This is a genomic window from Polynucleobacter victoriensis (assembly GCF_900187875.1).
GTDB lineage: Bacteria > Pseudomonadota > Gammaproteobacteria > Burkholderiales > Burkholderiaceae > Polynucleobacter > Polynucleobacter victoriensis.
In genome coordinates this window covers 225,976-282,143 of sequence record NZ_FYEX01000002.1, presented here as the reverse complement: position 1 = coordinate 282,143, position 56,168 = coordinate 225,976, and the positions used below count along the sequence as shown (strand labels likewise).

The following is a 56,168-nucleotide window of genomic DNA, read 5'->3' as shown; positions in this document are numbered from 1 at the left end:
AGCGAATCTCATTTTGGTTGAACGACAAAGTAGGAACTTAGTTTATCGACCTAACGCAGATCAAGTTCAAGAGTTAATGGATTTCTTGTTATTTAACTGTTGTGGTGGGCAATCGTGTGCGCCAACCATTAAATTAAATCAACAATAAATAGGTGAACCGTGAAGCAATACAACATTCTTTTTTTGTGTACTCACAACTCAGCGCGATCTGTTTTGGGTGAGGCACTTGCATCAACGCACCAAAGTGGTCGCTTTGTCGGTTACTCAGCAGGATCTACACCTGGTACAAATGTGAATCCATTTGCTAGAGAATTAGCAAAAGAAATGGGTTACCCAGAAGAAAAGTTGAGATCAAAAAGTTGGGATGAGTATGGTTTGTCAGATGCACCGCAGATGGATTTCATCATCACAGTATGTGACAACGCTGCAGGTGAGCAGTGCCCATTTTGGCCAGGTAAACCAGCTACAGCGCATTGGGGCTACACAGACCCATCGCAAGCTCAGGGAACGGATGATGATAAGCGTCAAGCCTTCAAAGAAGTGATGGTTGGACTCAGAAAGCGCTTAGATATCTTAGCTGCTTTGCCATTGGAAAGATTAGATGCAATGAGCATTCAGGCGGAGTTAAAGAAAATAGCAAGCGCAAAATAAAAGAAAACAAAAAAATAAATCAAAAACAATATAAAAGAAAACATCATGAGTATTTTTGAGCGTTACTTAACCCTTTGGGTTTTTTTGTGCATTATCGTTGGCGTCATCGCTGGCCAACTCATGCCTGAAACTTTTCAGGCGATTGGTGGTTTAGAGTTTGCCCAGGTTAATTTGCCTGTTGGTCTTCTTATTTGGGTGATGATTGTTCCGATGTTGGTAAAGGTCGACTTTAAAGCCATGCATCAAGTGAAAGATCACATTCGCGGTATTGGCGTTACTTTATTTATTAATTGGCTAGTTAAGCCATTCTCAATGGCATTTTTAGCTTGGTTCTTTATTCGTCAATTATTTGCGCCGTACTTGCCAGCAGATCAAATCGATAGTTATGTGGCGGGTTTAATTCTATTGGCTGCTGCGCCTTGTACTGCGATGGTATTTGTATGGAGTCGTTTAACCAATGGTGATCCGTTGTTCACCTTGTCTCAAGTAGCCTTGAATGACGCCATCATGGTGGTGGCATTTGCACCGTTGGTCGCATTTTTGTTGGGTATGTCAGCGATTGTGGTGCCTTGGGATACTTTGGTCACATCGGTAGTCTTATATATCGTCATTCCGGTGTTGCTCTCTCAATGGTGGCGCGCATCCTTGCTATCTCGTGGTCAGGATTCGTTTGATCAAGCCATGAAGAAAATCGGTCCTTGGTCTATCACTGCATTATTAGCAACCCTGGTTCTATTATTTGCGTTTCAGGGAGAAGCCATCATCAACCAACCGCTGGTGATTGCTTTGTTAGCTGTGCCCATTTTGATTCAGGTGTTGTTTAATTCTTCATTGGCTTACTGGCTTAATCGGCGTTTTGGGGAAAAGCACAGCGTGGCTTGTCCATCAGCTTTGATTGGGGCATCTAACTTCTTTGAGCTGGCTGTGGCTGCTGCGATCAGTCTGTTTGGATTCCACTCAGGTGCGGCGTTGGCAACTGTGGTGGGTGTCTTAATTGAGGTACCTGTCATGCTATTGGTAGTAAAAGTGGTGAACCAATCTAAAGGCTGGTACTGCAAGGAAATATAATTTTTCAAGACAAATAACTAATTTGTCACATTTTGGTTGTAAATTCGCAGGATGCTTAAAAATACCCGTCTTCTCTTTTTGATTGCGTCATCATTTGTTAGCAGCATAGCTTTTGCTGCAAGACCGATGATGACAGATGATGCTCGCATTGTTGATCCACAATCTTGTCAGTTAGAGTCTTGGGTAAAAACCTACCAGCATCACAATGAGTATTGGGCGTTACCAGCATGTAATCCACTGGGTTATTTTGAGCTAACCCTCGGTGGATCGAAGGTCACTGGTGAGGATAGATCAACGCCATCTGATCGTGTGATTCAAGCCAAGACTATTTTTCGTGAGTTAAAGCCTAATGGTTGGGGTATTGGTTTGGCAGTGGGTAATAGCCACCATTTCAGTACTACTCAAAATAGAAGTAATCATGATGTTTATGGTTATGTGCCAATCACATGGTCATTTAATGATGATCAACAACTCATACATCTTAATTTGGGTGGTGCAAAAAAAGAGCTGGATCATTCCTTTAAGAGAACTTGGGGTTTGGGTTCTGAGTTTGAAGTGGCACCCAATACATATTTAATAGCTGAAACTTTTGGTGAGGATGCTAGTAAGCCTTCTTATCAAGCAGGCGTCAGACATTGGTTACTGCCTAACAAATTTCAGGTTGACGTGACCACTGGTACAAAATCATCCTATAACACTCAAAACAGATGGTTTTCACTGGGTATTCGCCTACTTCTAGGCAATTAAGCTTACCTGCCATAAAAATTAAGTAATTGATTTAATTGAATATTTTTAGCATCAATTAAATTTAAATCCTCTAATTGTGAATGTCATAAAACTTTCACAATTGCTAGGTATCTTCCCTTATGTCGCAATGTGCGTCATAGAAAGAGGAAGATATATGAAAGCGTTATTTACAAAATCATTAGTTGCAGGTGCGATTGCACTTTCAACAGTTACAACAGCTATTGCAGCCGACATCACAGGCGCTGGCGCTACTTTCCCTTACCCAATTTATGCAAAATGGGCTGAGGCATACAAAGCTAAAACAAAAACTGGTTTGAACTATCAATCAATCGGTTCATCTGGTGGTATCAAGCAGATCAAAGCTAAAACTGTAGACTTTGGCGCATCAGATGCCCCAGTGAAGTTTGAAGATCTAGAAAAAGATGGTTTGGTTCAGTTCCCAGCGATCATTGGTGGTGTTGTGCCAGTGGTAAATATCGATGGTTTGAAGCCAGGTCAATTAAAAGTAACTGGTGATGTTTTGGCACAAATTTTCATGGGCTACATCGTTAACTGGAGCGACAAGCAAATTGCTGCTTTGAACCCAGGTGTTAAGTTGCCTAACGAAAGCATCACAGTTGTACACCGTGCTGATGGTTCTGGCACAACAGCAATCTTTACTGACTACTTGGCTAAAGTAAATCCAAAGTGGAAAGAAATTGTTGGTTCAGGCGCTGCTGTTAAATGGCCAGCTGCATCATCAATCGGCGGTAAAGGTAACGAAGGTGTTGCTGCTAACGTTAACCGTGTAAAGAACTCAATTGGTTATGTTGAGTATGCATACACAAAGAAAAACAATATGACTTTCTTGGAAATCAAAAACCAAGCTGGTCAATTTGTGGCTCCTGATGATGAAACATTTGCTGCAGCTGCTGCAGGTACAGATTGGTCAAAAGTTCCAGGTATGGGTACATTCATTACCAATGCTCCTGGTGCTAAATCATGGCCAATCACTGGCGCATCATTCATCTTGATGTACAAGCAACCTGAAAACAAAGCTAATTCAGCTGAAGTGATCAAGTTCTTTGACTTTGCTTTCAAAGAAGGTAAGAAGATGGCTGCTGAACTAGATTACGTTCCAATGCCTGACGCAACAACAGACTTCATTCGCAAGAATGTTTGGACAAAGATCAGCACGAAGTAATCGTAGTTATAGATTTAAGAATATTTAATCGGTAAGGCCAAAGCCCGCATGTGCGGGTTTTGGTTCAAACGTTAGGATGAATATGAATACCAGTCAGTCTTCTGACATGTTGACACCGCAAGCAGAAAAAATTCTGAAGATGCAAAGGCTTCAGGATTTTGTTTTTCATCAGTCAACATTATTTTTTGCTCTTTCAGTGCTTGTGGCACTTATTGGCATCATTATTTCTTTGGTCATTAATGCGTGGCCTGCGTTACGTGAGTTTGGATTAGGTTTTTTCTTCACGATTGAGTGGGACATTATTAATGGTCAGTTTGGTGGTTTGATTGCTGTGTTTGGCACAGTAGTAACTGCTTTTATTGCACTCATCATTGCAGTGCCTTTAAGTTTTGGTGTGGCAGTATTTTTAACAGAAACTTGCCCTGCGCAATTAAGACGTCCTTTGGGTACGGCTGTTGAGTTATTGGCTGCGGTGCCATCGATCATTTACGGCATGTTTGGTTTATTTATTTTTGCGCCATTATTTGCGCAATACATACAGCCTGCCTTGGCAGCTACCTTTGGCCAAATCCCAGTGCTTGGATATTTGTTTTCTGGTGCTTTTAATGGCATTGGTATTTTGTGTGCTGGCTTGATTCTGGCCATGATGATTTTGCCTTTCATTGCTTCAGTGATGCGGGATGTATTTGAGGTAGTTCCTCCGGTATTAAAAGAGTCTGCTTATGGCATTGGTTGCACAACTTGGGAAGTTGTGAACAAGATTGTCTTGCCATACACCAAGACCGGTGTGATCGGTGGTGTGATGTTAGGTCTTGGTCGTGCCTTGGGTGAGACCATGGCTGTAACCTTTGTGATTGGCAACGCGCATAAGTTAAGCGCTTCTTTGTTCTCCCCAGGTAACTCAATTGCCTCAACATTAGCTAATGAGTTTGGTGAAGCCGAGCCAGGCTTGCATTACTCATCTCTATTTGCTTTAGGTTTGGCCTTGTTCGTGATCACATTCATTGTTTTGGCATTGGCGAAGATCATGTTGGCTCGCATGGAAGCAGGACAGGGTAAGAAAACATGATGAATACTTCTAACTTTAATCAAGCGATTTACAAGCAACGTAAACGCAGCAATTGGATTGGTCTGACTTTATCCATGGGCGCCATGGTGCTCGGTATGATCTTCTTGTTGTGGATTCTAAGTGTGCTATTTATCAAGGGCTTCTCAGCAATTGATTGGAATATGTTCACGCAAAGTACTCCAGCGCCAGGTTCAGATGGCGGTGGTTTGGCTAATGCGATTGTTGGTAGCTTATTGATTGTCACAACCTGTACTTTGATTAGTACGCCAATTGGTGTGATGGCAGGTATCTATTTGTCTGAATATGGTGCTAAGAGCAAGATTGCATCGATCACGCGTTTTGTGAATGACATTATGTTGTCAGCACCATCAATTGTGATTGGTTTGTTTGTGTACGCCGTATTAGTTGCTCAAGTAAGGCACTTTTCTGGTTGGGCTGGCACGATTGCCTTGGCATTAATTGCCATCCCAGTGGTGGTGAGAACTACTGAGAACATGTTGCAATTGGTGCCTGGTAGCTTGCGAGAGGCTGCTTACGCATTGGGTGCGCCTAAGTGGAAAGTGGCATTTTCGGTAACACTTAAAGCAGCGCAGAGTGGTGTGATCACTGGTATTTTGTTGTCATTAGCTCGCGTGAGTGGTGAAACAGCACCTTTGTTATTTACAGCATTAAATAACCAATTCTTCTCTACCAACATGAATGCACCAATGGCTAACTTGCCAGTGGTGATTTTCCAATTTGCCATGAGCCCCTATGACAACTGGGTTGACTTGGCATGGGGTGCGGCGTTGTTAATTACTTTTGTAGTTCTCGGTCTGAACGTTTTGACTCGAGTAGTTTTTAGGAAAAAAGTTCAAAGTTAATCAAAAAAATGAGAAATAAATTTGATACCGAAACAATTCAAGGAAATATGATGAGTGAAATGAATACAAACCAACCGGCAGCTCTGAAGAATGCCCTAGAAATTAAAAATCTTAATTTCTACTATGGCTCATTTCAGGGATTGAAGAATATCAATCTTGATATTGCTGAAAAGCACGTAACAGCTTTCATTGGCCCATCTGGTTGTGGCAAATCAACATTGCTTAGAACCTTAAACCGTATGTATGACCTTTATCCTGGTCAGCGCGCAGAAGGTGAAATTAACTTCTATGGCCAAAACATCTTAGATCCTAAGCAAGACTTGAACCTTTTGCGTTCTAGAGTTGGCATGATTTTCCAAAAGCCAACACCATTCCCAATGTCTATTTATGACAACATTGCATTTGGCGTGAAGTTATATGAGTCACTCTCTCGTGCTGAGATGGATGAGCGTGTAGAGTGGTCTTTAACTAAAGCCGCTTTATGGGGTGAGGTAAAAGACAAGCTTAATCAAAGTGGTTTGTCATTATCAGGTGGTCAGCAACAACGTTTGTGTATTGCTCGTGGTGTAGCGGTAAAGCCATCAATTCTTCTATTAGATGAACCAACTTCAGCTTTGGATCCAATATCCACAGCAAAAGTAGAGGAATTGGTACACGAACTTAAAAAAGACTATACGATTGCAATCGTGACGCACAATATGCAACAAGCTGCACGTGTATCTGATTTCACAGCTTATATGTATTTGGGTGAAATGGTTGAATTTGGCAAAACAGACGAATTGTTTATTAAGCCAAAACGTAAAGAGACAGAAGATTACATTACTGGCCGTTTCGGTTAAGTAACTATAAGAATTAGGAGATAGATATGCCAGATAAACACTTATCCTCACAATTTGACGCTGACCTAAACTCAGTATGTGGCAAATTATTAGAAATGGGCGGCTTGGTAGAGTCACAGGTTTCTATGGCAATGCGTGCATTTGCCCAGTTAGATGCTGAATTAGCAGATCAGGTGATGGACCGCGAGCGTGAAGTCAATGACTTTGAAATCACGATTGACTCAGCTTGTACAGAATTGATCGCACGTCGCCAGCCAACTGCTAGAGACTTGCGTTTGGTGATGGCTGTTTCAAAAGCCATTACTAACTTAGAGCGTGCTGGTGATGAAGCTGATCGCATTGCAAGAAGAACAAAACATATTTTGGAAGACAGCGCCTCACACAGCATTAATACTGCAGAAATCAGATTGTCTGGCCAAATGGCGATTTCATTGTTACGTCGTAGCTTGGACTGCTTTGCACGCCTTGATACGAAGGTGGCTGCTGAAGTGGTGAACGAAGACAAGCAGATTGATGAAGAATTCAGAGCGTTTGTGCGTAAGTTAACAAGCTACATGGCTGAAGATCCAAGAACAATTTCTGTTGGCTTGGATATGTTGTCAATTGCTAAAGCAGTTGAGCGTATTGGTGATCATGCCAAGAACATTGCTGAATTTGTTATCTACATCGTTAAGGGTACAGACGTGAGACATTTGCCTCACGAGCAACTCACACAAGAGGCGAATAGCTAATTTATGGCAAGTAGTATCTTGATCGTTGAAGATGAGCCGTCAATTTCAGAGTTGATTGCTGTTAACTTATCTCATGCAGGCTTTTTGCCTGTAAGAGCTTTTCAGACTGAGCAAGCATCTCAGCTCATGAAGGAAGTCCTGCCAGACTTAGTCGTTTTGGATTGGATGTTGCCAGGTAAGTCGGGCGTTCAGTTTGCTAAAGAGTTGCGTGCCAATGAAAGAACAAAAGATATTCCTATCATTTTGTTAACGGCGCGTAGTGAAGAGATGGATAAGATTGCTGGTCTTGAGGCGGGTGCTGATGACTATGTGACCAAGCCATTCTCACCTAAAGAGTTAGTGGCGCGTATCAAGGCAGTATTAAGAAGACGCTCTCCACAGTTGGCTGATGAAGTGGTGCAAATTGGTAGTTTGCGTATTGATCCTGTTGCACATCGAGTGATGGCTGTAGATGGTACTAATGAGGTTGCCATAGACTTGGGTCCAACCGAATTCAGATTGCTACATTTCTTGATGACTCATCCTGAGCGCGTGCACTCAAGAGGTCAGTTATTAGATAAAGTTTGGGGTGACCATGTGTTTGTTGAAGAGCGAACAGTGGACGTTCATATTAAGCGTTTAAGAGCTTCTTTAGCGCCAACAAACTGCCAAAACCACATCGAAACAGTACGTGGCAGTGGCTATCGTCTGACCAAAAATCCGGTCAATTAATTCATTTTGCGGTATTGATTCAAGCCAAGCCCTCAGAGGCTTGGTAAGATTCGTCTTATGCTTAACTTGCGCACCAGGCTCATCGTAATTACTTTCATCACCCTTGTTATTTCTTGGGTGATGGGCGAGGCGTTTTCAGCCACGGTGGGATGGATGACTGCAGTCATTTGTTTAGCACTTTTGTTGATTCATCAACTTTGGCACGCCTCTAAGTTGACCGTATTGTTGCTGTCGCCTAGCTATGGTGAAGTGCCAGTGGCCATGGGTATTTGGGGGGAAATCTATTACCGTCTCCATAAGCTAGTTAAAGGTTGGCGTGATCAGGTGTTAGAAGTGGAGCAGCAGCACCAACGTTTTATCCAGGCTATTCAGGCTTCACCCAACGGTGTGGTGATGCTTAATGAAGAGGATCAGATTGAGTGGTGCAATGCAATTGCTGAGAAACATTTTGGTTTAAATGCCAGACGTGATGCGATGCAGCGCATCACCCACATTCTCAGAAAGCCGGCGTTTGTTCAATACATTATTCGACAAAACTACCGTGAACCAGTCAAGCTTACTGGTATGGGTGATTTTGAGCAGTTCTCATTAGAAGTCCAAATTTTTCCTTATGGCGACAAGCAGAAGTTGGTCTTGTCTCAAGATATTTCTCAAATTGAGAAAACAGATGCCATGCGACGAGACTTTGTGGCAAACGTTTCTCATGAACTTAAAACTCCGCTGACTGTTTTGGCAGGATTTTTAGAAACAGTCTCTGAACTAGATTTAAATGAAGAAGAGCGCGATCGGTATTTAGAAATGATGTCTGTGCAAACTGGCAGAATGAAAACGCTGGTCGAAGACCTATTGACCTTAGCAAAACTAGAGGGCAATCCAGAGCCACCAATTTCTCAAGTGGTGAATATGCCCAACATGTTGGCGCGCCTTAAGTTGGATGCTGAGGGACTATCTCAAGGCAAGCATCAAATTAGTTTTGATCAGAGTAGCGATAAAAATATTTTGGGCGATGACTTGGAGTTGTATTCAGCGTTTGGCAACTTGGTATCAAACGCTGTGCGTTATACACCTGAGGGTGGCAAAGTTTGTGTGACTTGGGCGCAGATTGGTGAAGAGATTGAGCTCTGCGTATCAGATACTGGTCCTGGTATTGCGGCAGAGCATATCCCTAGATTGACGGAGCGTTTTTATAGAGTTGATCGAAGTAGATCAAGAGAAACCGGTGGTACTGGTTTAGGTATGGCGATTGTGAAGCACGTTATTAACCGCCATCATGGTGAGCTGAAAATTGAGTCAACAGTAGGTGTGGGAAGTCGATTCTGCTTAGTGTTTCCTAAGCAGAGAATCGCTCCTTAAACCTTAATGACAAAGTAAATTTACCAACTCTTTTTGACCAATGTAAGGCGTTGCACCGGCTCTAGTTTTCGTCTGAGTGTATTTGCCATCGCCATTCATGATCCAAGCAGTAGCATTGTCTTTGAGAAGTATTTGGAAGCCTTCTTTGATGACACGTGCTTTTAGCTTCTTATCTAATACTGGGAAAGCTACCTCAACGCGTCTAAACAAGTTTCTATCCATCCAGTCCGCTGAAGATAGATAAAGTGTTTCTTCCCCATCAGCATAGAAGTAATAAATGCGATGGTGTTCTAAGAACTTACCGATGATTGAGCGTACTTTGATGTTCTCAGATAAGCCTGGTACACCCGGTTGCAAGGCGCAAACACCACGGATCACAAGATCAATTTTTACGCCAGCTTGTGAGGCTTTGTAGAGTTCAGCAATGATAGTTGGCTCTAGTAGAGCATTCATCTTTGCCATGATGCGAGCTTTTCTACCCGCTCTAGCGGCTCTTGCCTCTTCACGAATATGAGCAATTAATTCTTCATGCATCGTGAAAGGTGATTGCCATAGATGTTTCAAAGGCACGCGACCACCTGTACCAGTTAACTGCATGAACACGTGGTGCATGTCTTCGCAAATATCTTGATTGGCTGTCATCAAACCAAAGTCGCTATACAAGCGTGCAGTTCTTGGGTGATAGTTACCAGTTCCTAAGTGGGCATAGCGTTTCAAAACAGTCTTGGCTTTGCGGCGGCCCTCTGCAGGAATCGTTTCTTTACGAACAACTAAGAGCATCTTAGCGTGGCACTTATGACCAACAACACCATAAACCACATGAGCGCCAACTGCTTCTAATTTGGCTGCCCAACCAATATTGGTTTGTTCATCAAAACGGGCCAGTAGCTCAACCACAACGGTGACCTCTTTACCATTTCTGGCAGCTTCCATCAGCGCATCCATCACCAATGACTGCTCACCGGTGCGATATACCGTTTGTTTAATGGCTAATACATTAGGATCTTTGGCTGCTTCCTTGAGCATCTTAAGCACAGGATCAAAGCTTTGATAAGGGTGGTGCAACAAAATGTCTTCACGACTGATTTTGTCTAGTAAGCTTTCGCCGGTTGCCAACTCAACTGATTGTGTTGGTTGATGGCTTGGGAATTTAAATTTTGGAATATCTACTAAATCTGGAATTTGAACCAAGCGAACCAAATTCACGGGACCATTTACTTGGTAGCAGTCTTCTCGATTGAGGCTTTCAACCTTCAGTAAATAATCCGTTAAATCTTCTGGCATATCTGCCGTGATTTCTAAGCGCACAGCATCGCCTAGGTGGCGAGTAGGTAGTTCGCCTTGCAATGCTTCTCTTAGGTCAGTGATGTCGTCTTCAGATACAAACAAATCAGAATTACGAGTCACTCTAAATTGATGGCAACCTGTTACTGTCATGCCTTGGAATAGTTCAGGCACAAAAGCTTGCATGAATGATGACAATAAGACAAAACCAAATGGTTGGTCGCATAGATGCTTAGGCATTGGCACCACACGTGGTAGTGATCTTGGTGCTTGAACCACTGCTAATTTGGGTTTTCTGCCAAAAGAGTCTTCACCTTCTAAAGTGACAAAAAAGTTCAAACTTTTATTGATCACTTTTGGAAATGGGTGGGCTGGATCTAAAGCAATCGGAGTTAGAAGGGGAACTAATTCTTGATGGAAGAAGTTCTTAGCCCAAGCTCTTTGTGCAGGGGTCCACTGGGTGCTGGTAAAAAATCCAACACCTTCTTTATTTAACTTGGGAATAATCTCTTCTTGTAGCAAGCGATATTTTCTAGCTACGAGGTCATGGGCCTGTGCCGTGACTACTTTATAAGCATCGGTAATTTGTAAACCATCTGGCGTTTTATTTTTAGAGCTACTTTTGAGCTGCTCTTTGATGCCAGACATCCTGATTTCAAAGAACTCATCCATGTTGGATGACACAATACAAACAAATCTAAGGCGTTCTAAAAGGGGTGTTTTAGGATCTTCAGCCTGCGCTAGCACCCTTGAATTAAACTCAAGGACACCTAATTCTCTATTTAATAGTGGGATTTTTGTCTGCATATCATTAGTGTTGCAAACATCTGTGACAATAATGTGACATTTCCGTGAATTCATATTTTCACGTTCTTGTCACATTAAAGTCATAATCTAGCTATCTATCTAAAAAAGCCTATTTAATTAGTTATTTGTGAAGAATTTTTTAAAAGACCCATCCAAAGAACACCTCGTTGCTGCTGTAGACCTTGGTTCTAATAGTTTTAGGATGGTGATTGCTCGTGTGATTCAGTCTCCATCGGGCACTCAGTTGCAGCCTATTGATACTTTAAGAGAATCGGTGCGTTTGGCTGCTGGCTTAAATGAAGATAAAAAATTAGATCAAAAATCGATTGCACGTGGTTTGGCGGCGATTCATCGCTTTGGCGATCGATTAAAGAATTTTGACCCTAAGCAGGTAAGGGCGGTTGCCACCAACACTTTGCGTGTTGCCAGGAATGCTGATCAATTTATTGAAGAGGCACAAAAACTACTGGGCTTTCCAATTGAGGTGATTGCTGGGCGAGAAGAAGCCAGGCTTATTTATATTGGCGCCTCGCACGATGCTCCTGCTTGTGATGGCAAACGTTTTGTTTTGGATATTGGCGGCGGCTCCACAGAGTTCATCATTGGTGAGGGTTATGAACCAAAGATGATGGAGTCCTTATATATTGGCTGTGTTTCACATAGTCAAGAGTACTTTCCTGGCGGTTTAGTTGATGCGCACAGTTTCAAGCAGGCGCAATTGGCTGCTAGACGAGAAATCCAGGTTATTTCATCGCAGTTTATTAAGTCTGGATGGAAGCAATCAATTGGCTCATCAGGTACAGCCCGTGCTATTGCTGAATTGATTGCGTTAAATGGATTTAATGGCGAGCCCCATGACTTACCTGTTGATGATATGGGTGGCTTAATTACTCGTGATGGTCTCATCCAACTTAAAAAAGCCCTGATCGATGCAGAGTATGTCGATCGTTGCACCTTGCTTGGCTTAAAGAATGACCGCAAGCCAGTGCTGCCTGGCGGTTTAGCCATTATGTTGGCTGCTTTTGATGAGTTGGGTATTGAGCGCATGGAAGTAACGGAAGCAGCTCTGCGTTTAGGTGTTCTCTATGACTTAATTGGCCGATCTCAGCACCATGACATGCGTTACGTGACTGTTGAACAGTTCATGCAACGTTACGCAGTTGATCGCGCTCAAGCAGCTCGTGTGAGTGATGTGGCGCTGTATTTTTTAAATCAATTTCCCAAGCCAAAGAACGAGGATCGTAAAGACAACCTACAGATTCTTTCTTGGGCAGCAAAATTACATGAAATTGGTTTAACCATTACTCATAACGGTTACCACAAGCATTCTGCATACATCGCAACGCATGCTGATATGCCAGGTTTCTCAAAGTTAGATCAGGCCAGACTAGCAGCTCTTTTATTGGGGCATACAGGTAAGCTTGGCAAGATTTCTGTTAGCTCTACCTATATCGATTGGCGCATGTTATTTTCATTAAGACTGGCTCACGTGATTTGTAGGCGTCGTGATGATGTTGGTATACCGCCAATTAGTGTCAAGGAAGAAGATAACGGTTTTATTATCAGGGTTCCTAAAGAGTGGGCAAAAGCTAATCCACTGACTCAATTTGGCCTAGAAAAAGAATCGGCCGATTGGGCAAAAATCGGCCGGGAACTTTTGATTCAGATTTTCTAATCTGAATCAATTGAGCAATTAATTAATCTGCTAAAAAGTGCTTAGCGTATCTTGGATGAATATCATCTAAGCGAAGCATTGTTAAAAAGTCGGCAGTATTAAAGTCAGGATCCCAAGCTGGGTTGCCGCAAATCTTAGCGCCTAGTCTTAAGTAGCCTTTGATCAATGCTGGTGGTTCTACTTCGAGTGAGCTATTTAATTCTTCAACTGGAAGAGCTAGGCGAGGGAATACGCGGTACTCGATGTCAGTTAAATGTTGTTCTGTGCTGAGGATTTTTGCAAGGCTAGCAGCGTAGTGACCGCCATCGCCCATTTGCACAGAAGCGCAACCCAACATCACTTCGTAATTGTTCTTTTTCATGTATTGACCTAAGCCACTCCACAGGGCCATGATCACACCGCCTGAGCGGTAATCTCTATGAACACATGAACGACCTACTTCAACCATCTTGTGACGCAAATGACGTAGACGAGTTAGGTCAAACTCAGAGTCTGAGTACAAGCAACCCATTTGTTTGGCTTGATGCGGAGGCAAAGCTCTGTATGTGCCAATAACTTTTAATGTTTCGTTATCGCGAACCAATAAGTGCTCGCAAAAATTATCAAAAATGTCTACATCTAAGCCTTCAGCTGATGGCTTAAGGCGTGCGCCCATCTCCTCGGCAAATACTTTATAGCGTAAGCGTTGTGCTTCTTTAACTTCATCTTGATGGCGCGCCCAAGTAACGCTGATTGGGCTTGCCTTGGTAGTTTGAACTGCTGGAGCTTCAATAGGCTTAGCTTTAGCTCTCTCATTAATTTGTAAGCGCCCCATTTTTTCTTGAAGAATCTTTTGTAATGGTGCGATTCTCTCTGACATAGTTTTTTTCATAGGTTTGTTTTTTGTCAAAGACTCTGTGAACAGAGATAAAGGATTAGGTAGTTCTCTCATTTTTTAGCCTGCGATAGTCGATATGGTCATAATTTAGAGGGCTTATATGTCAGGCTAATGACGCCAATTTGACAGTCGTGTGACTTTCTACTGGGCGTAAGTGGTTAGCAAACTGTTCGCTAGCTGCTTGCCAAGAGAACTTCTCAGCATGTGCGCGTGCTACTTCTCTAGGGATGGTAAGAGCCTCTAAACAAGCTTCACGAAGATCGTTATTCATGGCGCCTGCTTTTGAGTCGCCAATCACATCAATCGGACCAGTTACTGGGTAGGCTGCCACTGGTAGACCGCAAGCCATGGCTTCTAATAAAACTAAACCAAATGTATCTGTTTTGCTTGGAAATACAAACACATCAGCCGCTGCATATACCTTGGCTAATTTTTCTTGTTGGAGTACACCCAAGTAATTAACTTCTGGATACTTAGCCTTAAGACCTGCCAATGCAGGGCCATCACCAACCACCCATTTAGAGCCTGGTAACTTAAGTTCTAAAAATGCTTCGATATTTTTTTCAACGGCTACTCGACCCACATATAAGAAAATTGGATGAGCAGTATTGATTTCTCTAGATTCTTGCATTTTGAAGATTTCTAGATCTACGCCACGAGTCCAAAGAACCACGTTGGTAAAACCGTATGACTCCAAATCCTTAACAACAACATCTGTAGGAGCCATTACTGCGAGTGATGGATCGTGGAACCAACGTAAAAACTTATAAGTAACCGCCAGTGGAATACCTGTTCTAGCTTTCACATACTCTGGGAACCTGGTGTGATAAGCAGTAGTAAATGGCAAGCGGTGTTTGATTGCGTAGGCTCTTGCTGCAATACCTAATGGACCTTCGGTTGCAATATGAATGGCATCTGGAGAAAATGACTCCATTTTTTGACGAACTTTCTTGCCCGGAAAAAGAGACAAAGAAATATCTGGATAAGTAGGGCAGGGAATCGTTTTAAATTCCAATGGAGTAATCATCTCTATGACATGACCCATTTTTTTTAGTTCATGCATCGTTTGTTTGAGTGTTCTCACTACGCCATTGACTTGTGGTTCCCATGCATCCGTAACAATCATGATCTTCATCATGCAATCTCCGTTAATTGAACTATTTCTGGTTGAGGGGTGAATGAAACCTTGGCAGCTTCATCTTCAAGAATCTTTGGCCAGTGAACAATTTGTAGTTCACCAGTCATTGTTTCAACTAATGCAGTTAGGCTTTCCACCCAGTCGCCGTCGTTGCAGTACAGAAGACCGTCAATTGTTCTGATCTCTGCTTTATGGATATGGCCGCAAACTACGCCATCACAACCTCTGATACGTGCCTCTCTGGCCATGATCATTTCAAAATCAGCAATGAAACTCACTGCATTTTTGACGGAATGTTTTAGGTATTGAGATAGTGACCAGTAGTTCAACCCCATGCGTGCACGGATTTTGTTGAACCAGCCGTTGACCCACAAAATAAATGTATAAAGTGTGTCGCCTACGTAGGCCAACCACTTGGCGTATTGCATCACGCTGTCAAATAAATCACCGTGAGTAATCCATAGACGTTTGCCATCAGCTGTAATGTGGATAACTTCATCTTCGATACGGATGTCACCAAAACTCATGCCGAAAAATTGGCGTGCCATTTCATCATGGTTGCCTGGTACATAAATCACTTCTGTACCTTTGCGTGCTTTACGTAATAGCTTTTGCACAACATCGTTGTGAGCTTGTGGCCAAAACCAACGTTTTTTTAGTTGCCAGCCATCTATGATGTCGCCAACTAAATAAAACTTATCAGCGTCATTGTGTTTTAAGAAATCTAGGAGATATTTTGCTTGGCAGCCTGATGTGCCTAAATGGACGTCTGAGATCCAAATCGCTCTGTAATGATTCATGAGTAGTCATTTGGCATGACTTATTTGAAACTAAGATGACAAATCAATGTCACATTTGTGACATAGTCATATGAGATGCTATGAGTATGAAAGTATTTCTATTAATAGGGCATATTCTGAGCGCTTGTATCCAGTGCCTCGTGCTCCCATTTTTACCTTATGCACTTCGATCAAAACTGATTCAGATATGGTCTAGAACTTTATTAAGCATTTTCAAGATTCGTTTAACGATTCATGGCAATCATCAGTTACTCAACGATCGACAATCTGCCTTGCTTGTTTCCAATCACATATCTTGGATAGACATTCATGTCATTAATACAGTTTCACCCGTGATATTTGTGGCCAAATCTGATGTGGCTAAGTGGCCCATCTTTGGTTGGATTGCTAGAAGAATCGGCACCATATTTATTGTTAGAGAAAAAATATCAGATATCAAAAGAGTTTTAAATCTGATGGCCAAGTACCTTACTAGCCAGAAAATTGTGTGCATCTTTCCAGAAGGAACATCTACAGATGGGAAGACAGTGTTGAACTTTAGATCAAATTTATTTCAAGCGGCAATTAATTCAAAGGCTAGAGTCATACCCATTTGTATTACATACAAAGAGCGGGGTATGTATTCAGATATCACTGCCTTTATTGGCGAGATGGGCTTGATTGACTCAATCAAAAAAATGCTCAAGTCATCACAAATGGAAGTGCATGTGCATATCTTGGAGCCGCTTAGTGATATTGATTCTCGTCAGGAGCTATCAGATCGAGCTCATCAATCAATACAAAGCATCGTGGCAGCTAACACCACTATTAATACATAACAATAAACAAGCAAATAAGAAATATGCAATAAAAAATAAGCTATACACAAACACCATCTTTAGTGCTCAGTCATTTTTTCGGATTATGATTGGCTTATGAAAAAAATAATTACCGTAGTCGGTCTTCTGATTTGCCAATCTTGTTTTGCCGATGGTGATTTTGATCGCTTTAATGTTCAAGCAAAAGTAATCCGTCAGGATGACACTTTTTTATTTGCAGCAAGCTATCAAACTCCACTGACAGCGTGCCAAGCTTATCGCTATCTAACTGATTACGAAGCGGCAAAAAAAGTGCCCGGTGTGACAGAATCTAAGCCCACCCGGATATCCAGTAATAAGGTGTTAGTTGAGCGCTCCGCTGAGGAAAAGATTTTATTTTTCACAGTCAAATTACACACCTTAATTGAATACACTGAGCATCCAATCAAGGGAACAGAGTTCACTCAAATCAAAGGCGACTCTAAAAGGTTTTCTGGTAAGTGGTTTGTAGAGCCTAATACTTTGGGAAGTGTGATTAGGTATGAGGGGGTCTTGGAGCCTGACTCTCACTTGCCTATGTTTGTTATTAAATACTTCATTGAAAACAGCTTAGAGGATCGCTTCAAAATCATGGCAAAGCTATCGGCCGAGCGTAAAACAATAGAAGTGGCTTGTAATTAAAGCCTTATAAATAAAAGCTTTAGGGTTAGCGGACTGCCTAAATTATTTTAATAAAAGTTAGAATCTTAAGCATTTCTTAATATTCAACCACTAAATTAATTTCATGGAGGAATCTATGAGATTAATTAATAAAACAATTGCTGTTGTCATAACTGGATTATTCACAGTAAATGCGTGGGCTATCGATTCTATTTCATTAGAGAAACAGTACGCATCCGATGCTAAGCAGTCTGCCTCCTCAATCAGAGGTGAGAAATTTTTCACAAGTAAACATGGCAAAGAATGGAGTTGTGCGAGTTGTCATGGGGTGCCGCCCACGAAAGAGGGTAAGCATGCCTCTACCGATAAAACTATTAGTCCCTTAGCTCCGGCTTTTAATTCAAAAAGATTTACAGATGAGGCTAAAGTCAATAAATGGTTTAAGCGTAACTGTAATGACGTTCTTGGTCGTGAATGCTCCCCTATAGAAAAAGCAGATGTAATGGCTTATTTAAACTCTCTCAAATAGGCTGTATATGAAAAAGTTCTATCAATTTCTAATGTTGATGACTGTCTCATCAGTATCATTGGCTGATGGCAATCTTATGCCCATTAAAGTCCCTGAAAAAGTTAAGTCTGAGTGTGCGTCATGCCATATGGTGTACCCACCAGCATTTTTACCAAAAGACTCTTGGGCGCAGATTATGAGTGGTCTAGACAAGCACTATGGCACAGATGCATCCTTAGACCCTCAATCTATAAAAGAAATAAGTCAATGGCTTAATCAAAATGCGGGAACTTACAAAAGAGTTTCGTCAGCTCCACCCAATGACCGTATTACTGAATCCACATGGTTTATCAAAAAACACCGCAAGATTAGTGATTCGACATGGAAGGGCTCAAAAGTAAAAAGCAAAGCAAACTGTATGGCTTGTCACACTTCAGCAGATAAGGGCAACTATGACGATGATGAAGTGAGGATTCCGAAATGATCGCTGAAATTAGAAAAAGAATGTTGGTATGGGATTCGCCAGTATTTTTCACTCATTGGCTGTTAGCCATATGTTTTTTGGGCGCAATTCTTACGCAAGAAAGTGAGAAGTTTAGGCTTGTTCATGTAACTATGGGTTACACCATGCTGGGAATCATTGGCTTTAGAGTAATTTGGGGTTTTATTGGATCTAAATATGCGAGGTTTACAACAATAAAGCCACGGTTTTTGAGGGTTCGAGAAAACATACAAGCAATCTTGAGTGGAAACAAAGAGTTTTCAATAGGATTGAATGCCGTAGGATTTGTTGCTGCCTATTTACTAATGGGTTTAGTTCTATTAGTGTCGGCTACAGGCTATCTCGTATTCAATGAGATAGGCCCAGAGTTAATTAGTGAAATACATGAGTTGGTAGGTAATTTGATAATTGCTGTGGTTGTGGTTCATGTGGGTTCAATAGTATTAAATGTCATGTATCAACGCTTACAAAAAACGAATGGCGAAGTTGCTAAAAACGTTGGCGTATTAGCTCAAAGAGCAAGACCATATAAATGGGTAACGATAATCATTTTGCTAGTAGTGATCTATTTTTGGGGCATTCAATTTAAAATTTGGTGATGAGAGTACTTTTAGCCGAGGATGACAAAAATTTAGGCGATGCTTTAAAGCAAGGCTTGATAAAACACGGCTTTCAAGTTGATTGGGTTCGAGATGGCCAAGCGGCACTATATGAAGTGAAAAATACAAGTTATGCCGCATTAGTGCTAGATATTGGTTTGCCTCTTAAGGATGGGCTAACAGTTTTGAAAGAGCTGAGAGCTGATAAAGATTCATTACCAGTATTGGTGTTGACTGCTCAAGATGGTGTTGAAAGCATCACTAAAGGATTAGATTTGGGGGGTGATGACTATGTGATTAAGCCAGTCTCCTTAGAAGTTTTAGCCGCAAGGTTAAGGGCAATCATTCGGCGCTCAGAGGGCATTAGTCAAAATGAAATTAAGTGTGGAGATTTATTGCTTAGCCCACTATCCTTCAAAGCGGCTCTTAACGGTGAAGAGTTAAATCTCTCGAAAAAAGAGTTTGCTTTATTACACGCACTGATGCTTTCTTCGGGAAGGGTTTTGACTAAGGGGCAATTAGAAGGCCAGTTATACAGTTGGGGTCATGAAGTTGAAAGTAACGCTATAGAAGTACATATCCATAACTTACGCAAAAAAATTGGCTCCAATCTAATTCAAACTATTCGTGGCGTTGGCTATCAATTTAAAGGCTAGTGTGAAAGAAAATACATTCTCATTAAGAAATCGCCTACTGATAATGATCATTGGGTGCGTTACCTTTATATGGGTGGCGGCATCTCTCATGGTCTGGTTTGATGCTAGAGACGAGCTGGAAGAGTTATTTAGAAAAATTATTGAGAAAAATATTTCTATTAACAAAATAACGCATGAAAAAAACGAAATACTGATTGACTTGTTGTGGGGTTTGATTTGGCCCCTCATTATTGGACTGCCAATACTCACCGTGATTATTTATGGAGTGGTTTACTTGACTAGCTCATCAATTACCAAGCTCCAAAAGGCAATCACAGATAGAAGCCCGAATTCCCTAGAAAAAATTGAGGTATCTGGCTTACCTAAAGAAATTAGTCCTTTGTTAAATGAGTTAAACAGTTTACTCTCCAGGGTAAAAGTATCTGTAGAGCATGAAAAAAGATTCACTGCTGATGCCGCTCATGAGCTTAGAACGCCGCTTGCCGCCATAAAGGCTCAAGCAGAAGTGATCAGGTTGGAGAAGGTCTTAGAGCCAGCTGCTTTTGATAATTTGATTGAAAGTTGCGATAGGGCAAGCCGTTTAATTGAACAACTATTGGCATTGTCTAGAGTCGAAACATCGGTCAGTACTTTTGAAAAAGATGATTTAAGTATTTCGGAGTTCATTGCCCAACAAATTGCTTATGCCTATCCTCAGATTGATGCTAAATCTCAGGTAATTGAATATGATGACTCAGGGAAGTATCGAGTTAGGGCGAACAAGACTCTTTTAGAAATTCTATTTAGAAACATCTTAGATAACGCGATTCGATATTCACCCCCAAAAGGAAAAATTAATGTTTCGCTGAACCAAAAAGGAAGCCATGTCTTTTTGTCGATTGAAGACAGTGGTCCTGGGCTAACGCAAGATCAAGTTAATAAATTGGGAATTAGATTCCAGCGATTCGGACAGGTTGACTCATATGGCAGTGGTTTGGGTTGGTCAATTATTCAAAAAATTTCTGAGGTTGAGGGGTTGGATGTTCATTTGAGTATGAGTGTTGAGTTAAGTGGGTTATGTGTTTCTATAAGATTTTCATGATTGGTTATATGGCCTTATAGACTATCCACTGCCTAAATTTGCTAAAAAACACTCGGGTAGGTTACAATATTGGTCTTAGTCGGAGTGTGGCGCAGTCTGGTAGCGCACCTGGTTTGGGACCAGGGGGTCCAAGGTTCGAATCCTTGTACTCCGACCACTTTCTAGCCTTTCTGGCACAGTCAAAATACCCAATTTAATCTGAACAAAACTCAATTTTTAAGTACCAGTTGTGAGTCATTGCTTTGCCGTCTCCAATCAGGGTCTTGTCACGCTTTTGCAATAAATGATGGTTAGGATTACTTGATTAAGATCAAGTTTTGTCTAATCATTGATATAGACATAGGGCTTATACCCATGGCTTATGTCTAATATATTTATTAGAATCTTCACAATTTTTAAAAGTACCAATTTTGACCAGTTATTAGTTAGCGCAAGATGCCATTTTCAGAAGATTCACAGATCGATTTTTCTAGTTTTAATCCTCAAGAACTTATCGAATTAAGTTACGTCAGCAAATCGACCACAGACGTTGGCATCCTAGGTTTAATGAACCTTCTAGAGGATGCAGTTCATAAAAATAAAAAACTTGGCGTGACCGGAGTTCTTTTTTATGACAGTGGTATTTTTGGTCAAATTTTAGAAGGTTATCCAAATTGTGTTGAGCCAATATGGAACGCTATTGTCGCTGATCGCCGCCATGAAGAGATTCAGGTTCTTGATATTGATAAGCTACCAAAGCGCCGCTTTTCAAATTGGTCGATGAAGTTCTATGGCTCAGATGAGATCAGCAAATATGTTCCTGAACTCAAGATGGGGTTGAAGGCTAGTGAGAATGCTCTGCCTAGCGAAATCTTGACGTTGATGCGTTCTGTTGGCTTTCAGTCTTCTGGCAATGACGGCCAAAATCAAACAGAATCAAGACTTTAAACGGTTGTCAATCATCAAATAGGGCCAAAAAAACGGGCCGGCTCTATTGTCTAAGACGCTTTGATTAGTTGAGTGAACTAGTCATGTATTGCTCGATGGCCTCTCCAACGTATTCTTTGTTGGCAACAAACAATTTCCATTTAAGTAATTGATTGCAAAGCACTTCTAAATCATCGTAGGTCATATCACGCAAGCTCTCAAGCTTGATATCGCCCGCTTTGATAAGAGCAGCCAGTTTGTCATAGCTTTCTTGATCTAGTTCACCCATTTTTTCTCTCCCTTGAGAAATCATCTAATGATGGTTAAGGCTAGCTATTTATGGCTGGCTATACAAGATAAAAATACGCACCAAAACAATGCAATTTATGTCTAGAACACCAATTTTTGACCAATCAAAAAGTGTTTTATTTCAGAACATCTAAGACAGTTTCAGAGGGGCGACACAACCTAGCTACTTTGCCATTCGACACGATAGGGCGATTGAGCAAAATAGGGTGCTTCATGATGAATGCAATCAACTCATCTTCGCTCCATTTGGGATTGCCTAAATCTAATTCGTCATAGGGTGTGCCTTTTTGACGTAAGACATGTCGCACTGATTCACCTGTGGATTTGATAAGAGTACGAAGTTCTAATTCTGAAGGAGGGCTTTGAAGGTACAAAACCACATTGGGTTCGATACCCATCTCACGAATCTTTTCTAAAACATCGCGGGACGTTTTGCATTTGGGGTTGTGATAAATGGTGATCTTAAGCATGATGAAAATCAGAAACTCAGAAGAAAAATAGATGCCTCTATTTTAATTGTTACTAATCATGAGAGAGCGGATGACCTCCGCTATAATCCTCACTTCAGTTCAAAGACTGCCCATAGCTCAGCTGGATAGAGCACCGCCCTTCTAAGGCGTAGGTCGCACGTTCGAATCGTGCTGGGCAGGCCAAATAGTTACGCTATTCTTCAAATTGCCGTACTAACAGCTCGTTAGCATAAGAGTTCGTAGCAGACAAATCCAAGACCACCGGCTATGGACCAACCACCAGTTCTTTTAAGTTCTCGTTTGGACAATAGAAAATTGCTAGCCTGTGAATCTCTTAAAAGCTGATCAAGGATTTCTTTTGGTTGTTTCTTCCCAATAAAAGCCTCCGCAATTATTCTTTCAATTCGAAATAATGGCTTCATGATGCCGCCTGCTAAAAAGAGGTATTCAAACCAGCCTTTTTTTACCATGCGTTCTTGAGACATTTGAACTGTATCGTGCGTTGGAAGAATCAGCGATTCAAGAGCCTGAGATCTTTTTTTAAATAAGATCTGGAGATTACCCTGATCTTCAACGTCTACCACCTCAAAATAACGACTAGCCATGCTGATTAAGGTGTGCTTTGAGTAATAAAAGAGATGTGCTTTGAAGTAGATGTTATGGGGTGATGCATCAGCCTGCAAAATATTCGGTACTTCAATATACAAATAACCATTTTCTTTAAGGCTTTGATGTAACTTTTTCATCACCTCATGTGGTTTTGCCATGTGCTCGAATACATGGAATAGGGTCAATATGTCTGCAGAGGAGTCTTCGACATCAGAGAGCATGGCTGTTTTAACTTCGACGCCATATTGTTCTTTAGAAAAATTGGAGTATCCAATGTTTGGCTCAATTCCACGTGCCGCTAGGCCAAATTGCTGTGCGATATATACAAATTCACCGCCACCTGCACCAATATCAATTAATGTTTGCTTATTTAGATCCAGGTTTTTTTGTAAGAAGCGAATACGTTTAAGCGCTGCCTGGCCAGCCCTATGAACATACTTTGGTTTGGGTGAGTAAGTGCTTTTATAGTCTTGGCGATAGTTGTGGGAGTAATAAATTTTTAGTTCTTCATCACTAGGAATATTCTTCTGTGCAACAAGACTGCAGTCTGGGCAAGATGAAATATCCAATGGGGCTTGAGTTTTGGCATCTATCTTTTTCGAGTGAACCAATTTCTTTGATTGGCAAAGTTGGCAAGATTCGCTCATGCTGTCTCCATTGTTTTTAGATATGGAACAACTTTATCAGGATTAATCTTTGTAAGATTTTCCGGTAATTTAAAGGGTTATTTTTTGAAGGTTAATTGTGGGAGGCGTCAAGATGCAAAAAATTGAGCAGTTCAGGGCGTAGGCCGCACGTTGGAATCGTACTGGGCAGGCAAAGTCCCCTGTAGCCCATTCGATAGTAATTCCCAAAGTTATTAATACTCTCGACTGTGAGTAATCATTTGGCTCATGTTTTTCATGACTATGTCTTAATGTATTTCTTGGGTATCCCCCTTAATTTTCTGTGATTGATATAAAGTTTTAGAAAGACAAAGGAGGAGTGGTGAGAAAAATAATTTATAGCCTTTTAGTAGGGTCAATAGTTTTTAGTTCTATTCAGCCACATGCCAAAGATATTGACTGGCCCATGTATGGTCTTGACTACAGTCATCAACGTCATTCTCCACTAACTCAAATCAAAGCCAGTAATGTGGCAAATCTTCAGTCAACATGGCGTGTACACACTGGCGTAAAAGCATCATTTCAGGCAACGCCATTGGTTGTTGATCGTGTGATGTATGTGTCTTTGCCATTCAACCACGTCTTGGCTCTTGATGCAGTGACTGGTAAAGAAATTTGGCGATATCAACATCAGCGTAAAAAAGATTATCGATTATGTTGTGGGCCGGCTAATCGAGGTGTGGCGGTTAGCGATGGCAAGGTATTTGTAGGAACTGTAGATGCACGACTAATTGCACTAGATGCTCGCACTGGAAAAGTTGTCTGGGATATTGAAGTTGCAGACGGTTCAAGTGCAAGTGCAGAAAGTATTCAAACTCTACAAGATGGTGACAAATTAAAAAATAGTTCGATTGCTGGTCAATCGGGTATTGGTATTGCCATGGCTCCCATCGTTTATCAAGGTAAGGTGCTAGTAGGTATCACAGGCGTAGGGTATGGTTTGCATCTTGATTCGGAGCGGGAGGGTGCGCCCTTGGGTGCAGTCGTGGGTTTTGCTGGAAGCTATGGACGCGCAGGATTTTTAGCAGCATTTGATGTGAAGACAGGCCAAAGAATTTGGCAATTCGACACCGTTGCGCCACAAGCTTGGGAGGGGACATTTACAACAACTACCCCTGATGGCGTGCCATTAAATCGAGATATAAATCTCGAAAAAAATAATTTACATCGTTATCCTGATGCTGCTAAGTATGGTGGTGGTTCGGCATGGACGACGCCTGCTATAGATACAAAGCGTGGCTTATTGTATTTTGGTACTGGTAATCCATCGCCACAAATGGATGACACATCTAGACCAGGTGACAATCTCTACACCATATCTTTGGTTTGTTTAGATATTCATACGGGAAAAATTCGTTGGCATTATCAACAAGTGCCTCATGATTTATGGGGTTATGATGTGGCTAGCCCAGCAATCCTATTTGATTACGAGGTTCAAGGTAAAAAAATACCTGCAGTAGGGCAAGCATCGAAAGTTGGTTGGTACTATGTCCATGATCGCGTGACGGGTCGGTTGCTCAAAAAATCTGAAGCTTTTATTCCTCAGACCAATCTATTTGCTCGACCAACTCCTGAGGGTATAGTGATTACACCTGGTGCAGTAGGTGGTGTTAACTGGACGCCGACCGCTTTAAATCCTAAGACTCTCACAGCATTTGTGCCGGCGATTCATTGGCCAGTTAGATATTCTAAAAAAACAATACCAGCTAAAGGCGATAAACCATCACTGGATTACTCAACTCTTGAGCTATTGATGGATGAACCACGTTGGGGGGTATTGTCTGCTGTAGATTTAAAAACTGGAAAAATGAAATGGCAAGTTAAGACTCCAGAGCCGTTGGTAGGTGGTTTACTATCAACTGCAGGTGATCTGATTTTTGTGGGTGAGGGCAATGGCTCATTGAATGCGTTTGATGCGAAAAATGGTCATCGTTTGTGGACGACCACCTTATCCGCTGGAGTGAATGCTCCGCCGATTACATATCAAATTGATGGAATTCAATACATAGCAGTTGCAGCCGGTGGTAACCAGTTGTTTGGATTTAAACAAGGCGATGAAATACATGTTTATTCCTTACCTAAAAAATAGTCCATGTTATGAATTACTCTGTTAACCAGCACAGTAATTCATAACCAATTAAGCACAAGAATTAGGTCGTACGTTCGAATCGTACTGGGCAGGCCAAGTCTCTCGGGCTTGATCAAAAATCTCAAAATTAATATGTTTCAACAAGGCTCATGATATTGATTGACTGTGATTAATCATGCACGACTGTGTTTCTAGGTGATTTTTATCTGGTTCTACGGCATCAATCCTTTGAGACTATCAGCGACTCATGGTGATTTGTCGGGAAAACCGACATTTATTAAGATGGAGTTAATATGGTCGTATAGCCATACTTTCTCTTATTTTTGATAACTATGAAATTCGCACTTGTTAACAGTCAACGTGAAGAAGCTCAATCTCAGTTGAAGGGGACATGTCTTGGCTGTGGTAATCCAGTTGTGGCTAAATGTGGTGAACAGCGTATTCATCATTGGGCTCACAAGGCAAAAATTCAATGTGATCCGTGGTGGGAAAAAGAGACTGAATGGCATCGATCATGGAAAAATCAGTTTCCTGAGGATTGGCAAGAAATAGTTCATATTGCGGATGATGGTGAAAAGCACGTAGCAGATGTCAAAACTCAAGATGGCTGGATCATTGAATTCCAACATTCCTACATCGCACCTGAGGAACGTCGCTCCAGGGAAAGTTTTTATAAAAAGTTAATTTGGGTTGTTGACGGAAATAGGCGAGCAAGAGATAAAACTCGTTTTATGCAAGTTGTGAAACAGTCAGGACCTAATAATCTTTGGCCTCAATTACGTGTGACATTTGCAGAGGGAGCTATTTTTAGAGATTGGATAGCTAGTACGGTGCATGTTATCTATGATTTCGGTGTGGATGATCTATGGTGCTTGTTTCCCCAGAGTAATGAGTTGTGGGCTTATATTTTGCCAATTCCCAGGGTGGAGTTTATTGAAAGACTGAGATCAAGCAGTTTGAGTCCATTTGATGATGTTGTTCGTAAGTTCAAACTTTTTTTAGATAATTACAAATCGCCGAGACATCTAGTTCAGGGCCTATAAATATGTCGGGAAAACCGACATCTAATAAAAGCGATTTGATTTACAGCAAATGAATTCCGAAGTTTTTCATTAAGAGTGCAAATAAACTAAAGCAAATGATCGTGATTAGGATGCTAGCCGCGATTGTTAGCCCAAACCCAATTTTTGGAAGTAGGTAAGGGAATAGTAGAAACATCGGTAGTGTTGGAATTACATACCAAAAAGTGTAATAAGCGTGGTTTGCTATTTTCTCTTCCGATTGATTTTCAATGAATAGCCAAGTAAGAGTAAGTAGCGTCATCAAGGGCAATGCCGCAATCAATCCTCCTAACTTATCGCTCCGTTTGGCAACTTCAGTAATGAATACAACCATTCCGGCTGTCAGCAAGTATTTGGTGATAATCCAAGTCATGATTTAACAAATATATTAAAAAGGAATAAAATGAATTATGCGTCGGATTTGTGCGTTTTTATGCCTCTCCATATTTGTTAGCCTCATTCATGCGGGCAGTATGTCTGCGTCATATGAGTCTTTAGGGGATACTCATGTTCAGCATGTGGTTCAACATGACTGTCATACAAATGCCGACACCAAGATTGAAAAGTTACAATCAACCAATCATCAAACTCACCACCAATGCTGTTTGGGGGTAGTCGCTAATCTATCTACAAATCAATACAAGCAACCAGACTTTTCAAGTCACTTTGTTGCGTGGGTTCCTCAATTAGTTGTTGAGGCGATCCCTAATCACATCTTCAAGCCTCCAAGACAATTTAGTTAATTTTTGTTTTAACTAATTTTTGTGGCACTAAGCTACGGTTATCTATTGGAGAAATATATGAACATGACTCACTACATGGAGTTATTGGCTGTTAATCAGCCTTGGAACTTGATTATCTTTATGGCTATCCCAGTCATCTTGGCTGAGACTTTGGCAATTACTGAGCTGTATCTACTCTTTACTCGTAAGTTCGATGGGGCGGTCTATTACCTCAATCGTTTTGCTGGTATTGCGGTAGGCATTTACTTTGTAGGCATCATCATCTACATCATGACGAATGCCGTCATACCAATTACCAAAGCAGGCGAATGGAGAACGGTCATTGATGTGATTGCTGTTGGGACATATCTTATTGCTGGCTTGCCGCTGATTTGGATTGCTTTACAAGAGATGGGTTTAGTCAATAAGGCGTTGGATCAAATGGGTAAATTAAAAATCCATGCGATCTGCGTTGCCCTGTTTCTAGTGTTCGGTCATATTGCCATGATTGCTGGCATGCTTGACCCATCCATTCTTGGTTATAAAGGAGCAGGTGCTCATCAAATGAGTTCTGGTGCTGATAGCCATGAGTTCTGTCATCCCGAAGAGCATGAAAAGATGATGAAGCAACATCAGAAAATGATGGGCAATATGCCTACCAATCAAATGCCAATGAATGGCGGACAGATGCCCGAGCAAATGAAACAAAACATGCCGATGAATAACCAAGGACACAATCATTAATCAGGAGATTGCCCGCAAGGGCAATCTTTACTCAAAGAAAGTGATGGTTAAAAGATGAAACAAGTAAATCAACAAAGAAGACTTATTTCTTTAGGGCTAGTTTTATTGCCTACGCTCAGTTTCGCGGCTACTGAAAACCCTGTTATTACGATGTGGAAGAGCCCTACTTGTGGTTGTTGTAAAGATTGGGCTGACCATGTTGAAAAGAATGGTTTTGCTGTCAAAACTTATACAGATGGTAATGATGAGATTCGTAAGAAGCTAGGAATGCCTATTCAATTTGGCTCTTGTCACACCGCATTAATTGGCGGCTATGCCATTGAAGGTCATGTGCCTGCTAAAGAAATTAAGCGACTATTAGCAGAAAAACCTATAGCCATTGGCCTAGCCGTTCCAGCTATGCCTGTTGGCTCTCCGGGTATGGATGGCCCTGAATATAAAGGGAGAAAAGATCCATATGATGTTTTATTAATTGGGATGAATGGAAAACCAAGCGTTTACCAGTCCTATAGATAAAGGAATACAAATGAGTGAAATTAATTTAAATGTAAGTGGCATGACTTGCGGTTCTTGTGTAAAGCATGTGACTAGTGCCCTTAAAGCATTAGATGGTGTTGGCGATGTAAATGTTGACTTAGCCGCTGGCAAGGTAAAAGTGACAAGGGCTACCGATAAGACGGATGATTTGATTGCCGCATTAATTGAGGATGGTTATCCAGCTCAACTGGATACTGGTGGTACCACTCAGGCCAAGCAGGGTGGTGGCTGTGGTGGCGGGTGTAAGTGTTCGTGATGTCGTTTTAAACGACATTCCTAGATAGAGTCAGACATCCTGGGCCCTGGTCGATTCCGCCCCGGGCCACCAAGAATCTATAAACCACCTTCGGGTGGTTTTTTCGTTTGTGAGATTGCTTGCTTGATTACACAGCTTTAAGGTATTCGTCTTAATTCTTTCAGTACTTCTACAGAGAAACGATTCGCCAATTCATCTTCGGGTGTGAAAGATTGACCCCAACCTTCTTTGTTATATATCTCAATTGCTTCGCTATCCCTTGCGCGAATAAAGATTGATATCTTTGGGTTGAGGGTTCTAGCAGTTTCTACCATTTTGCTGATATCAATCGAGTCCTGCGAGGCAATCACCATGATGGCAGCATTTGCAATGTGTGCCTGTATGAGTACGAATGGATCAGACGCATCTCCAGACACAGCTGGCGTTCCAGATTTTCTGAGGCTCTCAACAATCGAGCGATCCTTCTCGGCTACCACACAAGAAACACCTTCCGCCTTTAACTTTTCAAGCACTCTTTTACCAACACGACCTTGACCAACAATCACCACCTGTCCAGTCAGTAGAGATTCTTGTGTAGAAGTTGGCAGTAATGCTAAAGGATCCATGCGTTGATCTAAATTTCTTGCAAGGGCTGAGCGCTTTCTGGCCCAATTGATCAAAGGTGAAATGCTGTCGAACAAAAACGAATTAAGGGCAATCGAGATGATTGCTCCTGCAAGAATCAGGCTATAGGCTTCGTTTGGAATGAGGTTCATGGCCAAGCCCATTCCCGCAAGAATGAAAGAGAACTCTCCGATTTGAGCCAAGCTGATACCAACGGTTGCCGCAGTGTTGAGTGGGTACCTGAACAGTAAAACAAGGGCCATAGCAGCCAATGTTTTTCCAATCAAAATAATAAAAATCACAATAAGAAGTTTGAGCGGTTCGTGCCACAAAATTTGTGGATCAAATAGCATTCCTACCGATACAAAGAAGAGTACGGCAAAAGCATCTCTGAGGGGTAGAGATTCATCAGCGGCTCTTTGGCTTAACTTAGATTCGCCAAGCATCATGCCGGCAAAGAATGCCCCGAGAGCAAAAGAGACATCGAATATTTTTGCTGCTAAGAAAGCAATCCCGATTGCAGATGCAATCACAGCTAGTGTGAATAATTCTCTAGAACCATTCTTTGCTACTAACCACAAGATTTTTGGGAGTAGTCTTTTACCAATGACCAACATGAGCACGATGAACGCAGTGACCTTGGCCAAGGTAATGCCGATTGGTTTGAGCAGTTCATCGATGTTGCCGCTGGCAGCATTGATGCCATCATGTTGAAGTAATTCAGCCAATACAGGAAGAAGTACCAAAGCCAACACCATCACCAAATCTTCTACAACAAGCCAACCCACGGCTATTTTTCCGTTGGACGTGCCCAAGAGCCCTTTGTCTTCGAGTGCTCGCAATAAAACGACCGTACTTGCAACGGACAAACTTAAGCCAAACACGATGGAGCCCAATAAAGACCAACCCCAATAATTGGCAACCAAAAAGCCAAGGACTGTTGCAACTATCATTTGAAAAAGCGCGCCAGGGATGGCGATTTTTTTGACAGACATCAAGTCGCCAATTGAGAAATGCAAGCCCACCCCAAACATCAGAAGCATCACGCCGAGTTCGGCCAATTGCATCGATAAACCAATATCAGCGACAAAGCCCGGAGTTGCAGGGCCAATAAGTACGCCTGCTAGTAAGTAGCCGACCAACGGCGGCATTTTCAGATAAGTGACCGCAAACCCCATGATGAGGGCCAAACTAAATCCGGCTGCAAGAATGGCAATAAGGCTTACGTCATGTGGCATGTATCTGACCCCTTAATACTGTTGGAGTTTTATAAAGCACAATAATAATTCACTATATCAAAAGGGGTATTTGGGTTGTTAAATTAACTTAATGCTTTGGTTAATGATTAAGGGATCGCAAGTAGTGTCGTTTTAAACGACATTCCTAGATAGAGTCAGACATCCTGGGCCCTGGTCGATTCCGCCCCCGGGCCACCAAGATTCGCACACCACCTTCGGGTGGTTTTTTACTTTTGAGCCCTGAAACTTGGAAGATGCCAATTTTTATATAAGGCAATCGCTCGAATTGTGAAAATAAACACAAATGAAATCACGGCAGCCGTAGAGTTGTCTAATAAATAAGAGCTCAAAAAGATATATAAACCGCTACCAGCAAAAGCAATTACCGCATAGGGACGATTGTCAGAAAATAGCTGTGGAATTTCTCCGCACACGATGTCGCGCAAAGCGCCACCAAACGTTGCAGAAATGACGCCTAGCAAAATGGCCACAATGACTGGCATATCAAATTGAAGAGCAATTTGAGTGCCTAGGATGGTTGCCAATGCCAAGCCCATTGCGTCAGGTAACTGAATCATTTTTTCGGTATACACCAGATGCTTGTTCTTAATAAACCAAATACTCACAACTGTTAAACCAATGATCACCCAGAGCCAGTAAGAGTGTTCAACCCAAAAGAATGGTCTGCGGTCTAAAAGAATATCTCTCAATGTACCGCCACCAAAAGCTGTTAAACCAGCCACGATACTCACGCCAACCAAATCCAATTTTTTTCTTAAGGCAGCTATCAATCCTGATGCGGCAAATGAAAAGATACCAATCAGCTCAATGATTTCTTGAAAAAAACTAAGGGATGGGGTGCTGAACATAGAAAAATCTTACTTAGGGTTGATGTACCTATTATCACCATTTCTATAAATTTTTGTAACTAAATTTACGGTCATTCTTATATGAAGGCTTTGTGACGCCCGAAATGTTTTTTTGTAGAAGATACCCCTTCGCCTAATAGGGCGTTTGACATTAGTTCATATATGGACTATATTAGTACGTATATGAACTTTCTTCCTATCATTAAAGAACTCGCTAGAGCCTATCAAGAATTTGAGGGCTACTCCTCCGCCCATATTCGAGGGTTGGGACTATTGCCCGTCCAGTTTGATGTGATTGCCACGCTGGCCAATCAACCGCCCATGAGCTTTAAGCAGTTGGGAGAAAAGACTTTAATCTCTAAAAGCTCTTTAACAGGTGTTGTAGAAAGAATGGTTCAAAAGGGATTTATTGCCATACAAGAGAATCCTGATGATGCTCGAAGTCATTTGCTCAAGTTGACTACTAAAGGGCAAAAGACTTTTGAAAAAGTATTTCCAGATCATTTGAAGCATCTTGAGTTGGTGTTTCAAAAGCTCTCAAAAAAAGAGGCTAAAGAAGTTGAAGAGTCTCTCAAGTTATTAAGAACGATTTTTACTAAGTAAAGGAATCATCATGAAACCCCATATTGCTCAGAAAGCTCCTCATACCGTAGAAGTAACTGCTGGTCAAACTTATTACTGGTGTTCTTGTGGCCTAAGCAAGAATCAACCATTTTGCGACGGAAGTCATAAGACTACCGAGCTTACTCCAGTTGCGTTTACAGCAGATAAGACTGAGACCGTTTACCTTTGCGGCTGTAAACATAGTTCCAACGGTGTGTTTTGTGATGGCAGTCATAACAAGCTCTAAGAGCCTCTATATCAATTTATAAAAAAGGAAAATTATGAAGAACTTGGAAAATGTATTAAACCTACTAGGTCGTATTGCCATTGCCGCATTGTTCCTCCCAGCGGGTCTCAATAAGTTAATGGGCGTTGAGGGTACAACAGGTTATTTTGCGTCTCTTGGTTTGCCTGCTGTAGCAATCTTGGTTTGGGTAGTTATTGCTATTGAAATCTTAGGCGGCCTTGCTTTAATTCTTGGGTATCACACTCGTTTTGTAGCAATCAGCCTTGCAATCTTTACTGTACTGGCAAGTATTACTGGCCACGCATTTTGGGCCGCTCCAGCAGATGCCGCATTTATTGCTCAGTTATTATTCTTTAAGAATATTGCTGTAACTGGTGGATTGTTGGTATTGGCTTCATCAGGTGCTGGTTCCATTAGCATTGATGGCTGCAAGGCATAAGTGGAATTAACTAAGACTATCAAAACACAATAACGCCCACTTGTTTACTGTTGTGTTCCCCCGCTTTAATTACCATCCTTGAGGGGGCGTTCTAGCCCCCATTTTCTTTGCTAGTTAATGTCGTTTTAAACGAAATTCTTGATTATGGTTGTATAGCTAACTAATTTGTGCTATAGTGAGACCATGTTTGAACAATGCCTTTACTTCAATACCACTTCACTTGCTCGTAAATTGGAGCGGGAATGGACTTTGGCATTTAAATCCTTTGGTCTGACGCCTTCCCAAGCATTTATGTTGAGAGTGATATTGGATAAGCCGGGCTCTTATCAAAATGCTCTAGCTAAAGAAATGAATATTACTAAGCCTACAGCTTCTAGAGGTTTGGATGGATTAGAAAAGTTGGGGTTAATTGAAAGATTGCCATCAGCCGATGATGCTCGTGAAATGGAGATTCACCCAACTAAGAAAGCTAAGGCAATCAAAGATAGCATCAATACGGCCAGCGGTGAAGTTACAAAGAAGCTTAAGAAATTGTTGGGTACTAGCGAATTTTTAGATGTTGTCGGTAAGTTAAGGGGAATAAGTGAGGTTTTGTAGCGCCCCAATTTTTTTGATCATATAGTTGTATAGCTAACTAATTAGGAGAATGTTATGCCCATCTTGAACGTCAAAGTCAGCGGTAAAAAATCAATAGAAACTACTAAGCAAATCAACGAATTACTATTAGATCTGACCCATAGAGTCTTGGGAAAGAAGAAAGAAGTCACAGCGATTGCTATTGATTATGTAGAGCACGATCAATGGTTTGTGGGTGGTCATCTATTGAGTGAGCAGGGTAAAAATAGCTTTTACTTTGATATCAAAGTTACAGATGAAACTAATACAAAAGATGAAAAGGTCCAATACATCAAAGAGGCATATAGGGGTTTTGAGCGAATTCTAGGCAATCTTCATGAAGAGAGCTATATCTATGTTCAGGATGTGAGAGCGGCATCTTATGGCTATGGCGGTAAGACTCAGGAATACAGATATCACAATTGATTGTTGGATAGAGCATCCTAGGCCCTGGTTCGATTCCGCCCCGGGCCACCAAAATTCTATAAACCACCTTTGTATAGTGAGTTTTTATTTGTCGGTTTTCCCGACATCTTCCATATGTCCCATATTCAACAAATTCAGCCCCAATTCAATCGCATGCGACCGCTGTCGATGCCGCCCCGTTGTCATTGAATTCCACGGAACTCCATAAATCAAACTGCCTATTGAGCAGGTGTTTGTGGCAGGTGTAACATATTAAGAATACTGTGAGAAATCATCTAAATTATGAGCTTCTAAGGCGTAGGTCGCACGTTCGAATCGTGCTGGGCAGGCCACCTAGCTCGCCACATCCAAAACGCTATTGATGCTCAGTTTGAAATATTGACCATGCATATTTCCTGACTAGTGAATTTGTTAAATGCTATTTTTTTAGCATCAAATCCAGGTGAACTCTATCTATATAGTCTCCATATATTACACACATCATTCGGCTTAATAATCTTTATTGATTAAATCTCTTTTAAGTAAGCTAGCAATTAAGTACTTTTAACCCTGATTTTTATGGGGGTTAACCGAGTGCTTTTTTAAACAGTCTATTATGGCTAAATGAATAATTTTTTAGACCCAGCGATTCTTTTCTTTGTCTTTGGAGCATTTGCTGGCGCTGTTAAATCTAATCTAGAGATTCCCCAGCCCATTGCAAGATTCTTGTCTCTCTACTTATTAATGGCTTTGGGTTTAAAGGGCGGATTTGCTCTAAATAAATCTGGCTTTACAGTAGAAATTGCCTTGGCTTTAGGGTTGGCTATTTTCTTGGCAGTGATTATTCCTCTAATTGGCTACGCAGTTTTAAAGACCAAATTAAATAACTATGACTCTGCCGCCATTGCTGCCACATATGGTTCTGTTAGCGCGGTGACTTTTATCACTGCCACTCAAGCTCTTGATCAGTCGGGCATTCCATTTGGCGGCCACATGGCTGCAGCGATGGCTCTGATGGAATCTCCTGCCATCATCTTGGCTATTATTTTGGCCAATAAGGCGAGGGCAGCATCTTTTAATGCGGTGGAACCCATTCGGATTTCTAAAGTTCTGCATGAGTCATTCACAGACGGCGCACAATTGCTTCTGTTGGGATCTATGGTGGTTGGTTTGGTAAGTGGCGATGATGGTCAAAAAATCATGGCGCCATTCTCGATTGATCTATTCAAGGGTATGTTAGCTTTCTTCTTACTTGACATGGGCTTAATGGCAGCCAAGAACTTTGGTGGATTAAAGGGCAAGCCGCCGATCACGCTCATCTATGCTTTATGCTCACCGTTAATCCATGCGTGTTTAACGCTTGGCTTGGCAACACTGATCGGTTTACCCTTTGGGGAGACCATCTTGTTGATGGTGCTTGCTGCCAGTGCTTCTTATATTGCCGTGCCTGCTGTTTTACGTCATGCTTTGCCTGAGGTAAATCCTGCTCTTTATATGGGTATGTCTTTAGGTATCACGTTTCCATTTAATATCATATTGGGTATACCTCTGTATATATACTTAGCGAAGCTAGCACACTAACTTTAAATATGAAATTATTAAGATACTTTGTAGGTACGTTTTTATTCACTCTACTGAATAGTGCGTGGGCCAATCCTCCAACGATTGTTGTGGCTGCCAACATGAAGCCGCCGATGGAAGAGATCTATCAGCAATACAAGTCTGCTACTGGCCAAGAATTCAGAATAATTTATGGAGCATCGGGTAATTTAACTCGTCAAATACAGCAGGGTGCACCGTTTAACCTATTTGTTTCAGCCGATGAAAATTTCCCGCTAGCCTTGAGTAAAGAAGGTTTTACGGTTGACGAAGGTAAGGTCTATGCAATTGGTCGATTGGCCATCATTGCAAATAAAGGCAGGGGTATTAAGCTAAGTTTAAAAGAGGATGATCTGCGAAAAATCATCACTAGTGCAAACAAGATCGCCCTAGCAAAGCCTGATCTTGCTCCGTACGGAAAAGCTGCTGTTGAATTCTTAACCAAGATGGGATTGATTCACTTGGCCAAAGATAAATTTGCTTATGGAGAAAATATCTCATCGGCTACAAATTTTGTGGTGGTAGGAGCTGCGCCAATTGGTTTTACGGCCTACTCATTAGCGATTTCTAAAGAGGTGGCTCGGGATGCGGATTACCTATTAATCCCTGAAAATCTTCATGAACCCATCAGACAACGCATGGTTCTCATTAAAAACCCACCTCAATCTGTGGTTGATTTTTATAACTACTTACAAGGTCCTCAGGCTAAGGCAATCATCAAAGCCCACGGCTATGCCGTTCCCTGATGCTCGGGTGTAGTTGAGCTGTCATGGCATACTTTCGTTATGCCTGATTGGAGTTACCTCATTGCCCGTTTAATAAGTGCCATTGGATCATGGTTGGATGCTGGCAACCTTAGAAATCGCATGTACGCCCTCAAAGAAGAAAACGAATTACTAAAAACAGCCTTGGATGATATTCAGAGAATGGATCCAGAAGGGCGCATGGGTTGGCATGCTAAGAAAATCTTGGACAAAATTGAGGGGCGCTCAGAGTAATCTGATTGCCCCTGCAAGATTAACTATTGGACTAATTCATCGTATTGAGTGCGTGCTCAAGGTGCTTGATAGTTCTATCAATATTTTGTAACTTCTCTAGACCAAATAAACCTAGACGGAAAGTTCTAAATTCTGGACCTTCATCGCACTGCAAGGGTACGCCAGCCGCAGTTTGTAGTCCTACGTTAATAAACTTCTTGCCCGACTGAATCTCAGGATCTGTGGTGTAACTCACAACCACGCATGGTGACTGAAATCCCGGTGCTGCAACACTTGTGAAACCTCTTGAGACCAATAAGTTTCTTACCTTATTGCCTAAATCAATTTGTGCAGCTTTTAGTTTTTCAAAGCCAATACTTTGAGTTTCTTTCATCACATTGCGTAGTGTTTTTAATGCATCAGTTGGCATGGTCGTGTGATAGACATGGTTACCACTCTCGTAGGTTTCCATGATTTGCAACCATTTCTTAAGGTCACATGAGAAGCTGGTGCTGGTTGTGCTGTCAATCTTGGTTCTGGCTCTATCACTCAAACCGATCAGTGCGCAGCAAGGTGAGCTACTCCAGCCCTTCTGTGGAGCGCTAATTGATACGTCGACTTGGCAGTCGCGCATATTCACCCACATCGCACCAGATGCAATGCAATCCAATACAAATAAACCATCTACTGAGCGAACCGCTTCACCGATTTTCTTGAGATAGTCGTCAGGCAGAATCATGCCGGCTGAGGTCTCTACGTGTGGTGCAAAGACTACGGCTGGTTTCTCAGTTTTGATGAAATTAACAATTTCATCAATAGGCGCTGGTGCAAATGGAGCGGTTGCAGAATCGCTACTTCTACGAGCTTTAATCACATGTAAATCTTGACTGATTTGTCCTGCCTCAAAAATTTGAGTCCAGCGGTAGCTAAACCAACCGTTTCTAATCACTAGACATTTTTGATTGGTGGCAAATTGTCGGGCTACGGCTTCCATGCCGTATGTGCCGCTACCAGGAATTACCACAGTAGAGTGAGCTTGATAAACGTCTTTGAGCACAGATGATATGTCTGTGATCACACGTTTAAATTCGTTAGACATGTGATTGAGAGAGCGGTCTGTGTAAACCACAGAAAACTCTAATAAACCGTCTGGATCAACATTGGGCAATAAACCAGGCATGACTACTCCTTATAGATTGTTTTGCATTTTGTATAAGCATACAGAAAATATTACTTAGTGGAATAAACTAAGGTTTATTGATGCAAAGCAAGATATTTTAAGAATAAGCTCCAAAAATCCAGTAGAGTAAAGATGCCTACAGAAATGTTTGGTTTATTTGCCTTCAATTAACTAGAGAGAGTTTATGTTTCCAGAATACAGAGATCTAATTACTAAACTTAAAACAACAGATAAGCACTTTTTACATCTGTTTGATAAACACAATGCTCTAGATCAAAAGATTAAAAACATGGAGTCGCATCTTGAGCCTGGTACTCCTGAAGAGATTGAAAATCTTAAAAAAGAAAAGTTAAACCTTAAAGACCAGTTGTACACGGTTCTTAAGAAAAGCCAAGGTTAATAGATTTATCTATTAACCCGGCAGCAAAAAGGCATTTCTCTGAAATGCCTTTTTTTATTCCACTTCCTCAGCAGTAACCCCTACCGATATTTTGTGGCTACCGCCACTTCGAATAATTCCTCTGATAGGGGATACATCCCCAAAGTCTCTGCCCATCGCAAGCCTTATATGATTATTGCCAGCAATCATATTGTTGGTTGGGTCTAGCTCAAGCCAATCCCCAGGTATTCCTGGGCAATAGACTGATGCCCAAGCGTGGGATGCATCTGCACCTCGTAACTTCTTTTGTCCTGGGGGTGGGGTGGTTAATAGATAACCGCTGACATATTTGGCACTCAAGCCCAGAGATCTGATGGCGACGATATAAATATGCGCAAAATCTTGGCACACACCTGCACGATTTTTAAATGCCTCCCACACTGGGGTGTTGATCTCGGTGGCGTCTGGTGAGTATTTGAAATCTTTAAAAATGCGGGTGCATAAATCAATCGATGCATCAATCATCCTACGACCAGGAGTAAATGACTCTTCAGCATAGCGCTTGATATCCATCACAAATGGGGCAAATGGGCTTGGGTAGATAAATTCTGCTGCTGCGGACACAGATTTACCAGCCTCGTACCTAAGTTGTTCTTTAACTTCTTCCCAGGTGATGTGGGTCATCTCAATCAGTTCTTTGGGAATCTCTTTAGTCAAGACTTCACAGCGGGCGTTGACATGGAGAGATTCATGATTCTTATGAAAAGAAAAGAAATCTCTTTGATTGCCAAAAATATCAAGATTTTGATGATGCGTATCTGGCGTTGGTGTGATGTCTAGGTGACTATTGACTACTTCTTGGTAAGCATTATTGATTGGGCGCAGATAAGCCAAGTGATGAGCTAACTCCACGTCGCTTTCATATTCATATAGCGTGATGTGTTCGACTTGGATGTGCTTGCTATTCATGATGCAAATCTTTGCTCTTTGATGTGTGCAAAGTAATGGCTGCTAATTTCATTCGAAAGTTTCTTGCCTGCTGCCGACACTCTCTCGGTGTAGCTGATTATATTCATCGTATCTTCAAAAATAGGCTGGCAGGTTTGAATAATCTGGCTAAAGGTATCAATTTCCTTAGCTGTATTGGGCAGATGATGAATCTCGTGATCGAGTTCTTGCAAAATCCATGTCATTGATCGTGGATTGGTGTTATCAAACACCAATAACTCCATCAAGGCGTTGATATCTTGATAACGTTGGTAACGAGTTCTGTAAGTGATGGTGCTATCAAATAAAGTCAACAGCATGTCAAAGCCACGACTAGATAGGGATGCATCATGGCTAAAGAAAGTACCCAAGGTTTCGCTTAAATTAACTAAGCGTTCTACTAATCTGCCAATGGTCAGTAGCCTCCAACCCAAGTCTCTGGTCATTCGGTCAGCTTGCAAGCCGGTAAGTGCTGCCAATTGAAGTCCTAAATTGTCTAAGGCCTCAACCGCCACAATCAGTGAGCGACTCTCAAAGGACGTTTTATTGCCTAATCTATTTTCTAGGCTGGACTTCATGTAGCCCACCAATTTTGAGTGGTCGCTTGGCAATCTGTCTCGGACTAAGCGCAGATTATTGTTAAGAGCCTGTATGTAATACCCAATGCTAAAACTATCTTTGTGATTAAGTTGTGAGATGAGTGTTCTAGCAAATACTTTTGGCGATTTAGATAGTTTGGGTGTTTCTTCAGGTATCAAGCCTGCTCTGATGGTTAGTTCAGAAACTGCATCTTGCAAAGCATTTAAGTTGTCTTCGCCACTCACGCTAGCAATCATCAATGATTCTTTGGCTAGGCGAGTGAGTGATTCAGCGCGCTCTGTATAGCGGCCTAACCAAAATAAGTTTTCTGCCGTGCGGCTAGAAATTAACTGTAGACCATGAGGTGTGAGGGGGTTGATGTACTTGGAGCGTTGCGAGAGCATGGAGTAGGTATCCACCTCTTTATCCGTCATCACCCAAGTATCTAGAGTACTGCCACCTCGTTGAATAGAAACCACATTCGGATCTTCGCTTGAAACACGAGTCATTGCTCCTGGCAAAATCTCCCAGGTGCCATTGGTATTGGCCATGGCGTAAACGCGTAGCATGGCCGTGCGTGGTGTGAACTGATTTTCTTGCCAAGTGCTCGCTTGCGAAAATTGTAAATAACTTTGAGTCGTATAAATATCTGGGCGCTGTTCAATCTTTTCACGCAAGGCATCCAATTGATCTTCATCTAATTGCGATCCCACAATCGGTTGGAAATGGGGTCCTACGCTGCCAGTGAAGGTAGGTTTGATAACCTGCGTTTTAAGTTCTGGACTGATGTTTTGCCAAGCTGCTTGTTCGCCACACCACCAAGTATTCAGAGAAGGCATGGCTAATTTTTCGCCAAGCAGCTTTTCGCTAATCGCAGGTAAAAATCCCTGGATTGCGGGGGATTCTAAAAATCCAGCTCCCAATGCATTAGTAATTAATACATTACCTGACCTAATGGCTTGAAGTAAGCCAGGGATGCCTAGTGTTGAGTCTGCTCTTAATTCAAGGGGGTCCATGAACTCATCATCAAGACGTCTTAACAGACCATGAATACGTTCTAGACCATGTAAAGTTTTGAGATAAAGCTTATCGTCTCTAACTGTTAAATCATCACCTTCCACTAGCGGTAGACCTAAATAGCGAGCCAGATAAGTGTGCTCAAAATATGTTTCGTTATACGGGCCTGGAGTAAGCAAGGCAAAGCGTACTGATTCACCTTGGGCTAGTGGCGTAGCCAATTCTGTGAGGGTATCTAATAGACGCTTATAGCTTGAAGCAATATGCTGAATTCTTAGTTCTCTGAAGGCTTCTGGAAATAACTTAGAAACAATCAAACGATTTTCTAAAACGTAACCAAGACCAGATGGTGCTTGCGTTCTATTACTGATGACCCACCACTTACCATCAGGCCCTCTGGCTATATCAAAAGCAACAATATGAAGATAAATGTCACCAGGCGGTTTGATGTGATGAACTGCTCTGAGATAACCTGGATGTCCTTGAACTAGAGCTGTTGGTAGATAGCCATTATTTAAAAGAGTTTGACTACCGTAGGTGTCTCTCAAAATCTCATTGAGTAGTCTTGCGCGTTGCGATAGTCCATTTGAAATCTCAGCCCATTCTTGAGAGTTAATAACTAGGGGCAATGGGTTGAGTGACCAGGGTCTACTTTGTGCTTGATCAGAATCATAAACGTTATAAGTAATACCATTTTGCTGAATTAAGCGATCAACAGTTTTGGTACTTTCTGATAAGTTTTTTATTTGATCGGTGCCAAGGTATTCAAAAAACTTAAGCCAATAATCTTTCAGCTCACCATTTTCAAGGCGCAATTCATCATGATTACCTATGTCAGGTGTTTGAGATAGGGAATCGATTAACTGTAGCAACTCTTTGTTAGAAGAGTTGCTAGGTTCTAATTGATCTGCTGATGGCTGGGGTAAGTTCTCTGACAAAAGTTCAATCCATTAAATGAATGTTTGTCATTTTAAGTTCTACGCAAGTCAAGAGTAAATGGAAATTCTTGGCTAGGGAAAACATGACCAACCTTCATTCTTCCGGGCGTATGTTCTAGTCGGAAGAAGCGAGCCAGACGACGACTTTCCGCTTCATAAGCATTGATTGGGAAGGTATCGTAGTTTCGGCCGCCAGGATGAGCAACGTGATAACGGCAGCCACCTAGTGATCTGGACAAACTGTTATCAACAATGTCAAAACTAAGAGGAGTGTCAGCCGGGATGGTTGGGTGTAATGCAGAAGGGGGTTGCCACGCCTTATAGCGAACACCCAGTACATATTCACCCACTTTGCCAGTCGGTTGCATTGGCGCCGTTCTGCCGTTAACTGTGATGGTGTATCGATTGTCGTTATAGCCAGTCACTTTTAATTCAATTCTTTCTACTGAAGAATCAACATAACGGACTGTTCCGCCAATGGCACCCTCTTCACCCATCACATGCCAAGGCTCTAGTGCGCTTCTGAGAGACAACTGAATACCTCTTGTTTCTACTTCGCCAATCAATGGGAAGCGGAATTCAAAATGAGGTGCAAACCACTCTGATTTAAATTCAAAGCCTGCTTGATTGAGTTCTGCCAAAACATCTTCAAAATCCATTTGCACAAACGTTGGCAACAAAAAGCGATCATGCAATTCAGTGCCCCAGCGATTGAGACGCGTAACACCATGACCCACATAGGGTTGCTTCCAGAACCAACTGATCAAAGCTCTAATTAAGAGCTGTTGCGCCAAACTCATTTGTGCATGAGGTGGCATCTCAAAGGCGCGAAGCTCTAATAGCCCCAATCTACCGGTTGGTCCATCGGGTGAGTAAAGCTTATCAATGCAAAACTCTGAGCGGTGTGTATTGCCTGTGACGTCAATGAGGATATTGCGCAGAGTTCTATCAATCATCCACGGTGGGCATTGGCCCCAGGTATTGACCTGTTTCTCAATTTCCTTAAGAGCAATCTCTAATTCATAAACTTGATCGTTTCTGGCTTCATCAATACGGGGTGCCTGACTGGTGGGCCCAATAAACATCCCAGAGAATAAATAAGATAGAGAAGGGTGGTTATGCCAAAAGGTTAGAAGGCTTGGCAAAAGATCAGGTCTTCTTAAGAATGGACTATCTGCTGGTGTTGCACCACCCATCACAAAGTGGTTGCCACCACCCGTGCCGGTGTGTCGACCATCCATCATGAACTTTTCAGTGGATAAGCGAGTTTCATGCGCTGCTTGATACAAAAATTCAGTGTGGTCTACCAGTTCTTCCCAATTTTTAGCCGGATGAATATTCACCTCAATCACGCCAGGGTCAGGTGTTACTTGTAGCATTTTTAAACGAGAGTCTTTGGGCGGTGGGTAGCCTTCCATGATCACTGGTAGATTTAATTCATCTGCCGTAGCTTCAATCGCTGTTACCAACTCTAAATAGTCATCTAATAACTGCAGTGGTGGCATAAAGACATAAATGACGCCAACGTCTTTGCTTGCAAACTCAGCTTTAGGACCGCTTGCTCTGCCAGGGTTGCGCACCTCAACGCACAAAGCAGTGCGAGTGATCCACGCGGCGGATTGATTAAATGCTGGGTATGCGTCATTCCCTGCCAAAGAGCCTTTAGCCTCATGCTTGACAACAGGCTTTTGTTGATATTGTTGTCTCAGTTGGGCGTGACTCTTTAATCCACTCGAAGGGGTAAAAGGATCATGATCAATATGGTAGGGGTAATCAGTTTCAGATACCCATGGTAATGAATCAAGTGGCAAGCGATAACCCATGGCTGAATCACCTGGCATTAAGTACATGCGTTCATCCCGCATGAACCAAGGACCTGATTCCCAGCTAGGTTTTAAATAATTAGCGTTATTGCGTTTAATCGGTAAAACATAGCCCACCACTTCATCTAAGCCTTGTGTGAACACACGTCTTAGGCGAGCTCTTTCTAATTCATCATCTAATTTGGAGTCAAACGGATCAACATTGACTGGTAGTCTGCGTTCACGCCACAGGTAATACCAAGTATCTTCGTAGCCTGGCGTGATGTATTTCTTATCAAGCTCTAATTTTTCAGTTAAGCGCTCAATAAAATTTTTCGCATCTTCATTACTGTATTGATGTTTTTCTCTTTCATCGGCTAGCAGTTTTGGATTTTTCCAACAGGTATCCCCATCAGCTCTCCAAAATAATGACAAAGCCCATCTGGGTAGTTGTTCACCTGGGTACCACTTGCCTTGACCAAAATGCAAGAAGCCACCGCGACCATATTTATCTTGAAGCTTCTTAATGAGTTCTGTAGAAAAACCTCGTTTAGTTGGACCTAACGCATCTGTATTCCACTCAGCACCATCTCTATCGTCTACTGACACAAATGTAGGTTCGCCACCCATCGTGAGCCGCACGTCCATGGCCTGTAAATCATCATCAATATGATGACCCAGGGCCTCAATAGCTGACCACTGATCCTCTGTATAGGGTTTGGTTACTCGAGGTGATTCATAAACGCGGGTGACACTCATTTGGTGCGAAAACTCCACTTCGCACTTATCTAATGCACCGGAAATGGGCGATGCACCAGATGGTTCTGGTGTACATGCCACTGGAATATGACCTTCTCCAGCCAAAAGTCCCGAAGTGGGGTCTAGACCAATCCAGCCCGCACCAGGTAAAAACACCTCGCACCAAGCATGTAAATCTGTGAAGTCAGACTCTGCACCAGATGGGCCATCTAACGACTTCACATCAGGTTTTAATTGAATCAAATAGCCTGATACGAAACGTGCTGCTAAGCCTTTGTGGCGAAGCAAATTCACCAATAGCCATGCTGAGTCGCGGCATGAGCCGGATCCCAACACCAAAGTCTCTTCAGGTGTCTGAATGCCTGGTTCCATGCGGATGGTGTATTTGACTTTGGTTTGAATCAGTTGATTCAGGTTTACCAAGTAATCAATCGTTCTAACTTTTTTGTCAGATATTTCATTGAGTAATTGCTTGAATAAGCCCACTGGCTTGGATGTAGCTAAGTAGGGTGCTAGATCATGGCCTAGGCTTTTATCGTATTTAAACGGAAAGTGTTCAGCATGTTCTTCTAAGAAAAAGTCAAAAGGGTTGTACACGGCCATTTCGGCCACCAAATCAACGGTAACGGTGAACTTTTTGGTCTTTTCCGGAAAAACCAGGCGTGCCATGTAGTTGGCATAAGGATCTTGCTGCCAATTTAAAAAGTGTGCTTCTGGCTCAACACGCAGTGAGTACGACAAAATTGGCGTTCTGCAATGGGGTGCAGGGCGCAGGCGCACAAGATGTGGACCAAGATTGATCAGCTTGTCGTAGCTGTATGAGGTAACGTGATTAAGTGCGATATGTATAGCCATGTATACATATAAGCAAAACTTATGCCAAGGCACCCAAAAGACTTAGATGCCTTGAAAATCAAGCGTTTATTAGCTTTGTTTTAGGTGCTTAGCCCAAGAGAAAACTGAGTTGGCAATGAATCGTTTCTTCTCAACGGTCGCTTTTTTAGCCACGCTGATTTTTTTCTGAAGATTGGCAACTCGTTTGCTAACCACTTTTTCTTTTTTAGGTTTAGCAGCAACCGGTTCTAACTTATCTAGATTGTCTTGAACTAGGCTTGCCAAACTGATGCCTGCCATGTGCTCGAACATGAATGTTTCAAGTGATGACCATAGGTCGTTGGTGGCAGTCTTTTTAGAGTTACCACCATCAATTGCCAAGACAATATCTTTGAGGCTGATCTCAGACACTTCTTTTGCAAGAGTGTAGCCACCGCCAGGGCCTCTGAAGCTATTCACAATATTTGCAGCACGTAGGGTGGCAAACAACTGCTCAAGATAGGACAAGGAAATCTGACGACGTTCTGCGATTTCTGCCAAAGATACAGTTCTACCTTGCGCTGAGTGCAGGGCAAGATCGATTAGGGCAGTGATCGCTGTACGGCTTTTGGTAGTAATTCTCATGAGTCCAATATACCCCAATCGCTAAAATTTGCAATTTCCTCGTTAAAACTAGGGAAATTGAAATAAAAACAAAGGTTTATTTAAAGTACCTGTTGTATCTCAATACCCAGCGGTTATCTTCTTTGAAGCCAGATTTCGTAGAAATCTCCTGGCCATACTGAAGAATGACTTTCCCCATTGGAACGTTGGCTATCAAGCTAGCCTGATAGCGTTGGCTAACAGTTTGGTCACTTTGCTTCACGTCATCCTTATAACTAACTGCGCCGCTGGCGTAAAAATAAGCGAGTGCAGCAGAGTAGGTGGGATTAAGTTGATACAAAAAGCTTGTTTGTAATGAGTAGAGTGGTTTTTGCTCAAGTGTTGAGTAGGTGCTGACCTTGTAGTCGGAGTTTTTGCCAAACCACAAAGTATCAAAAGCAATCATCCAATCTAAATCTTTGTATATAGGTTGCTGATAACCAATTTGACCTGCCCATTTGTATCTATTTTCGCCTGGGTTGAAGGTGCGCTGATGTTGATAGTCACCTGTGGGCGCTGTTAAATACCCTGCAACGCCTAAATATGTTCTCGTGTTGTGATTGGCATATGGCCAAACAGCTAATGCAAAGGTGGTATCACCAACACCAGATGCGTCTGTTAGTCCTAATAAGTTGGCGGCAGTACCTCTTGCTTTGATATCTGTATAAGGTGTTTGTAGATAGAAGAAGGCTGGTAAATTTTGTATTTCAAATGAGCGGCCGTATTTAACCTGTAATTGACTATTAACAATCTGATTATTGTTAAGGGCCACTTGATTATTTTGATAGTAATCACCGCGCTCTATGCGCTGATATGAAAACTGTAATAAGTGCACATCTGGTTTGGGCGCCACAACATCGCCTGGCAATAGATCAATCGCCCCTGCGCTATTGGCAAGGATGGCGCTGAAAAAAATCATTTTCTTTAAGTAAAACTTCATGGACGGGATTGTAAATGTATGGGTACCATTGTTGGTTTTTATCGCCACAATAAAAAATGCTGGTTTAAAACCAGCATTTTTTATTTACTAATCTACCGCAGTAGATTGGCTTAAGCTAAAGCTTGAAGATTAATTAAGCGCCTAGTGCTTCTTTCACAATCGCATTGAAAGTAGCGCTTGGGCGCATCACTGCTTCTAGCTTTGCTAGATCAGGTTTGTAGTAACCACCGATATCAGCCGCTTTACCTTGAACCGCTGACAACTCAGCAACAATTTTTTCTTCATTGTCTTTGAGTTTCTTAGCTAACTTAGCGAAGTGAGCTTGTAGCTCTTTGTCTTCTGTTTGGTTAGCCAATGCTTCAGCCCAATAGAGAGCCAAGTAGAACTGGCTGCCACGGTTATCTAATTCACCTGTGCGAGCTGATGGTGATTTTCTGTTTTCTAGCAATTGACCTGTTGCGTCATCTAAAGTTTTAGCCAAAATCTTTGCTTTGGCATTGTTCTTCTTGATGCCCACTTCTTCGATAGATACTGCTAGAGCCAAGAATTCACCTAAAGAGTCCCAGCGCAAGTGGTTTTCTTCAACCAATTGTTTAACGTGCTTAGGTGCAGAACCGCCAGCGCCAGTTTCGAATAAGCCGCCACCATTCATCAATGGCACGATAGACAACATCTTGGCACTAGTACCCAATTCAAGAATAGGGAACAAGTCTGTTAAGTAATCGCGAAGAATGTTACCTGTTACAGAAATAGTATCTTTGCCACGAATGATGCGCTCTAGTGTGTAACGCATCGCACGTGTTTGAGACATGATCTGAATATCAAGACCAGTTGTATCGTGGTCTTTGAGGTAAGTTTTTACCTTCTTGATCAATTCTGCTTCGTGTGGACGATAGTCATCTAACCAGAACACGGCAGGTGTATTTGATTGACGGGCACGTGTTACAGCTAGTTTTACCCAATCTCTGATTGGAGCGTCTTTCACTTGGCACATACGCCAGATGTCGCCTTCTTCAACGTTCTGTTCTAACAACACGTTGCCATCAAGAGTCACGATACGTGCAACACCTGGTTCAGGGATTTCAAAAGTCTTGTCGTGTGAACCGTACTCTTCTGCTTGCTGAGCCATCAAGCCCACGTTAGGTACGCTACCCATCGTCACTGGGTCAAAGTTACCGTGAGTTTTGCAGAAGTTGATCATCTCTTGGTAAATACGAGCAAACGTAGATTCAGGCATCACAGCTTTGGTGTCTTTAAGACGACCATCAGCGCCCCACATCTTGCCGCCTGCACGAATCATCGCTGGCATAGAGGCATCAACGATCACATCGTTAGGTGAGTGCAAGTTAGTGATACCTTTTGCAGAGTCAACCATTGCTAACTCTGGGTTGTGTTCGTGACAAGCGTGTAGGTCATTGATGATTTCTTCACGCTTAGAACTTGGCAAGCTAGCAATCTTTTCATAAACGCTGCTTAGACCATTGTTGGCATTTACGCCCAATTGTTTGAATAGCTCACCATGCTTTTCGAAAGCTGTTTTGTAGAAAATCTTCACAGCGTGACCGAAAACGATCGGGTGTGACACTTTCATCATGGTTGCTTTTACGTGAAGAGAGAACATCACGCGTGTTTCGTAAGCATCTTGAATTTGATCTTCGTAGAACTTGCACAAAGCTTTTTTGCTCATGTACATGCTGTCGATGATTTCGCCTTCAAGTAAAGATACTTTTTCTTTAAGAACGATTGTTTTGCCGCTCTTAGTAACCAAATCCATTCTCACGTCACATGGCTTTGGAATCACCATTGATTTTTCGCTAGAGTAGAAGTCGCCACCGTGCATGTGTGACACGTGTGTGCGAGAAGCTTGGCTCCATTTACCCATTGAGTGTGGGTTCTTGCGCGCATAGCGTTTTACAGCAGCTGGCGCACGACGGTCTGAGTTACCTTCACGCAAAACTGGGTTCACAGAGCTACCTAAACATTTTGAATAGCGATTGCGAATCGCTTTCTCTTCATCTGTCTTTGGATCTTCTGGGTAGTCAGGGATGTCATAGCCCTGAGTTTGCAATTCTTTAATGGCTGCTTTCAATTGACCAAGCGCAGCACTGATGTTTGGTAGCTTGATAATGTTTGTGTCTGGCAACAAAGTTAATTTGCCAAGCTCAGCCAAGTTATTAGGAACTTGTTGCTCTGGCTTTAAACGGTCTGGGAATTCAGCAAGGATACGAGCAGCAACAGAAATATCACTTTCAACAATTTCAATATCTGCAGGGGCAGTAAAAGCTCTAACGATGGGCAAGAATGAACAGGTAGCTAGGTAAGGTGCTTCATCTGTAAGTGTGTAAATAATCTTCGATTTATCTTTAGCCATCGATATGTCCTCTTTTTTATAAGGTTAAGTGGTGCTGAACTCGTAAAAATCTACAGCCTTAGATTCTAAGTGTTCAACCTTCTATTATCCTTACCTATTAAGACTAATTAAGGGGGCGCACCCCTAATTCAGCCCAAAAATTGCCTAGGAAAAACCCTCAGATGCACCACTTTTGTTATTTCTGAAACTTTTCTTATATTTCCTTATAATTCATATATCGAACAAAGGTTAATAGCCTTGGGGACAATAAAACCATGAAAAACAAAGAGTTGCAGGAAATCTACTTTAGATTTCTGAACTTGGTTCGCTCTGTTGAAGAGTTGCCAAGCTTTCCAAAATTAGACGCTACTGAAAACGAGCTATTGAACTTGGTAGCGCAGCAGTGGAAAAAGGGTGAGCGCTTGTTGGTAAGCGATGCAATCGCCATGCGAGCAATTGGTTCGCCAGCAACTTTGCACGCTCGCTTAAAACAACTGCGCGATAAAGAAATGATCACTTATGTGATTGAAACTGATGGTCGTAAAAAATACATTGAGCCAACAGACGGTGCTTTGAAGTACTTCTAGCAAATTTCAAACTGTATGCTCGAAGCAACTAAGAAATAAACCAGTTGTTACTGCAGTTTTAAAGTTGCTAATAAAAAACGCCACATCGTGGCGTTTTTTATTTCATGCTTACTTGTCTAGCTAGCTATTTCTTTAACTAGCTTTCAAGCTTTCTACAAAGAAACCACTTTGCCTGGATTCATCAAATTATGAGGATCGAGTGCTCTCTTGATAGCCTGCATCACATTCAAGGCCACCTCGCCGCGGTGACCTTTTAGGTAGTCCACTTTTTGTTGTCCTACGCCATGCTCTGCAGAGATCGAGCCATTTAATTTTTCAACCTCTTTGTACACCAATGCCTGAATCTCTTTTGAGCGATTGACAAAGAAAGATTCGGTTTCGGCTGAGCTTGGTCCTGCAACGTTGTAATGCAAATTACCGTCACCTAAGTGACCGTAATTGATGATCCGAATCCCTGGGTATTTTTTTCTCAGCATCTCATTGCAAGTGGCAACAAAGGTTGGAATCGCTGAAGTGGGTAGTGATACATCGTGTTTGATGTTCGGGCCATCATCCGCTTGCGCTAGGGGCACGTGTTCACGCATATCCCAAAACTTTCTGGCTTGAGCCAAGCTGCTAGCAATCGCAGCATCTGTGGCGCAACCTGACTCTAGGGCGCCTGATAGGATCGATTCCATTAATTGGGTGGCGTGTTCTTCGCTCTCGTAATCTGAGATTTCTACGAGAACTTCGTATGCATTGGGACCCGCCAGTGGACTTGCTAATGCTGGATAGTAATGTTTTAAAAGTGCCAAACTTTCATCAGACATCATTTCAAAACCAGTGAGCTGAGCAGAGGCTCCCGCCTGAAAACGATTTAATAATTCCACGGCGGCTTCTGCGCTTGGAACTGCAACCAGTGCAGTCCACTGCGCTACTGGAACAGGGAAGAGTTTCATGACCGCGGCGGTGATAATGCCAAGACTGCCTTCAGCACCAATGAATAAATCTCGTAAGTTGTAACCTGTGTTGTCTTTACGCAAGCTACGTAAGCTATTCAAAATGTCGCCATTAGGCATCACTACTTCAAGACCCAAACAAAGTTCACGAGTATTGCCATACCGAACCACTGAGGTGCCGCCTGCATTGGTCGATAAATTGCCGCCAATGCAACAACTGCCTTCGGCACCTAAGCTCAATGGGAAGTATCGATTGGCTGCTGTTGCTGCTTCTTGTAACGCTTGCAAAATCACGCCTGCCTCTACCGTGATCGTTTGATTGGACGCATCAAGTTCACGAATTTTATTCATGCGCTGTAAAGAAATTACTACTTGTCTGCCTGTGGGATTAGGTGTTGCACCACCACACATACCCGTATTGCCACCTTGAGGAACCATGGCGATTTGATTGGCTGCGCATAGTTTCACAATCGCTGACACTTCTTCGGTGCTAGCTGGTCGCAATGCTGCAATCGCCTGGCCGCGATAGCGCTTGCGCCAGTCAATCAAATAGGGTTCTAAGTCACTACTATTAGTAATGACGTGCTCTTGACCAATGATGTTTATAAACCCGGCAATTAATTCTTGATCAGTCAGTGCCATGATGTTTGAGTGCTCCTAATATTTTTTTATTTCTTCTTCTGCCTTTTTAAGTTTGGCTACTTTCTTAAGCGGTTTCAAATATGCCAATAAAGAAAAATATGCAATCAAACTTAAAACAATTTCCAATCCAGCCATGTATGCCGATAAACCAGAATCATTCAGGCGCACCACACCTTCAATGAAGTAGAGCATGACCAACATCGATGACCATTGCATCGTGTAATTCTTAGCTTGCCAAATACCTTTGAGTGCAAACAGCATTGGGATGACCTTGATCACTGCCCAAGACCCGCCTGGTTTGATTGGGGCGAGTACGCTTTCCCATAAAACGCATAGAACTACTAAGCCAAACCAAGAAAACCAAGCGATCAGACGCCAGTGATCTTTGGGTTGTAGGTCAGGGTGTTGGGTAATGGGTGTATTCATTTTGCTAACTTGATAGCGATTTCAGCTAAACGTTTGCCTTGCGCCAAGGCTAATTTCTTTTCATCAGCAGAGATTGGTGCTGAGCCATCTGCTTTGGCAAAGTGAGTCACGCCATAGGGTGTGCCACCAGTTTGTGTATTCATGAGTTCTGGTTGGCTATAAGGAAGACCCACCATCACCATGCCGTGATGCATCAATGGAATCATCATTGAGAGTAGAGTGCTTTCTTGTCCGCCATGCATGCTGCCAGTGCTAGTAAACACACAAGCGGGTTTACCAATCAAAGCACCTGATAGCCATTGGGATGTGCTGCCGTCTAAGAAATATTTCACAGCGCTAGCCATATTGCCAAAACGAGTTGGTGAACCCAACGCTAAGCCAGCGCATTCTTGTAGATCTTTGTGCTCGACATAAGGAGGGCCTGATGCAGGAATATCTGACTCGGTGGCTTCGCAAACAGCAGAGACTTCGGGCACGGTGCGCAATCTTGCAGTAGCGCCGGGTACGCTTTCAATACCTTCAGCAATTAATTCAGCCAATTGGCGTGTCGCGCCATGTCTTGAGTAATAAAGAACTAAGAGGTTAATATTTGCAGAATTCATAGAATGTGTACTCCAATATATATCTTGCTTATGATAGAGCCGTGCCAGTAATTCGTCATAAAGACTCTCTTCTCGACTTTTTTAGCTACATGCGCCAGCGCGCAAAGCTCAGTCACATCAATGAAATGGCAGCGAGCTTGTCATTTACAACGATTCTGTCAATCGTACCCATGGTAACGGTTTCCTTTGCTTTATTGACTGTGATGCCACGCTTTTTGAAGTTGCGCCGTGCTTTTCAGGACTGGTTGTCTGACAACTTAATTCCTGGGGCGATTGGTGATCCAATTTTGATGTACCTGAACCAATTTGCCCTAAAGGCAAAAGGTTTAACTATTTTTGGTACTTTGGGCTTATTAATTGGTGTTTTCTTCACCCTCATCACAGTAGAAAACGCATTCAATCGCATCTGGGGTGTGACCCAGTCTCGCCCATTCTTTAGGCGCATTGGGATACACATGGTGGCAACCATGATTGGCCCTTTGCTATTAGGTTTGAGTATTTATTTAAGTTCTATGGTTCTAAGTGCCTCAAAAGGTTTGATTGGGCCTTTGAGTGACGGTTTTAATTTTATGGCGGCTGTATTCCCGATTCTTCTATCTGTCATGTCGTTTGCAGTGGTGTACAAGATCTTGCCTTACAAAAAAGTACTTTGGACAGATGCTTTATGGGGAGCGGTTGGGGCAGCGGTTGTATTTGAGTTAGCTAAAGCACTATTTACCTGGTTTGTGGCCAGTTTCCCTATATATAAGACTGTGTATGGTGCTTTTGCCATTTTGCCGATGTTTTTGGTATGGATTTATGTCACTTGGTGGGTCACCTTGGCTGGTGCTACGGTGGTGGCCAATATGCCAGTGGTAAGAGCTTGGGAACCTAGCCCAAAAAAGCCATAAAAGTCTCAAAACAGGTGTAATCCCTGATATTCCCTGACTAGCTAGCAGCCTTTGCTGCTGATAGACTAGATAAAAACAAAAACAACTTAAAACAACACATTACAAAGGAGTTGGTCATGAAAGTTAGTGATATTTTGCGTTTTAAAGGAGCAACTCTTTACACAGTATCTCCAGAAACATCGCTATCTGCTGCAGTACACATCATGGCTGAAAAAGACATTGGTTCTTTGGTAGTGATGGAGTATTCAAAGTTGGTGGGGATTCTCACTTTCCGTGAAGTGATCGATACATTGGCTAAAAGCCATGGCACTTTGGGCACCGCTCACGTGGGCACTGTGATGGAAAAAGAGCCTTTGACTTGCACACCAGAGACAGATCTAGATGATGTGCGTCGCATGATGCTAGATAAGCATGTGCGTTATTTGCCTGTAATGGAATCTAACACTTTGATGGGTGTTATTTCTTTCTACGACGTTGCTAAAGCAGTGGTTGAAGCTCAAAGCTTTGAAAACACCATGCTTAAAGCCTACATTCGTGATTGGCCAGCAGCAGAAGAACCAGCTCCAGCCAAATAATTTTGCTTAGATTTCAGGGGTGAAGCGTAAATTTAAACCTTCATCTCTGACAAATGTCATAATCTAGGCATGGCTGGAAGCACACTAGGACACTTATTTCGTATCACCACTTTTGGTGAATCTCATGGACCCGCAATTGGCGCTGTTGTAGACGGTTGCCCACCGGGCATGTCTTTGTCGGTTGAAGATATTCAAGGAGACTTGGATCGTCGCAAACCAGGCACCTCACGTCATGTGACGCAGCGCAAAGAAGAAGACAAAGTAGAAATTCTATCGGGCGTTTTTGAAGGTAAAACGACCGGCACTCCGATTGCTTTGGTGATTCGTAATACCGATCAACGCAGTCAAGACTACGGTGACATCTTGGATAGTTTTAGACCAGGACACGCCGATTACACTTACTGGCACAAGTACGGTATTCGTGATCCACGTGGTGGTGGTCGCTCGTCTGCGAGATTAACTGCGCCAGTGGTGGCTGCAGCAGCAGTTGCTAAAAAATGGTTAGCAGAACAATACGGCATGGAGTTTTATGGCTACATGACTCAGTTGGGTGAGCTGGAAATTCCATTTGAAGATGCCAATCAAATTGCACAAAATCCATTCTTTGCTGCTAATGCCAAAATCATTCCGCAGTTAGAAGCCTATATGGATGAGTTGCGCAAAGCAGGAGACTCTTGCGGTGCGCGCTTAACAGTAGTTGCTAAGAATGTGCCTGTTGGTTTGGGCGAGCCTATCTTTGATAAGTTAGATGCTGACATTGCGCACGCAATGATGGGGATTAATGCTGTCAAAGGTGTTGAGATTGGTGCAGGCTTTAAGAGCGTTGCGCAAAAGGGTAGTGAACACGGTGACGAAATGTTTGCTGATGGTTTCGCGACCAACAACGCAGGCGGTGTCTTAGGCGGCATCAGTAGTGGTCAGGATGTGGTGGTGTCGATTGCTATCAAGCCAACATCTTCAATCATGTCACCTAAACAATCGATTAATCGTGCGGGTGATGCTGCGGTTGTGCAAACCAAGGGTCGTCATGATCCTTGTGTAGGTATTCGAGCAACACCAATTGCTGAAGCCATGTTGGCACTGGTCATCATGGACCACGTACTACGTCATCGTGCGCAGTGTGGTGATGTGAGCGTTAGTACGCCTCGCATTCCGGCTCAAAGACCTTAAGTAGAAAGTTTTCATGACCGGTCTTGTACGGCTGGCTTTTGCGGCTTTTTTCTTTTTTTACTTTGCATACATCGGGCTCATGTCGCCCTATGCCAGCCTTTACTTTGCTAGCAGAAACTTTGGCGCTATTGAAATTGCGGCATTGATGTCCATGTTTCAGATCACGCGTATCTTGGGCCCTTTTGCATGGGGCTGGTTAGCAGATATCCGTCGTGATCGCTTAGGCATCATGCGAGTTACTTCTGTGATGGCCTGCATCATCTTCTTGGCAATCTTTTATCTTGAGAGTTACCTGCCATTGCTGATATGGATGTTCTTACTCAATACCGTCATCAGCAGTTTGATGCCTTTAGGTGAGGCAGCTACCGTGCATGCGCTTTATAAAAATAATGACTTTGATCGCCGTTATGGGCGCCTAAGACTTTGGGGCTCTATTGGCTTTATAGCCATGGTCTTAAGTGCGGGCGCCTGGTTTGAACGCTTTGGTATTGAAAGCTTTCCGTACTTTGGCATCACTGCATTGTTGATCATGACAGTTTTAACCACCACCTTGCGTGAGCCTGCTATTGAGGCTACCCATCATGTGGAAGTTAAATTAGGGCGCGTACTAAAAAACACCCAAGTGCAATGGTTCTTGTCAGCCAATTTTTGGATGATCTTTGGCCATGCATCTTTGTATGTTTTTTACTCTTTGTATTTGGATAAGCTAGGTTATTCAAAAGGTGAGATAGGCCTCTTTTGGATGTTGGGTGTTTTATCTGAAGTGATATTTTTTTATTTTCAAAGTTACTTTTATGCCAGATACACCACAAAGAACATTTTGTTAACAGCGTATCTCATCGCGACGATTCGTTTTGCTTTGATCGCTTACTTGCCTGAGTTGTTGGTGTTGATTGTGGCGCAAATCATGCATGCTGCTACCTTTGGCGCGCATCACAGTGCGAGTATCAAAATGCTGCAAACTTGGTTCAAAGGACCTTTGCAAGCCAGAGGGCAAGCTCTTTACACGACGGTGTCATATGGCATTGGTGGGACAGTGGGCGGCTTAGTAGCAGGTTGGGTTTGGGAGTATTTGGCACCAGCACATGTTTTTGGTTTGGCTGCCGTGAGTAGCTTTTTAGGCTACTGGTGCATGAGCAAAATTACTCATACAGATTCATAAAAGCAAACAATCAAATCAAGCAACTACTTACCGCTATATTTGCTAAAAGAAAAAACTTCCTGAATCGCTTTTTTATCGGTATCTATCTTTACTTCTACCGCCTCGACTAAGCTAGCGCCTGGAACAATTAAGCGCAACACATTCTCTAGTGTTTGACCTGCTTGGTTCTTGATGGGTTGATCGACAACATATTGATGTGAGTCACCC

General features: G+C 42.3%; 61 protein-coding genes and 2 tRNA genes (2 of these 63 only partly in view). 42 read left to right on the top strand and 21 right to left on the bottom strand.

Going from position 1 to position 56,168, the window contains the following annotated elements; genetic code table 11:
• From CFR83_RS07770 to phoR, 11 genes are all read left to right on the top strand, one after another.
• On the top strand, nucleotides 1-148 hold the final stretch of the coding sequence (locus CFR83_RS07770) for an ArsR/SmtB family transcription factor (protein ID WP_088813491.1). The gene continues 173 nt to the left of window position 1, outside the view; the window shows 148 of its 321 coding nt (coding positions 174-321); the start codon falls outside the window, past its left edge; its stop codon occupies nucleotides 146-148.
• A gap of 11 nt (nucleotides 149-159) precedes the next feature.
• On the top strand, nucleotides 160-651 hold the full coding sequence (locus tag CFR83_RS07765; protein WP_088813490.1) for an arsenate reductase ArsC: 492 nt from the start codon (nucleotides 160-162) through the stop codon (nucleotides 649-651).
• Between the two features lie 45 nt (nucleotides 652-696).
• Nucleotides 697-1,719 (top strand): ACR3 family arsenite efflux transporter, encoded by a 1,023-nt coding sequence (arsB, locus tag CFR83_RS07760; protein ID WP_088813489.1) that lies wholly within the window; start codon nucleotides 697-699, stop codon nucleotides 1,717-1,719.
• A gap of 51 nt (nucleotides 1,720-1,770) precedes the next feature.
• On the top strand, nucleotides 1,771-2,466 hold the full coding sequence (locus CFR83_RS07755; protein ID WP_088813488.1) for a hypothetical protein: 696 nt from the start codon (nucleotides 1,771-1,773) through the stop codon (nucleotides 2,464-2,466).
• Nucleotides 2,467-2,620: 154 nt separating this feature from the next.
• Entirely contained in the window at nucleotides 2,621-3,649 is a 1,029-nt protein-coding gene (pstS, locus tag CFR83_RS07750; RefSeq protein ID WP_088813487.1) for a phosphate ABC transporter substrate-binding protein PstS, read from the top strand.
• 82 nt (nucleotides 3,650-3,731) lie between these two features.
• Nucleotides 3,732-4,718, top strand: coding sequence for a phosphate ABC transporter permease subunit PstC (pstC, locus tag CFR83_RS07745; RefSeq protein ID WP_088813486.1), 987 nt, complete (start codon nucleotides 3,732-3,734; stop codon nucleotides 4,716-4,718).
• Complete coding sequence (gene pstA / locus CFR83_RS07740; protein ID WP_423808385.1) at nucleotides 4,718-5,581, top strand: phosphate ABC transporter permease PstA; 864 nt, start codon at nucleotides 4,718-4,720, stop codon at nucleotides 5,579-5,581. Before pstC ends, pstA begins: the two co-directional genes overlap by 1 nt.
• A 59-nt stretch (nucleotides 5,582-5,640) precedes the next feature.
• Nucleotides 5,641-6,420 (top strand): phosphate ABC transporter ATP-binding protein PstB, encoded by a 780-nt coding sequence (gene pstB / locus CFR83_RS07735; RefSeq protein WP_207758577.1) that lies wholly within the window; start codon nucleotides 5,641-5,643, stop codon nucleotides 6,418-6,420.
• A 26-nt stretch (nucleotides 6,421-6,446) separates the two neighbouring features.
• A complete protein-coding gene (gene phoU, locus CFR83_RS07730; RefSeq protein WP_088813484.1) occupies nucleotides 6,447-7,151 on the top strand; it encodes a phosphate signaling complex protein PhoU in 705 nt (234 codons plus the stop codon).
• A 3-nt stretch (nucleotides 7,152-7,154) separates the two neighbouring features.
• Nucleotides 7,155-7,862, top strand: coding sequence for a phosphate regulon transcriptional regulator PhoB (gene phoB, locus CFR83_RS07725; RefSeq protein ID WP_088813483.1), 708 nt, complete (start codon nucleotides 7,155-7,157; stop codon nucleotides 7,860-7,862).
• A 57-nt stretch (nucleotides 7,863-7,919) separates the two neighbouring features.
• Nucleotides 7,920-9,215 (top strand): phosphate regulon sensor histidine kinase PhoR, encoded by a 1,296-nt coding sequence (gene phoR / locus CFR83_RS07720; protein WP_088813482.1) that lies wholly within the window; start codon nucleotides 7,920-7,922, stop codon nucleotides 9,213-9,215.
• A 3-nt stretch (nucleotides 9,216-9,218) separates the two neighbouring features.
• Here phoR and ppk1 read toward each other — a convergent pair whose 3' ends face one another.
• Nucleotides 9,219-11,306: a polyphosphate kinase 1 gene (gene ppk1, locus CFR83_RS07715; RefSeq protein ID WP_088813481.1), complete on the bottom strand. Its 2,088-nt coding sequence runs from the start codon at nucleotides 11,304-11,306 to the stop codon at nucleotides 9,219-9,221.
• A 202-nt stretch (nucleotides 11,307-11,508) separates the two neighbouring features.
• On the opposite strand from ppk1, the gene CFR83_RS07710 reads away from it, so the two are divergent.
• Nucleotides 11,509-12,981 (top strand): Ppx/GppA phosphatase family protein, encoded by a 1,473-nt coding sequence (locus CFR83_RS07710; RefSeq protein ID WP_088813480.1) that lies wholly within the window; start codon nucleotides 11,509-11,511, stop codon nucleotides 12,979-12,981.
• 22 nt (nucleotides 12,982-13,003) lie between these two features.
• On the opposite strand, the gene CFR83_RS07705 is transcribed toward CFR83_RS07710, so the two are convergent.
• The 3 genes from CFR83_RS07705 to CFR83_RS07695 all read right to left on the bottom strand — a co-directional run bounded on the left by CFR83_RS07705 (nucleotide 13,004) and on the right by CFR83_RS07695 (nucleotide 15,796).
• Complete coding sequence (locus CFR83_RS07705; protein WP_243383418.1) at nucleotides 13,004-13,852, bottom strand: GNAT family N-acetyltransferase; 849 nt, start codon at nucleotides 13,850-13,852, stop codon at nucleotides 13,004-13,006.
• A 109-nt stretch (nucleotides 13,853-13,961) separates the two neighbouring features.
• Nucleotides 13,962-14,993 (bottom strand): glycosyltransferase family 4 protein, encoded by a 1,032-nt coding sequence (locus CFR83_RS07700; RefSeq protein WP_088813606.1) that lies wholly within the window; start codon nucleotides 14,991-14,993, stop codon nucleotides 13,962-13,964.
• Complete coding sequence (locus tag CFR83_RS07695) at nucleotides 14,993-15,796, bottom strand: UDP-2,3-diacylglucosamine diphosphatase (RefSeq protein WP_088813478.1); 804 nt, start codon at nucleotides 15,794-15,796, stop codon at nucleotides 14,993-14,995. Before CFR83_RS07695 ends, CFR83_RS07700 begins: the two co-directional genes overlap by 1 nt.
• Before the next feature lie 140 nt (nucleotides 15,797-15,936).
• On the opposite strand from CFR83_RS07695, the gene CFR83_RS07690 reads away from it, so the two are divergent.
• The 9 genes from CFR83_RS07690 (at nucleotide 15,937) to CFR83_RS07650 (ending at nucleotide 21,526) form a co-directional block, all read left to right on the top strand.
• On the top strand, nucleotides 15,937-16,614 hold the full coding sequence (locus CFR83_RS07690) for a lysophospholipid acyltransferase family protein (RefSeq protein ID WP_165765067.1): 678 nt from the start codon (nucleotides 15,937-15,939) through the stop codon (nucleotides 16,612-16,614).
• 96 nt (nucleotides 16,615-16,710) lie between these two features.
• The gene (locus CFR83_RS07685; protein ID WP_088813476.1) at nucleotides 16,711-17,274 is read left to right on the top strand and encodes an SRPBCC family protein; all 564 of its coding nucleotides are present in this window, start codon (nucleotides 16,711-16,713) and stop codon (nucleotides 17,272-17,274) included.
• Nucleotides 17,275-17,389: 115 nt separating this feature from the next.
• A complete protein-coding gene (locus CFR83_RS07680; protein WP_207758576.1) occupies nucleotides 17,390-17,782 on the top strand; it encodes a DUF1924 domain-containing protein in 393 nt (130 codons plus the stop codon).
• Between the two features lie 7 nt (nucleotides 17,783-17,789).
• Nucleotides 17,790-18,245 carry a diheme cytochrome c gene (locus tag CFR83_RS07675; protein ID WP_088813474.1) on the top strand — a complete coding sequence of 152 codons (456 nt, stop codon included), beginning with the start codon at nucleotides 17,790-17,792 and terminating at the stop codon, nucleotides 18,243-18,245.
• Nucleotides 18,242-18,862, top strand: a complete 621-nt coding sequence (locus CFR83_RS07670; RefSeq protein ID WP_088813473.1) for a cytochrome b/b6 domain-containing protein — start codon at nucleotides 18,242-18,244, stop codon at nucleotides 18,860-18,862. The genes CFR83_RS07675 and CFR83_RS07670 overlap by 4 nt, the downstream gene beginning before the upstream one ends.
• Nucleotides 18,862-19,518, top strand: a complete 657-nt coding sequence (locus tag CFR83_RS07665) for a response regulator transcription factor (protein WP_088813472.1) — start codon at nucleotides 18,862-18,864, stop codon at nucleotides 19,516-19,518. The genes CFR83_RS07670 and CFR83_RS07665 overlap by 1 nt, the downstream gene beginning before the upstream one ends.
• A gap of 88 nt (nucleotides 19,519-19,606) precedes the next feature.
• Nucleotides 19,607-20,599 carry an ATP-binding protein gene (locus CFR83_RS07660; RefSeq protein WP_165765066.1) on the top strand — a complete coding sequence of 331 codons (993 nt, stop codon included), beginning with the start codon at nucleotides 19,607-19,609 and terminating at the stop codon, nucleotides 20,597-20,599.
• Between the two features lie 80 nt (nucleotides 20,600-20,679).
• Nucleotides 20,680-20,756, top strand: a tRNA-Pro gene (locus CFR83_RS07655).
• A 278-nt stretch (nucleotides 20,757-21,034) separates the two neighbouring features.
• Nucleotides 21,035-21,526: a BLUF domain-containing protein gene (locus tag CFR83_RS07650; RefSeq protein ID WP_088813470.1), complete on the top strand. Its 492-nt coding sequence runs from the start codon at nucleotides 21,035-21,037 to the stop codon at nucleotides 21,524-21,526.
• Between the two features lie 64 nt (nucleotides 21,527-21,590).
• Here CFR83_RS07650 and CFR83_RS07645 read toward each other — a convergent pair whose 3' ends face one another.
• Nucleotides 21,591-21,794, bottom strand: coding sequence for a hypothetical protein (locus tag CFR83_RS07645; protein ID WP_088813469.1), 204 nt, complete (start codon nucleotides 21,792-21,794; stop codon nucleotides 21,591-21,593).
• 136 nt (nucleotides 21,795-21,930) lie between these two features.
• Complete coding sequence (gene arsC, locus CFR83_RS07640; RefSeq protein WP_088813468.1) at nucleotides 21,931-22,284, bottom strand: arsenate reductase (glutaredoxin); 354 nt, start codon at nucleotides 22,282-22,284, stop codon at nucleotides 21,931-21,933.
• 106 nt (nucleotides 22,285-22,390) lie between these two features.
• On the opposite strand from arsC, the gene CFR83_RS07635 reads away from it, so the two are divergent.
• A tRNA-Arg gene (locus tag CFR83_RS07635) sits at nucleotides 22,391-22,467 on the top strand.
• Between the two features lie 41 nt (nucleotides 22,468-22,508).
• Here CFR83_RS07635 and CFR83_RS07630 read toward each other — a convergent pair.
• Complete coding sequence (locus CFR83_RS07630; RefSeq protein ID WP_088813467.1) at nucleotides 22,509-23,540, bottom strand: class I SAM-dependent methyltransferase; 1,032 nt, start codon at nucleotides 23,538-23,540, stop codon at nucleotides 22,509-22,511.
• A 340-nt stretch (nucleotides 23,541-23,880) separates the two neighbouring features.
• Between CFR83_RS07630 and CFR83_RS07625 the strand changes: the two genes are divergently transcribed.
• Both CFR83_RS07625 and CFR83_RS07620 read left to right on the top strand, forming a co-directional pair.
• Complete coding sequence (locus tag CFR83_RS07625) at nucleotides 23,881-25,647, top strand: pyrroloquinoline quinone-dependent dehydrogenase (RefSeq protein WP_207758575.1); 1,767 nt, start codon at nucleotides 23,881-23,883, stop codon at nucleotides 25,645-25,647.
• Between the two features lie 332 nt (nucleotides 25,648-25,979).
• Nucleotides 25,980-26,690, top strand: a complete 711-nt coding sequence (locus tag CFR83_RS07620) for a competence protein CoiA (protein ID WP_088813465.1) — start codon at nucleotides 25,980-25,982, stop codon at nucleotides 26,688-26,690.
• 40 nt (nucleotides 26,691-26,730) lie between these two features.
• Here CFR83_RS07620 and CFR83_RS07615 read toward each other — a convergent pair whose 3' ends face one another.
• Nucleotides 26,731-27,081, bottom strand: a complete 351-nt coding sequence (locus CFR83_RS07615) for a DUF3147 family protein (RefSeq protein WP_088813464.1) — start codon at nucleotides 27,079-27,081, stop codon at nucleotides 26,731-26,733.
• Nucleotides 27,082-27,118: 37 nt separating this feature from the next.
• On the opposite strand from CFR83_RS07615, the gene CFR83_RS07610 reads away from it, so the two are divergent.
• Genes CFR83_RS07610 through CFR83_RS07595 form a run of 4 tightly spaced genes read left to right on the top strand, consistent with a single transcriptional unit; the run spans nucleotide 27,119 to nucleotide 28,967 of the window.
• On the top strand, nucleotides 27,119-27,451 hold the full coding sequence (locus CFR83_RS07610) for a hypothetical protein (RefSeq protein WP_133062470.1): 333 nt from the start codon (nucleotides 27,119-27,121) through the stop codon (nucleotides 27,449-27,451).
• Between the two features lie 57 nt (nucleotides 27,452-27,508).
• Entirely contained in the window at nucleotides 27,509-28,174 is a 666-nt protein-coding gene (locus tag CFR83_RS07605; RefSeq protein ID WP_207758574.1) for a DUF6803 family protein, read from the top strand.
• Between the two features lie 54 nt (nucleotides 28,175-28,228).
• A complete protein-coding gene (locus CFR83_RS07600) occupies nucleotides 28,229-28,690 on the top strand; it encodes a DUF411 domain-containing protein (protein WP_088813462.1) in 462 nt (153 codons plus the stop codon).
• Between the two features lie 10 nt (nucleotides 28,691-28,700).
• Complete coding sequence (locus tag CFR83_RS07595) at nucleotides 28,701-28,967, top strand: heavy-metal-associated domain-containing protein (protein WP_088813461.1); 267 nt, start codon at nucleotides 28,701-28,703, stop codon at nucleotides 28,965-28,967.
• Nucleotides 28,968-29,104: 137 nt separating this feature from the next.
• On the opposite strand, the gene CFR83_RS07590 is transcribed toward CFR83_RS07595, so the two are convergent.
• Nucleotides 29,105-30,808, bottom strand: a complete 1,704-nt coding sequence (locus CFR83_RS07590) for a cation:proton antiporter domain-containing protein (protein ID WP_088813460.1) — start codon at nucleotides 30,806-30,808, stop codon at nucleotides 29,105-29,107.
• Between the two features lie 227 nt (nucleotides 30,809-31,035).
• Complete coding sequence (locus tag CFR83_RS07585; protein WP_088813459.1) at nucleotides 31,036-31,677, bottom strand: trimeric intracellular cation channel family protein; 642 nt, start codon at nucleotides 31,675-31,677, stop codon at nucleotides 31,036-31,038.
• 183 nt (nucleotides 31,678-31,860) lie between these two features.
• Between CFR83_RS07585 and CFR83_RS07580 the strand changes: the two genes are divergently transcribed.
• The 8 genes from CFR83_RS07580 to CFR83_RS07545 all read left to right on the top strand — a co-directional run bounded on the left by CFR83_RS07580 (nucleotide 31,861) and on the right by CFR83_RS07545 (nucleotide 36,583).
• The gene (locus CFR83_RS07580; RefSeq protein WP_088813458.1) at nucleotides 31,861-32,280 is read left to right on the top strand and encodes a MarR family winged helix-turn-helix transcriptional regulator; all 420 of its coding nucleotides are present in this window, start codon (nucleotides 31,861-31,863) and stop codon (nucleotides 32,278-32,280) included.
• Nucleotides 32,281-32,290: 10 nt separating this feature from the next.
• Nucleotides 32,291-32,527: a CDGSH iron-sulfur domain-containing protein gene (locus CFR83_RS07575; RefSeq protein ID WP_088813457.1), complete on the top strand. Its 237-nt coding sequence runs from the start codon at nucleotides 32,291-32,293 to the stop codon at nucleotides 32,525-32,527.
• Between the two features lie 31 nt (nucleotides 32,528-32,558).
• Nucleotides 32,559-32,966, top strand: a complete 408-nt coding sequence (locus tag CFR83_RS07570; RefSeq protein WP_423808384.1) for a DoxX family protein — start codon at nucleotides 32,559-32,561, stop codon at nucleotides 32,964-32,966.
• A 183-nt stretch (nucleotides 32,967-33,149) separates the two neighbouring features.
• The gene (locus CFR83_RS07565) at nucleotides 33,150-33,563 is read left to right on the top strand and encodes a MarR family winged helix-turn-helix transcriptional regulator (RefSeq protein WP_088813455.1); all 414 of its coding nucleotides are present in this window, start codon (nucleotides 33,150-33,152) and stop codon (nucleotides 33,561-33,563) included.
• 54 nt (nucleotides 33,564-33,617) lie between these two features.
• On the top strand, nucleotides 33,618-34,007 hold the full coding sequence (locus CFR83_RS07560) for a tautomerase family protein (RefSeq protein ID WP_088813454.1): 390 nt from the start codon (nucleotides 33,618-33,620) through the stop codon (nucleotides 34,005-34,007).
• A 603-nt stretch (nucleotides 34,008-34,610) separates the two neighbouring features.
• The gene (locus tag CFR83_RS07555; RefSeq protein ID WP_088813453.1) at nucleotides 34,611-35,567 is read left to right on the top strand and encodes a sodium-dependent bicarbonate transport family permease; all 957 of its coding nucleotides are present in this window, start codon (nucleotides 34,611-34,613) and stop codon (nucleotides 35,565-35,567) included.
• 8 nt (nucleotides 35,568-35,575) lie between these two features.
• On the top strand, nucleotides 35,576-36,331 hold the full coding sequence (modA, locus tag CFR83_RS07550) for a molybdate ABC transporter substrate-binding protein (RefSeq protein ID WP_088813452.1): 756 nt from the start codon (nucleotides 35,576-35,578) through the stop codon (nucleotides 36,329-36,331).
• Between the two features lie 39 nt (nucleotides 36,332-36,370).
• Nucleotides 36,371-36,583, top strand: coding sequence for a hypothetical protein (locus CFR83_RS07545; protein WP_088813451.1), 213 nt, complete (start codon nucleotides 36,371-36,373; stop codon nucleotides 36,581-36,583).
• 31 nt (nucleotides 36,584-36,614) lie between these two features.
• On the opposite strand, the gene CFR83_RS07540 is transcribed toward CFR83_RS07545, so the two are convergent.
• A complete protein-coding gene (locus CFR83_RS07540) occupies nucleotides 36,615-37,742 on the bottom strand; it encodes a pyridoxal-phosphate-dependent aminotransferase family protein (protein WP_088813450.1) in 1,128 nt (375 codons plus the stop codon).
• Between the two features lie 184 nt (nucleotides 37,743-37,926).
• On the opposite strand from CFR83_RS07540, the gene CFR83_RS07535 reads away from it, so the two are divergent.
• Nucleotides 37,927-38,142, top strand: coding sequence for an HP1242/YdcH family protein (locus CFR83_RS07535; protein ID WP_088813449.1), 216 nt, complete (start codon nucleotides 37,927-37,929; stop codon nucleotides 38,140-38,142).
• Nucleotides 38,143-38,196: 54 nt separating this feature from the next.
• Here the strand turns inward: CFR83_RS07535 and CFR83_RS07530 are convergent, their stop codons facing one another.
• The 6 genes from CFR83_RS07530 to CFR83_RS07505 all read right to left on the bottom strand — a co-directional run bounded on the left by CFR83_RS07530 (nucleotide 38,197) and on the right by CFR83_RS07505 (nucleotide 48,990).
• A complete protein-coding gene (locus CFR83_RS07530; protein WP_088813448.1) occupies nucleotides 38,197-39,090 on the bottom strand; it encodes a transglutaminase family protein in 894 nt (297 codons plus the stop codon).
• Entirely contained in the window at nucleotides 39,087-41,642 is a 2,556-nt protein-coding gene (locus CFR83_RS07525) for a circularly permuted type 2 ATP-grasp protein (protein WP_088813447.1), read from the bottom strand. Before CFR83_RS07525 ends, CFR83_RS07530 begins: the two co-directional genes overlap by 4 nt.
• Before the next feature lie 32 nt (nucleotides 41,643-41,674).
• A complete protein-coding gene (locus CFR83_RS07520; protein WP_088813446.1) occupies nucleotides 41,675-45,058 on the bottom strand; it encodes a transglutaminase family protein in 3,384 nt (1,127 codons plus the stop codon).
• A gap of 69 nt (nucleotides 45,059-45,127) precedes the next feature.
• Entirely contained in the window at nucleotides 45,128-45,661 is a 534-nt protein-coding gene (locus CFR83_RS07515) for an Rrf2 family transcriptional regulator (RefSeq protein ID WP_088813445.1), read from the bottom strand.
• Nucleotides 45,662-45,737: 76 nt separating this feature from the next.
• Nucleotides 45,738-46,619 carry a transporter gene (locus CFR83_RS07510; protein ID WP_088813444.1) on the bottom strand — a complete coding sequence of 294 codons (882 nt, stop codon included), beginning with the start codon at nucleotides 46,617-46,619 and terminating at the stop codon, nucleotides 45,738-45,740.
• Nucleotides 46,620-46,752: 133 nt separating this feature from the next.
• Nucleotides 46,753-48,990: an NADP-dependent isocitrate dehydrogenase gene (locus tag CFR83_RS07505; RefSeq protein ID WP_088813443.1), complete on the bottom strand. Its 2,238-nt coding sequence runs from the start codon at nucleotides 48,988-48,990 to the stop codon at nucleotides 46,753-46,755.
• A gap of 254 nt (nucleotides 48,991-49,244) precedes the next feature.
• Between CFR83_RS07505 and CFR83_RS07500 the strand changes: the two genes are divergently transcribed.
• On the top strand, nucleotides 49,245-49,556 hold the full coding sequence (locus CFR83_RS07500) for a MarR family transcriptional regulator (protein WP_088813442.1): 312 nt from the start codon (nucleotides 49,245-49,247) through the stop codon (nucleotides 49,554-49,556).
• A 152-nt stretch (nucleotides 49,557-49,708) separates the two neighbouring features.
• Here the strand turns inward: CFR83_RS07500 and CFR83_RS07495 are convergent, their stop codons facing one another.
• From CFR83_RS07495 to wrbA, 3 genes are read right to left on the bottom strand one after another with little or no spacing between them, the layout of a single operon-like run.
• Nucleotides 49,709-51,136, bottom strand: a complete 1,428-nt coding sequence (locus tag CFR83_RS07495) for an FAD-binding oxidoreductase (RefSeq protein WP_088813441.1) — start codon at nucleotides 51,134-51,136, stop codon at nucleotides 49,709-49,711.
• A 15-nt stretch (nucleotides 51,137-51,151) separates the two neighbouring features.
• On the bottom strand, nucleotides 51,152-51,562 hold the full coding sequence (locus tag CFR83_RS07490; protein WP_088813440.1) for a DUF2069 domain-containing protein: 411 nt from the start codon (nucleotides 51,560-51,562) through the stop codon (nucleotides 51,152-51,154).
• Nucleotides 51,559-52,164, bottom strand: coding sequence for an NAD(P)H:quinone oxidoreductase (gene wrbA, locus CFR83_RS07485; RefSeq protein WP_207758572.1), 606 nt, complete (start codon nucleotides 52,162-52,164; stop codon nucleotides 51,559-51,561). The genes CFR83_RS07490 and wrbA overlap by 4 nt, the downstream gene beginning before the upstream one ends.
• A gap of 41 nt (nucleotides 52,165-52,205) precedes the next feature.
• Between wrbA and CFR83_RS07480 the strand changes: the two genes are divergently transcribed.
• The 4 genes from CFR83_RS07480 (at nucleotide 52,206) to CFR83_RS07465 (ending at nucleotide 55,961) form a co-directional block, all read left to right on the top strand.
• Nucleotides 52,206-53,054 (top strand): YihY family inner membrane protein, encoded by an 849-nt coding sequence (locus tag CFR83_RS07480; RefSeq protein ID WP_133062469.1) that lies wholly within the window; start codon nucleotides 52,206-52,208, stop codon nucleotides 53,052-53,054.
• A 116-nt stretch (nucleotides 53,055-53,170) separates the two neighbouring features.
• Nucleotides 53,171-53,629 (top strand): CBS domain-containing protein, encoded by a 459-nt coding sequence (locus CFR83_RS07475; protein ID WP_088813437.1) that lies wholly within the window; start codon nucleotides 53,171-53,173, stop codon nucleotides 53,627-53,629.
• 69 nt (nucleotides 53,630-53,698) lie between these two features.
• Nucleotides 53,699-54,799 (top strand): chorismate synthase, encoded by a 1,101-nt coding sequence (gene aroC / locus CFR83_RS07470; protein WP_088813436.1) that lies wholly within the window; start codon nucleotides 53,699-53,701, stop codon nucleotides 54,797-54,799.
• 13 nt (nucleotides 54,800-54,812) lie between these two features.
• Nucleotides 54,813-55,961, top strand: a complete 1,149-nt coding sequence (locus CFR83_RS07465) for an MFS transporter (protein ID WP_088813435.1) — start codon at nucleotides 54,813-54,815, stop codon at nucleotides 55,959-55,961.
• 23 nt (nucleotides 55,962-55,984) lie between these two features.
• Here CFR83_RS07465 and CFR83_RS07460 read toward each other — a convergent pair whose 3' ends face one another.
• A protein-coding gene (locus CFR83_RS07460) for a cysteine hydrolase family protein (protein ID WP_088813434.1) crosses the window boundary here: on the bottom strand, nucleotides 55,985-56,168 show its final stretch. Its footprint extends 752 nt past the window's final position; 184 of the gene's 936 nt are visible here — the last part of the coding sequence; its start codon lies off the right edge, out of view; its stop codon occupies nucleotides 55,985-55,987.

Coding starts and splice junctions, on each gene's coding strand:
- CFR83_RS07700 (WP_088813606.1), bottom strand. CDS start 14,993: ATGAAGATCATGATTGTTACGGATGCATGGGAACCACAAGTCAATGGC.
- CFR83_RS07670 (WP_088813473.1), top strand. CDS start 18,242: ATGATCGCTGAAATTAGAAAAAGAATGTTGGTATGGGATTCGCCAGTA.
- aroC (WP_088813436.1), top strand. CDS start 53,699: ATGGCTGGAAGCACACTAGGACACTTATTTCGTATCACCACTTTTGGT.
- CFR83_RS07710 (WP_088813480.1), top strand. CDS start 11,509: ATGGTGATTGCTCGTGTGATTCAGTCTCCATCGGGCACTCAGTTGCAG.
- CFR83_RS07530 (WP_088813448.1), bottom strand. CDS start 39,090: ATGAATAGCAAGCACATCCAAGTCGAACACATCACGCTATATGAATAT.
- modA (WP_088813452.1), top strand. CDS start 35,576: ATGAAATTATTAAGATACTTTGTAGGTACGTTTTTATTCACTCTACTG.
- CFR83_RS07565 (WP_088813455.1), top strand. CDS start 33,150: ATGTTTGAACAATGCCTTTACTTCAATACCACTTCACTTGCTCGTAAA.
- CFR83_RS07555 (WP_088813453.1), top strand. CDS start 34,611: ATGAATAATTTTTTAGACCCAGCGATTCTTTTCTTTGTCTTTGGAGCA.
- CFR83_RS07495 (WP_088813441.1), bottom strand. CDS start 51,136: ATGGCACTGACTGATCAAGAATTAATTGCCGGGTTTATAAACATCATT.
- CFR83_RS07575 (WP_088813457.1), top strand. CDS start 32,291: ATGAAACCCCATATTGCTCAGAAAGCTCCTCATACCGTAGAAGTAACT.
- CFR83_RS07630 (WP_088813467.1), bottom strand. CDS start 23,540: ATGAGCGAATCTTGCCAACTTTGCCAATCAAAGAAATTGGTTCACTCG.
- CFR83_RS07680 (WP_207758576.1), top strand. CDS start 17,390: ATGAGATTAATTAATAAAACAATTGCTGTTGTCATAACTGGATTATTC.
- CFR83_RS07500 (WP_088813442.1), top strand. CDS start 49,245: ATGAAAAACAAAGAGTTGCAGGAAATCTACTTTAGATTTCTGAACTTG.
- phoR (WP_088813482.1), top strand. CDS start 7,920: ATGCTTAACTTGCGCACCAGGCTCATCGTAATTACTTTCATCACCCTT.
- CFR83_RS07510 (WP_088813444.1), bottom strand. CDS start 46,619: ATGAAGTTTTACTTAAAGAAAATGATTTTTTTCAGCGCCATCCTTGCC.
- CFR83_RS07650 (WP_088813470.1), top strand. CDS start 21,035: ATGCCATTTTCAGAAGATTCACAGATCGATTTTTCTAGTTTTAATCCT.
- CFR83_RS07705 (WP_243383418.1), bottom strand. CDS start 13,852: ATGAAAAAAACTATGTCAGAGAGAATCGCACCATTACAAAAGATTCTT.
- CFR83_RS07475 (WP_088813437.1), top strand. CDS start 53,171: ATGAAAGTTAGTGATATTTTGCGTTTTAAAGGAGCAACTCTTTACACA.
- CFR83_RS07520 (WP_088813446.1), bottom strand. CDS start 45,058: ATGGCTATACATATCGCACTTAATCACGTTACCTCATACAGCTACGAC.
- CFR83_RS07590 (WP_088813460.1), bottom strand. CDS start 30,808: ATGCCACATGACGTAAGCCTTATTGCCATTCTTGCAGCCGGATTTAGT.
- pstC (WP_088813486.1), top strand. CDS start 3,732: ATGAATACCAGTCAGTCTTCTGACATGTTGACACCGCAAGCAGAAAAA.
- CFR83_RS07755 (WP_088813488.1), top strand. CDS start 1,771: ATGCTTAAAAATACCCGTCTTCTCTTTTTGATTGCGTCATCATTTGTT.
- CFR83_RS07560 (WP_088813454.1), top strand. CDS start 33,618: ATGCCCATCTTGAACGTCAAAGTCAGCGGTAAAAAATCAATAGAAACT.
- pstA (WP_423808385.1), top strand. CDS start 4,718: ATGAATACTTCTAACTTTAATCAAGCGATTTACAAGCAACGTAAACGC.
- wrbA (WP_207758572.1), bottom strand. CDS start 52,164: ATGAATTCTGCAAATATTAACCTCTTAGTTCTTTATTACTCAAGACAT.
- CFR83_RS07685 (WP_088813476.1), top strand. CDS start 16,711: ATGAAAAAAATAATTACCGTAGTCGGTCTTCTGATTTGCCAATCTTGT.
- CFR83_RS07465 (WP_088813435.1), top strand. CDS start 54,813: ATGACCGGTCTTGTACGGCTGGCTTTTGCGGCTTTTTTCTTTTTTTAC.
- arsB (WP_088813489.1), top strand. CDS start 697: ATGAGTATTTTTGAGCGTTACTTAACCCTTTGGGTTTTTTTGTGCATT.
- CFR83_RS07600 (WP_088813462.1), top strand. CDS start 28,229: ATGAAACAAGTAAATCAACAAAGAAGACTTATTTCTTTAGGGCTAGTT.
- ppk1 (WP_088813481.1), bottom strand. CDS start 11,306: ATGCAGACAAAAATCCCACTATTAAATAGAGAATTAGGTGTCCTTGAG.
- phoB (WP_088813483.1), top strand. CDS start 7,155: ATGGCAAGTAGTATCTTGATCGTTGAAGATGAGCCGTCAATTTCAGAG.
- CFR83_RS07695 (WP_088813478.1), bottom strand. CDS start 15,796: ATGAATCATTACAGAGCGATTTGGATCTCAGACGTCCATTTAGGCACA.
- CFR83_RS07585 (WP_088813459.1), bottom strand. CDS start 31,677: ATGTTCAGCACCCCATCCCTTAGTTTTTTTCAAGAAATCATTGAGCTG.
- CFR83_RS07620 (WP_088813465.1), top strand. CDS start 25,980: ATGAAATTCGCACTTGTTAACAGTCAACGTGAAGAAGCTCAATCTCAG.
- CFR83_RS07545 (WP_088813451.1), top strand. CDS start 36,371: ATGCCTGATTGGAGTTACCTCATTGCCCGTTTAATAAGTGCCATTGGA.
- CFR83_RS07580 (WP_088813458.1), top strand. CDS start 31,861: ATGAACTTTCTTCCTATCATTAAAGAACTCGCTAGAGCCTATCAAGAA.
- CFR83_RS07515 (WP_088813445.1), bottom strand. CDS start 45,661: ATGAGAATTACTACCAAAAGCCGTACAGCGATCACTGCCCTAATCGAT.
- CFR83_RS07675 (WP_088813474.1), top strand. CDS start 17,790: ATGAAAAAGTTCTATCAATTTCTAATGTTGATGACTGTCTCATCAGTA.
- phoU (WP_088813484.1), top strand. CDS start 6,447: ATGCCAGATAAACACTTATCCTCACAATTTGACGCTGACCTAAACTCA.
- CFR83_RS07610 (WP_133062470.1), top strand. CDS start 27,119: ATGCGTCGGATTTGTGCGTTTTTATGCCTCTCCATATTTGTTAGCCTC.
- CFR83_RS07665 (WP_088813472.1), top strand. CDS start 18,862: ATGAGAGTACTTTTAGCCGAGGATGACAAAAATTTAGGCGATGCTTTA.
- CFR83_RS07595 (WP_088813461.1), top strand. CDS start 28,701: ATGAGTGAAATTAATTTAAATGTAAGTGGCATGACTTGCGGTTCTTGT.
- pstS (WP_088813487.1), top strand. CDS start 2,621: ATGAAAGCGTTATTTACAAAATCATTAGTTGCAGGTGCGATTGCACTT.
- CFR83_RS07605 (WP_207758574.1), top strand. CDS start 27,509: ATGAACATGACTCACTACATGGAGTTATTGGCTGTTAATCAGCCTTGG.
- CFR83_RS07540 (WP_088813450.1), bottom strand. CDS start 37,742: ATGCCTGGTTTATTGCCCAATGTTGATCCAGACGGTTTATTAGAGTTT.
- arsC (WP_088813468.1), bottom strand. CDS start 22,284: ATGCTTAAGATCACCATTTATCACAACCCCAAATGCAAAACGTCCCGC.
- CFR83_RS07660 (WP_165765066.1), top strand. CDS start 19,607: ATGGTCTGGTTTGATGCTAGAGACGAGCTGGAAGAGTTATTTAGAAAA.
- CFR83_RS07490 (WP_088813440.1), bottom strand. CDS start 51,562: ATGAATACACCCATTACCCAACACCCTGACCTACAACCCAAAGATCAC.
- CFR83_RS07505 (WP_088813443.1), bottom strand. CDS start 48,990: ATGGCTAAAGATAAATCGAAGATTATTTACACACTTACAGATGAAGCA.
- CFR83_RS07645 (WP_088813469.1), bottom strand. CDS start 21,794: ATGGGTGAACTAGATCAAGAAAGCTATGACAAACTGGCTGCTCTTATC.
- CFR83_RS07535 (WP_088813449.1), top strand. CDS start 37,927: ATGTTTCCAGAATACAGAGATCTAATTACTAAACTTAAAACAACAGAT.
- CFR83_RS07615 (WP_088813464.1), bottom strand. CDS start 27,081: ATGACTTGGATTATCACCAAATACTTGCTGACAGCCGGAATGGTTGTA.
- pstB (WP_207758577.1), top strand. CDS start 5,641: ATGAATACAAACCAACCGGCAGCTCTGAAGAATGCCCTAGAAATTAAA.